At 74.7% G+C, this 55,686-nt stretch carries 53 protein-coding genes and 4 tRNA genes (1 of these 57 only partly in view); 30 read left to right on the top strand and 27 right to left on the bottom strand.

All coding sequences use genetic code 11. The features are described from left to right. The 8 genes from AC6CH9_RS18655 to AC6CH9_RS18620 form a co-directional block, all read left to right on the top strand. Positions 1–704 carry the final stretch of an AAA family ATPase gene (locus AC6CH9_RS18655; protein ID WP_498156235.1) on the top strand. 1,018 nt of this gene lie to the left of the window's left edge, so the window shows 704 of its 1,722 coding nt (coding positions 1,019–1,722); its start codon lies beyond the left edge, outside the window; its stop codon occupies positions 702–704. After that, entirely contained in the window at positions 701–2,044 is a 1,344-nt protein-coding gene (locus AC6CH9_RS18650; protein ID WP_498156234.1) for a GlnX family signal transduction membrane protein, read from the top strand. The genes AC6CH9_RS18655 and AC6CH9_RS18650 overlap by 4 nt, the downstream gene beginning before the upstream one ends. Beyond that, entirely contained in the window at positions 2,041–3,069 is a 1,029-nt protein-coding gene (locus tag AC6CH9_RS18645; RefSeq protein ID WP_498156233.1) for a glutamate ABC transporter substrate-binding protein, read from the top strand. The genes AC6CH9_RS18650 and AC6CH9_RS18645 overlap by 4 nt, the downstream gene beginning before the upstream one ends. Beyond that, positions 3,066–4,172, top strand: coding sequence for a hypothetical protein (locus AC6CH9_RS18640; protein WP_498156232.1), 1,107 nt, complete (start codon positions 3,066–3,068; stop codon positions 4,170–4,172). Before AC6CH9_RS18645 ends, AC6CH9_RS18640 begins: the two co-directional genes overlap by 4 nt. Next, a complete protein-coding gene (locus AC6CH9_RS18635; RefSeq protein ID WP_498156231.1) occupies positions 4,169–6,526 on the top strand; it encodes a serine/threonine-protein kinase in 2,358 nt (785 codons plus the stop codon). The genes AC6CH9_RS18640 and AC6CH9_RS18635 overlap by 4 nt, the downstream gene beginning before the upstream one ends. Next, on the top strand, positions 6,523–7,848 hold the full coding sequence (locus AC6CH9_RS18630) for a PP2C family protein-serine/threonine phosphatase (protein ID WP_498156230.1): 1,326 nt from the start codon (positions 6,523–6,525) through the stop codon (positions 7,846–7,848). Before AC6CH9_RS18635 ends, AC6CH9_RS18630 begins: the two co-directional genes overlap by 4 nt. Positions 7,849–7,942: 94 nt before the next feature. Continuing rightward, complete coding sequence (locus tag AC6CH9_RS18625) at positions 7,943–9,226, top strand: vWA domain-containing protein (RefSeq protein ID WP_498156229.1); 1,284 nt, start codon at positions 7,943–7,945, stop codon at positions 9,224–9,226. Then, positions 9,223–10,143 carry a double zinc ribbon and FHA domain-containing protein gene (locus AC6CH9_RS18620; RefSeq protein WP_498156228.1) on the top strand — a complete coding sequence of 307 codons (921 nt, stop codon included), beginning with the start codon at positions 9,223–9,225 and terminating at the stop codon, positions 10,141–10,143. The genes AC6CH9_RS18625 and AC6CH9_RS18620 overlap by 4 nt, the downstream gene beginning before the upstream one ends. 7 nt (positions 10,144–10,150) lie before the next feature. Here AC6CH9_RS18620 and AC6CH9_RS18615 read toward each other — a convergent pair whose 3' ends face one another. Continuing rightward, the gene (locus tag AC6CH9_RS18615) at positions 10,151–10,636 is read right to left on the bottom strand and encodes an Hsp20/alpha crystallin family protein (protein ID WP_498156227.1); all 486 of its coding nucleotides are present in this window, start codon (positions 10,634–10,636) and stop codon (positions 10,151–10,153) included. A gap of 356 nt (positions 10,637–10,992) precedes the next feature. Between AC6CH9_RS18615 and AC6CH9_RS18610 the strand changes: the two genes are divergently transcribed. From AC6CH9_RS18610 to AC6CH9_RS18590, 5 genes are all read left to right on the top strand, one after another. Next, positions 10,993–11,673 (top strand): biotin transporter BioY, encoded by a 681-nt coding sequence (locus AC6CH9_RS18610; protein WP_498156226.1) that lies wholly within the window; start codon positions 10,993–10,995, stop codon positions 11,671–11,673. 19 nt (positions 11,674–11,692) lie between these two features. Continuing rightward, the gene (locus AC6CH9_RS18605) at positions 11,693–13,171 is read left to right on the top strand and encodes a class I adenylate-forming enzyme family protein (protein WP_498156225.1); all 1,479 of its coding nucleotides are present in this window, start codon (positions 11,693–11,695) and stop codon (positions 13,169–13,171) included. Then, positions 13,168–14,364, top strand: coding sequence for a thiolase family protein (locus tag AC6CH9_RS18600; protein WP_498156224.1), 1,197 nt, complete (start codon positions 13,168–13,170; stop codon positions 14,362–14,364). The genes AC6CH9_RS18605 and AC6CH9_RS18600 overlap by 4 nt, the downstream gene beginning before the upstream one ends. Positions 14,365–14,519: 155 nt before the next feature. Next, on the top strand, positions 14,520–15,182 hold the full coding sequence (locus tag AC6CH9_RS18595) for an energy-coupling factor ABC transporter ATP-binding protein (protein ID WP_498156270.1): 663 nt from the start codon (positions 14,520–14,522) through the stop codon (positions 15,180–15,182). Next, positions 15,179–15,778 (top strand): energy-coupling factor transporter transmembrane component T family protein, encoded by a 600-nt coding sequence (locus AC6CH9_RS18590; protein ID WP_498156223.1) that lies wholly within the window; start codon positions 15,179–15,181, stop codon positions 15,776–15,778. Before AC6CH9_RS18595 ends, AC6CH9_RS18590 begins: the two co-directional genes overlap by 4 nt. 115 nt (positions 15,779–15,893) lie before the next feature. Here the strand turns inward: AC6CH9_RS18590 and AC6CH9_RS18585 are convergent, their stop codons facing one another. Genes AC6CH9_RS18585 through AC6CH9_RS18575 form a run of 3 tightly spaced genes read right to left on the bottom strand, consistent with a single transcriptional unit; the run spans position 15,894 to position 18,678 of the window. Beyond that, positions 15,894–17,216, bottom strand: a complete 1,323-nt coding sequence (locus AC6CH9_RS18585; RefSeq protein WP_498156222.1) for an MFS transporter — start codon at positions 17,214–17,216, stop codon at positions 15,894–15,896. After that, a complete protein-coding gene (locus AC6CH9_RS18580) occupies positions 17,213–17,890 on the bottom strand; it encodes an ArsR/SmtB family transcription factor (protein WP_498156221.1) in 678 nt (225 codons plus the stop codon). The genes AC6CH9_RS18585 and AC6CH9_RS18580 overlap by 4 nt, the downstream gene beginning before the upstream one ends. Before the next feature lie 44 nt (positions 17,891–17,934). Then, positions 17,935–18,678: a phosphatase PAP2 family protein gene (locus AC6CH9_RS18575; protein ID WP_498156220.1), complete on the bottom strand. Its 744-nt coding sequence runs from the start codon at positions 18,676–18,678 to the stop codon at positions 17,935–17,937. Between the two features lie 207 nt (positions 18,679–18,885). Here AC6CH9_RS18575 and AC6CH9_RS18570 point away from each other — a divergent pair, with 207 nt between their 5' ends. The 3 genes from AC6CH9_RS18570 (at position 18,886) to AC6CH9_RS18560 (ending at position 20,072) form a co-directional block, all read left to right on the top strand. Next, positions 18,886–19,035 (top strand): hypothetical protein, encoded by a 150-nt coding sequence (locus tag AC6CH9_RS18570; RefSeq protein WP_498156219.1) that lies wholly within the window; start codon positions 18,886–18,888, stop codon positions 19,033–19,035. 243 nt (positions 19,036–19,278) lie between these two features. Beyond that, positions 19,279–19,920, top strand: a complete 642-nt coding sequence (gene orn, locus AC6CH9_RS18565; RefSeq protein WP_498156269.1) for an oligoribonuclease — start codon at positions 19,279–19,281, stop codon at positions 19,918–19,920. Between the two features lie 76 nt (positions 19,921–19,996). Then, a tRNA-His gene (locus tag AC6CH9_RS18560) sits at positions 19,997–20,072 on the top strand. 78 nt (positions 20,073–20,150) lie between these two features. Here the strand turns inward: AC6CH9_RS18560 and AC6CH9_RS18555 are convergent. Then, positions 20,151–20,792 carry a LysE family translocator gene (locus tag AC6CH9_RS18555; protein WP_498156218.1) on the bottom strand — a complete coding sequence of 214 codons (642 nt, stop codon included), beginning with the start codon at positions 20,790–20,792 and terminating at the stop codon, positions 20,151–20,153. Between the two features lie 225 nt (positions 20,793–21,017). Here AC6CH9_RS18555 and AC6CH9_RS18550 point away from each other — a divergent pair, with 225 nt between their 5' ends. The 4 genes from AC6CH9_RS18550 (at position 21,018) to AC6CH9_RS18535 (ending at position 24,237) form a co-directional block, all read left to right on the top strand. Continuing rightward, positions 21,018–21,851 carry an ABC transporter ATP-binding protein gene (locus tag AC6CH9_RS18550; protein ID WP_498156217.1) on the top strand — a complete coding sequence of 278 codons (834 nt, stop codon included), beginning with the start codon at positions 21,018–21,020 and terminating at the stop codon, positions 21,849–21,851. Beyond that, positions 21,848–22,489 (top strand): ABC transporter permease, encoded by a 642-nt coding sequence (locus AC6CH9_RS18545; RefSeq protein ID WP_047233210.1) that lies wholly within the window; start codon positions 21,848–21,850, stop codon positions 22,487–22,489. The genes AC6CH9_RS18550 and AC6CH9_RS18545 overlap by 4 nt, the downstream gene beginning before the upstream one ends. Beyond that, positions 22,486–23,220, top strand: a complete 735-nt coding sequence (locus AC6CH9_RS18540) for an ABC transporter permease (protein ID WP_498156216.1) — start codon at positions 22,486–22,488, stop codon at positions 23,218–23,220. The genes AC6CH9_RS18545 and AC6CH9_RS18540 overlap by 4 nt, the downstream gene beginning before the upstream one ends. Positions 23,221–23,316: 96 nt before the next feature. Continuing rightward, positions 23,317–24,237 (top strand): ABC transporter substrate-binding protein, encoded by a 921-nt coding sequence (locus AC6CH9_RS18535; protein WP_498156215.1) that lies wholly within the window; start codon positions 23,317–23,319, stop codon positions 24,235–24,237. Positions 24,238–24,332: 95 nt separating this feature from the next. Here the strand turns inward: AC6CH9_RS18535 and AC6CH9_RS18530 are convergent, their stop codons facing one another. The 7 genes from AC6CH9_RS18530 to AC6CH9_RS18500 all read right to left on the bottom strand — a co-directional run bounded on the left by AC6CH9_RS18530 (position 24,333) and on the right by AC6CH9_RS18500 (position 32,068). Beyond that, positions 24,333–25,256: an ATP-grasp domain-containing protein gene (locus AC6CH9_RS18530; RefSeq protein ID WP_498156214.1), complete on the bottom strand. Its 924-nt coding sequence runs from the start codon at positions 25,254–25,256 to the stop codon at positions 24,333–24,335. Between the two features lie 96 nt (positions 25,257–25,352). After that, positions 25,353–26,933 (bottom strand): dihydrolipoyl dehydrogenase family protein, encoded by a 1,581-nt coding sequence (locus AC6CH9_RS18525; protein ID WP_498156213.1) that lies wholly within the window; start codon positions 26,931–26,933, stop codon positions 25,353–25,355. Positions 26,934–26,998: 65 nt separating this feature from the next. Continuing rightward, a complete protein-coding gene (locus tag AC6CH9_RS18520; protein WP_498156212.1) occupies positions 26,999–27,565 on the bottom strand; it encodes an AAA family ATPase in 567 nt (188 codons plus the stop codon). 171 nt (positions 27,566–27,736) lie between these two features. Next, positions 27,737–29,383, bottom strand: coding sequence for a monocarboxylic acid transporter (locus AC6CH9_RS18515; RefSeq protein WP_498156211.1), 1,647 nt, complete (start codon positions 29,381–29,383; stop codon positions 27,737–27,739). Next, positions 29,380–29,730 (bottom strand): DUF485 domain-containing protein, encoded by a 351-nt coding sequence (locus tag AC6CH9_RS18510; protein ID WP_498156210.1) that lies wholly within the window; start codon positions 29,728–29,730, stop codon positions 29,380–29,382. The genes AC6CH9_RS18515 and AC6CH9_RS18510 overlap by 4 nt, the downstream gene beginning before the upstream one ends. Before the next feature lie 185 nt (positions 29,731–29,915). After that, a complete protein-coding gene (trmB, locus tag AC6CH9_RS18505) occupies positions 29,916–30,686 on the bottom strand; it encodes a tRNA (guanosine(46)-N7)-methyltransferase TrmB (protein WP_498156209.1) in 771 nt (256 codons plus the stop codon). A 71-nt stretch (positions 30,687–30,757) separates the two neighbouring features. Beyond that, positions 30,758–32,068, bottom strand: coding sequence for a TrpB-like pyridoxal phosphate-dependent enzyme (locus tag AC6CH9_RS18500; protein WP_498156208.1), 1,311 nt, complete (start codon positions 32,066–32,068; stop codon positions 30,758–30,760). A 334-nt stretch (positions 32,069–32,402) separates the two neighbouring features. On the opposite strand from AC6CH9_RS18500, the gene AC6CH9_RS18495 reads away from it, so the two are divergent. Next, the gene (locus tag AC6CH9_RS18495) at positions 32,403–33,164 is read left to right on the top strand and encodes an SDR family NAD(P)-dependent oxidoreductase (protein ID WP_498156207.1); all 762 of its coding nucleotides are present in this window, start codon (positions 32,403–32,405) and stop codon (positions 33,162–33,164) included. 142 nt (positions 33,165–33,306) lie between these two features. Here AC6CH9_RS18495 and AC6CH9_RS18490 read toward each other — a convergent pair whose 3' ends face one another. The 4 genes from AC6CH9_RS18490 to AC6CH9_RS18475 all read right to left on the bottom strand — a co-directional run bounded on the left by AC6CH9_RS18490 (position 33,307) and on the right by AC6CH9_RS18475 (position 38,069). Next, complete coding sequence (locus tag AC6CH9_RS18490) at positions 33,307–37,113, bottom strand: metallophosphoesterase (RefSeq protein ID WP_498156206.1); 3,807 nt, start codon at positions 37,111–37,113, stop codon at positions 33,307–33,309. Positions 37,114–37,388: 275 nt separating this feature from the next. After that, positions 37,389–37,461, bottom strand: a tRNA-Lys gene (locus AC6CH9_RS18485). 124 nt (positions 37,462–37,585) lie between these two features. After that, positions 37,586–37,661, bottom strand: a tRNA-Lys gene (locus AC6CH9_RS18480). Positions 37,662–37,772: 111 nt separating this feature from the next. Then, a complete protein-coding gene (locus tag AC6CH9_RS18475) occupies positions 37,773–38,069 on the bottom strand; it encodes a GroES family chaperonin (protein WP_498156268.1) in 297 nt (98 codons plus the stop codon). A gap of 146 nt (positions 38,070–38,215) precedes the next feature. On the opposite strand from AC6CH9_RS18475, the gene bcp reads away from it, so the two are divergent. Together bcp and AC6CH9_RS18465 are read left to right on the top strand one after the other, a co-directional pair. Further along, positions 38,216–38,692: a thioredoxin-dependent thiol peroxidase gene (bcp, locus tag AC6CH9_RS18470; RefSeq protein WP_498156205.1), complete on the top strand. Its 477-nt coding sequence runs from the start codon at positions 38,216–38,218 to the stop codon at positions 38,690–38,692. Positions 38,693–38,789: 97 nt separating this feature from the next. Continuing rightward, positions 38,790–38,871 (top strand) — tRNA-Leu (locus AC6CH9_RS18465). A gap of 224 nt (positions 38,872–39,095) precedes the next feature. On the opposite strand, the gene trxA is transcribed toward AC6CH9_RS18465, so the two are convergent. After that, positions 39,096–39,479: a thioredoxin gene (gene trxA / locus AC6CH9_RS18460; protein ID WP_253051165.1), complete on the bottom strand. Its 384-nt coding sequence runs from the start codon at positions 39,477–39,479 to the stop codon at positions 39,096–39,098. 132 nt (positions 39,480–39,611) lie between these two features. On the opposite strand from trxA, the gene AC6CH9_RS18455 reads away from it, so the two are divergent. The 5 genes from AC6CH9_RS18455 to AC6CH9_RS18435 all read left to right on the top strand — a co-directional run bounded on the left by AC6CH9_RS18455 (position 39,612) and on the right by AC6CH9_RS18435 (position 44,600). After that, complete coding sequence (locus AC6CH9_RS18455; RefSeq protein ID WP_498156204.1) at positions 39,612–41,063, top strand: MFS transporter; 1,452 nt, start codon at positions 39,612–39,614, stop codon at positions 41,061–41,063. Continuing rightward, positions 41,029–42,642 (top strand): pyridoxal phosphate-dependent decarboxylase family protein, encoded by a 1,614-nt coding sequence (locus AC6CH9_RS18450; RefSeq protein ID WP_498156203.1) that lies wholly within the window; start codon positions 41,029–41,031, stop codon positions 42,640–42,642. Before AC6CH9_RS18455 ends, AC6CH9_RS18450 begins: the two co-directional genes overlap by 35 nt. A 41-nt stretch (positions 42,643–42,683) precedes the next feature. Further along, entirely contained in the window at positions 42,684–43,253 is a 570-nt protein-coding gene (locus tag AC6CH9_RS18445) for an NUDIX hydrolase family protein (RefSeq protein ID WP_498156202.1), read from the top strand. Then, positions 43,250–43,912: a Pr6Pr family membrane protein gene (locus AC6CH9_RS18440; protein ID WP_498156201.1), complete on the top strand. Its 663-nt coding sequence runs from the start codon at positions 43,250–43,252 to the stop codon at positions 43,910–43,912. Before AC6CH9_RS18445 ends, AC6CH9_RS18440 begins: the two co-directional genes overlap by 4 nt. A 145-nt stretch (positions 43,913–44,057) precedes the next feature. Continuing rightward, positions 44,058–44,600: a flavodoxin domain-containing protein gene (locus tag AC6CH9_RS18435; RefSeq protein ID WP_498156200.1), complete on the top strand. Its 543-nt coding sequence runs from the start codon at positions 44,058–44,060 to the stop codon at positions 44,598–44,600. A gap of 37 nt (positions 44,601–44,637) precedes the next feature. On the opposite strand, the gene AC6CH9_RS18430 is transcribed toward AC6CH9_RS18435, so the two are convergent. Then, positions 44,638–46,272: an ABC-F family ATP-binding cassette domain-containing protein gene (locus AC6CH9_RS18430; protein WP_498156199.1), complete on the bottom strand. Its 1,635-nt coding sequence runs from the start codon at positions 46,270–46,272 to the stop codon at positions 44,638–44,640. A gap of 122 nt (positions 46,273–46,394) precedes the next feature. Between AC6CH9_RS18430 and AC6CH9_RS18425 the strand changes: the two genes are divergently transcribed. Next, positions 46,395–46,844: a DUF3054 domain-containing protein gene (locus AC6CH9_RS18425; RefSeq protein WP_498156198.1), complete on the top strand. Its 450-nt coding sequence runs from the start codon at positions 46,395–46,397 to the stop codon at positions 46,842–46,844. On the opposite strand, the gene rdgB is transcribed toward AC6CH9_RS18425, so the two are convergent. The 6 genes from rdgB to clpS all read right to left on the bottom strand — a co-directional run bounded on the left by rdgB (position 46,833) and on the right by clpS (position 51,069). Next, the gene (rdgB, locus tag AC6CH9_RS18420) at positions 46,833–47,525 is read right to left on the bottom strand and encodes an RdgB/HAM1 family non-canonical purine NTP pyrophosphatase (RefSeq protein WP_498156197.1); all 693 of its coding nucleotides are present in this window, start codon (positions 47,523–47,525) and stop codon (positions 46,833–46,835) included. The two genes, AC6CH9_RS18425 and rdgB, sit on opposite strands and share 12 nt — an antisense overlap. After that, the gene (gene rph / locus AC6CH9_RS18415) at positions 47,522–48,280 is read right to left on the bottom strand and encodes a ribonuclease PH (RefSeq protein ID WP_141388741.1); all 759 of its coding nucleotides are present in this window, start codon (positions 48,278–48,280) and stop codon (positions 47,522–47,524) included. The genes rdgB and rph overlap by 4 nt, the downstream gene beginning before the upstream one ends. 91 nt (positions 48,281–48,371) lie before the next feature. Next, positions 48,372–49,202 carry an MBL fold metallo-hydrolase gene (locus AC6CH9_RS18410; RefSeq protein ID WP_498156196.1) on the bottom strand — a complete coding sequence of 277 codons (831 nt, stop codon included), beginning with the start codon at positions 49,200–49,202 and terminating at the stop codon, positions 48,372–48,374. Next, positions 49,202–50,005, bottom strand: coding sequence for a glutamate racemase (gene murI / locus AC6CH9_RS18405; protein ID WP_498156195.1), 804 nt, complete (start codon positions 50,003–50,005; stop codon positions 49,202–49,204). Before murI ends, AC6CH9_RS18410 begins: the two co-directional genes overlap by 1 nt. Before the next feature lie 111 nt (positions 50,006–50,116). After that, positions 50,117–50,785: a DUF2017 family protein gene (locus tag AC6CH9_RS18400; RefSeq protein ID WP_498156194.1), complete on the bottom strand. Its 669-nt coding sequence runs from the start codon at positions 50,783–50,785 to the stop codon at positions 50,117–50,119. Continuing rightward, positions 50,782–51,069 carry an ATP-dependent Clp protease adapter ClpS gene (gene clpS / locus AC6CH9_RS18395; protein WP_047233255.1) on the bottom strand — a complete coding sequence of 96 codons (288 nt, stop codon included), beginning with the start codon at positions 51,067–51,069 and terminating at the stop codon, positions 50,782–50,784. The genes AC6CH9_RS18400 and clpS overlap by 4 nt, the downstream gene beginning before the upstream one ends. A 113-nt stretch (positions 51,070–51,182) precedes the next feature. On the opposite strand from clpS, the gene AC6CH9_RS18390 reads away from it, so the two are divergent. Next, on the top strand, positions 51,183–52,610 hold the full coding sequence (locus AC6CH9_RS18390) for a nicotinate phosphoribosyltransferase (RefSeq protein WP_498156193.1): 1,428 nt from the start codon (positions 51,183–51,185) through the stop codon (positions 52,608–52,610). Positions 52,611–52,752: 142 nt separating this feature from the next. On the opposite strand, the gene AC6CH9_RS18385 is transcribed toward AC6CH9_RS18390, so the two are convergent. From AC6CH9_RS18385 to AC6CH9_RS18375, 3 genes are all read right to left on the bottom strand, one after another. Further along, entirely contained in the window at positions 52,753–54,606 is a 1,854-nt protein-coding gene (locus AC6CH9_RS18385) for a DEAD/DEAH box helicase (RefSeq protein ID WP_498156192.1), read from the bottom strand. Further along, positions 54,603–54,938 (bottom strand): DUF3039 domain-containing protein, encoded by a 336-nt coding sequence (locus AC6CH9_RS18380; protein WP_141388733.1) that lies wholly within the window; start codon positions 54,936–54,938, stop codon positions 54,603–54,605. The genes AC6CH9_RS18385 and AC6CH9_RS18380 overlap by 4 nt, the downstream gene beginning before the upstream one ends. Before the next feature lie 170 nt (positions 54,939–55,108). Beyond that, positions 55,109–55,396, bottom strand: coding sequence for a hypothetical protein (locus tag AC6CH9_RS18375; protein ID WP_498156191.1), 288 nt, complete (start codon positions 55,394–55,396; stop codon positions 55,109–55,111). Positions 55,397–55,686 lie beyond the last annotated feature (290 nt).

The following is a 55,686-nucleotide window of genomic DNA, read 5'->3' as shown; positions in this document are numbered from 1 at the left end:
TCGACCGCTCCGAGCTCGTCGCGGGCTACCTGGGCCAGACCGCGGTGAAGACCTCCGAGGTCGTCGCCACCGCGCTCGGCGGCGTGCTGTTCGTCGACGAGGCGTACGGGCTCGCGGAGGACCAGTACGGCGCCGAGGCGATCAACACGCTCGTCAAGGACATGGAGGACCACCGCGACGAGCTCGTCGTCATCGTGGCGGGCTACCCCGGGCCGATGGCGGACTTCCTCGCCACGAACCCCGGCCTCGAGTCGCGGTTCTCCACGACCATCACGTTCGAGGACTACGCCGACGCCGAGCTGCGCGACATCTTCGCGGGCATGGCGGCGAAGTCCGACTTCGAGCCCACGCCCGAGGCCCTTGACGTGTTCGTGCGCCTCGCCGCGGCGCAGCCGCGCACCGAGGGCTTCGGCAACGCGCGCTGGGCGCGCAACGTGCTCGACGCCGCGATCGCGCGCCACGCGTGGCGCCTCAAGGACACCGAGGCGCCGACGATCGACGAGCTCCGTCTCCTGCTGCCGGTCGACGTCGTCGACGGCGAGGGCGCCCCTGCGCTCCTTGCCACGCTCGACCCGCCCGGGTCCGACGACGCCGCGCACGACGCCCCGGTCGCGGACGCGCCCGTCGACGACGCGCCGTCCCCCGACGTCGCGTCCGACGACGCCTCCGCCACCGCCCCCTCCACCGCCGAGGAGAACGCATGACGACCACCCCGGTCCGCCCTGCGGGCCAGCAGATCGTCCCCGCGGGAGGCCCTGCGCCGGGCGCGCCCGGCCCGGCCGGCACCCCGAGCGGAGCACCGAGCGCCGGCGTCTCCCGCGCTCGCGGCGCGCTCCGCCGCACGCCCGGCAAGCTGCGGCTCGTCATGGCGCTGTGCGTGCTGGCAGCCGTCGCGCTCGGCGTGCTCGGCTTCCAGGCGGGCAGCGTCCAGTCCCGGGCGCTCGAGGCCGCGAGCGAGGACACCGCGCAGCTCGTCGGGGTCCAGGAGGTCCGCAACGCCCTCGTCGCGGCGGACGCGACGGCGACCGGCGCGTTCCTCGTCGGCGGCCTCGAGCCCGCCGACCAGCGCGCCCGGTACGACGACCTCGTCGACCAGGCCGCCAGCGGGCTCGCCACGCTCTCCGGGAGCAACGAGGGCGACGCGGAGCTGCTCGGCCAGGTCGCGGCCGACCTCACGGTCTACACCGGCCTCGTCGAGCAGGCGCGCGCCAACAACCGGCAGGGCTTCCCGGTCGGCTCGGCGTACCTCGACCAGGCGTCGACCATCCTGCGCGAGCAGATGCTCCCCGCGCTCGACGAGGTCGTGCTCGACGACGCGGACCGCGTCGCCGCGGACTTCTCCGGCGTCCGCAACGCGCTGTGGGTGCTCGCGGGCGGGCTCGTCGCGCTCGCGGTGCTCGTCGTGAGCCAGGTCTGGCTCGCACGCCGCACGCACCGCGTGCTCAACGTCGGCCTCGCGGTCGCCACCGCCGTCGTGCTCGTCGTCGGCATCGTGTCGACGGTCCTGCTGGCCCAGGCGAGCTCGCGCGCGCAGGACGTTCGCACCGGCCCGTACGCCGCGACGCTCGCCGCGTCCCAGGCGTACTCGCTCGCCAACGACGCGAAGTCGATGGAGGCGTTCACGCTCATCAAGCGGGGATCCGGGCAGGCGTACGAGGAGGCGTTCGTCACCGCCACGGACGACGCCACGTCGCGGCTCGACACCGCGGCGTCCGAGGGGATCCTCGACGGGTCGACCGCCCAGGCGCTCGACGCGTGGGTGACCCGGCACGCGGACATCCGGGCGCTCGACGACGAGGGCCGGTGGGACGAGGCCGTCGCCCTCGCCACGGCGACGGACCCCGAGAGCCCCAACGCCGCGTTCGACGCGTTCTCCGCGTCCGCGCGGGACGACATCGAGACCAACGCGGCCGCGACGAGCGAGCGCCTCGACGGCGCGGCGACGACCGCGACCGTGGCGGGCTGGCTCCTGCTGGTCGCGGGCCTGATCGCCGCCCTGCTCGCGTGGCGCGGTGTGACCGCACGACTGGAGGAGTACCGGTGACCACGACGCTCGCCACCCCCGACCGGCCCGTCCGGGACCGGCGCGCCGGTGCCCGTCGACGCCGCACCGGCGTCGTCGCCGCCGCGCTCGCCACGGCGCTCACGCTCGCCGCGTGCTCGGGACCGTCCGGCGCGGACGACCTCCGCCTCACCAAGGCTCCGCAGGACGAGGCCGCCCAGGAGGGTCCGGCGGCGCCCGCCGCCCCCGCGGAGTGCGCGGACCCACTCGCGTCCTACGCGCCCGAGGGGGCGCTGCCCGGTCCGGACTCGCTGCCCGGCGGAAGCACGATGGCCGCGATCCGCGACCGGGGGTCGCTCGTCGTGGGCGTCTCGGCCGACACGCTGCTCATGGGCGCGCGCAACCCGCTGTCGGGCCAGATCGAGGGCTTCGACATCGACGTGCTGCACGAGATCTCGCGCGCGATCTTCGGCGACCCCGACCGGCTCCAGTTCCGCGTCATCACGTCCGGCCAGCGGCTGGAGGTGCTCGAGAACGGCGACGTCGACCTCGTCGCCCGCGCGTTCACCATCAACTGCGAGCGGTGGGAGTCCATCGCGTTCTCGGCGGAGTACTACCACGCGGGCCAGAAGGTGCTCGTCTCACGGGACTCGACCGCCGGCGGCATCGCGGACCTCGAGGGCCAGCGCGTGTGCGCGCCCGAGGGCACGACGACGCTCACGCGCCTCGAGCAGTTCTCCGGCATCGAGCCCGTCCCGGCCACGACCCACACGCAGTGCCTCGTGCTGTTCCAGCAGGGCAAGGTGGACGCGATCACGGGCGACGACACGATCCTCGCGGGCTTCGCCGCGCAGGACCCGTACGCGAAGGTCGTCGGCGAGGCGATCAGCGACGAGCCGTACGGCATCGGCGTCCCCGCACAGAACGTGGACATGGTGCGGTTCGTCAACGGCGTGCTCGAGCAGATGAAGTCCGACGGGCGCTGGGCCGCGATCTACGGCGAGTGGCTCGGCGGGCTCGGCCCGGCCCCGACCCCGCCGACCGCGGTGTACGGCCGCACGCCGTGACCCGCACGACCGCACCCGAGGCGCCGGGACGGCTCGGCGAGGCGATACCCGCCGCCGACCTCCTGGCGTACCTCGCCGCGCTCGAGACCTGGCTCGACGAGCGGCGTACCGAGCTCGACCGGCTCGACGCCGCCGCCCAGGCCGCCGCGACGCCCGACGTCTACACGGCCGACCTCGTGCTCGCGCTCTCGCTCTGGCAGGCGATCCGCACGCGCGCGGACGAGATCCGGCCCGTCTGGGACTCGGGCCGGGCCGACGCCGTCGCGCGCGAGAAGATCTCCCAGCTCGTCTGGGGGCGTCTCGACTCCGGGTCGGGCGCGGCGCTCGTCTCGCTCGTCGAGGCGGTGAAGCTGTGCGACGCGCTCGTCGTCCAGCTCCGCACGCGCCTGTCGTTCGACCCGCACACGGCCGACCAGGTCGCGCGCCTGCGCGGCGTGCGCGCCGAGCTCGTGCGTTGCGAGGACCTCGCCGGCTCCGACGCGGACGCGCGAGGCCGCGTGGAGACCTTGCGCGGGCGCCTCGACCACCTCGTCGCCCAGGCCGCGCGCGGGGCCGACGTCTCGGGCCCCCTCGCAGAGCTCGAGACCGAGGTCGCGCGGGCCGAGCGCGACCTCATCGTCGCGTCGGCGCAGCGCCGCGAGCTGCGCCGCGACCGCGCACGGACCGAGGAGCAGCGCGACGCGCTGGAGGCCCGCGAGCCCGCGCTGCGCGAGCTCGTCGCCCGCTGCCGGCGCGAGATCGCGCACCCGCCGCGGCTCGCGGTCCCCGACGTCTCCCGCCTCGGCCCCGTCCCGGACTCACGGTTCGAGCTCGACGCCTACGCAGCGCGCCTGACGACCGTCGCGCGCGCCGTCGAGACCGTCGAGGACGCCTACACGCGCCCGCTCCGCGAGCGCGCCGAGCTGCGCTACAGCCTGGAGCGGCTCGCCGCGCAGGCGGAGGCCAACGGACGGTCCGCGTCGCCCACCGTGCGCTCCGGCCTCAGCGAGGCCCGCGAGGCCGTCGAGGCCGTGCCGTGCGACGTGACGCTCGCCCGCTTCCTCGTCGAGCAGTACCAGTTCCTCACCCGCGACCTGCCCACCCCGGAAGGAGCGTCGTCGTGACCACCACCGCGACCGTCCCGTGCTCGGAGCCCGGCTGCCCGGGCACCATCGAGGACGGCTACTGCAACGTCTGCGGCGCGCCCGCGGGCGGCTCCGGCGGCACGCCGACGGGGACCTCGACCGGCACCACCGGCGCGCCGGCGCCGGGCACGGCCGCCGCCGCGTCGCCGTCCGCGATGCTCGGGACCGGCTTCGTCCAGGGCCGTCCCGGGACCGGGTCGGCCGCGGGCGCGGACCCCGACGCCGAGCGCTCGACCCGCACGGGCCGCACGAGCTCGAGCCGGCTCGCCACGGCCGCGCTCGGCTCGGCGCGCACCGCCGCGACCGGCTCGAAGGCGACGCGACGTGTCGGCACGTCCTCGACGCGCCTGCGCGGGCGCGGCCTCGGCGCCGGGCTCACCACCGTCCCGTCCGTCCCCGCGCGCGACCCGCTCCAGTCCGTCATGGCGGTGCCCGAGGTCGCGGAGCGCAAGCGGTTCTGCCCCGCGTGCGGCGAGAAGGTCGGCCGCGGTCGCGACGGCCAGCCCGGCCGCACGTCCGGCTTCTGCCCGCACTGCGGCACCAAGTTCGACTTCACGCCGCAGCTCGAGCCGGGCGACCTGGTCGGCGGGCAGTACGAGGTCGTCGGCTGCCTCGCGCACGGCGGCCTCGGCTGGATCTACCTGGCCCGCGACCAGAACGTGTCGGGCCGATGGGTCGTGCTCAAGGGCCTGCTCAACTCGGGCGACCCGGACGCCTACGCGGCCGCGATCTCCGAGCGGCAGTTCCTCGCGGAGGTCGAGCACCCGCTCATCGTCGAGATCTACAACTTCGCGATGCACGACGGCGCGGGCTACACCGTCATGGAGTACGTCGGCGGCGAGTCGCTCAAGGAGATCCTCCAGGAGCGCCGCGAGACCAACAACGGGGTCATCGACCCGATGCCGGTGGACCAGGCCCTCGCCTACGTCCTCGCGATCCTCCCCGCGTTCGCCTACCTGCACGACCACAACCTGCTGTTCTGCGACTTCAAGCCGGAGAACGTCATCCAGCAGGGCGACGGCGTCAAGCTCATCGACCTCGGCGGCGTGCGACGCAGCGACGACCTCACGTCGGCGATCTTCGGGACCGTCGGGTACCAGGCCCCCGAGGTGGCGGAGGTCGGCCCGTCGGTCGCCTCCGACATCTACACGATCGGCCGCACGCTCGCGACGCTCGTCCTCGACTTCCGGGGCAACACGACGACGTACGTCGCGTCGCTGCCCCCGGTGGCGGACACGCCGGTGTTCCAGCAGTACGACTCGTTCTACCGGCTGCTCGCCAAGGCGTGCGCGCTCGACCCGGCGGACCGCTTCGCGACCGCCGACGAGATGCGCACCCAGCTCCTCGGGGTGCTGCGCGAGGTCGTGGCCGCGGACGCCGGCCCGGGCAACCCGGCGCTGCACTCGGCAGCCTCCGTGCTGTTCGAGGCGCCGGTCGCCGACGTGGCGGCCAGGCCGCTCGCGTGGGACGAGCTCCCCACGCTGCGCCGCGACGACCACGACCCGATGGCGAGCTGGCTCGCCGGCGTCAACGTCGTCGACCCGGACGCGCGGCTCGCCGCGCTCGCCGACGCGCCCGAGGACACGGTCGAGGTGCACCTCGCGCGCGCCCGCGCGGCGATCGAGGCGGGCCGGTTCGACGTGCTGCGCGGCACGATCGGCACGATCCTCGCGGACGACCCGTGGGAGTGGCGCGCCGCGTGGCTCGGGGGCCTCGGCGAGCTCGCGCAGGGCGACCCGGTCGCCGCGCGCGCGTCGTTCAACGCGGTCTACGGCCAGGTGCCCGGCGAGCTCGCACCGAAGCTCGCGCTCGCCGCAGCCTGCGAGCTGAGCGGTGAGCCGGACATCGCGGAGTCGCTCTACGTGATCTGCGCCCGCACCGACGCCAACTACACGGCGCCCGCCGCGTTCGGGCTCATGCGCATCCGCGAGGCGCGCGGCGACCTCGACGGGGCGCTGCACGCGCTCGACCTCGTGGGGCCGACGCGCGGGTCGTACGTCGAGTCCCGCACCCTGCGCGCACACCTGCTCGCCGAGTCGGGCCGGGGGCTGCCCGCGCTCGCCGACGCGATGGCGAGCGTCGCCGCGGTCTCGATCGCGCCGCGCGAGCGGGCCGAGCTCTCGGTCGGCGTGCTGCGCTCCGCGCTCGAGACCGTCACGCGGTCCGGGCCCGAGCCGACGACGCGGATCGCTGGTGTCCCCGCCGACGAGCCCGCGCTGCGCGACGCCCTCGAGGGGGCGTACCGCGAGCTCGCGTCGCTCACGGACTCGCGCGACGAGCGCATCACGCTCGTCGACCGCGCGAACGAGGTGCGACGGTGGACGGTCCGATGACCGACGCCCCGGCACCCGTGCCCGACCAGGCCGTGCCAGACCAGGCGGCGCCCGACCAGGCTGTGCCCGATGTGGCTGTCCCCGGCCAGGCCGTCCCGGCACCGCCCGCGCTGCTCGCGTGCCCCGCGTGCGGCGAGCCGTCGCCCGAGGGGGCCCGGTTCTGCGAGGCGTGCGGCACGCCGCTCGCCCCGCTCCCCCGGGCCGGCGCCCCGGAGGGCGGGGCCACGACGAGAGACGCGTCGGCCGGTCCCGAGGCGGAACGGCTCGTGCCACCGGACGACCCCGCCGCGCCCACGGACGGCTCCCCGCTGAGCGGCGGAGCCGCGCCCGACGGCGCGCCGGACCCCGACGCCCGGCCGTGCGTGCGCTGCGGTGGCCGCGTCGCCGAGGACGGGTACTGCACCGAGTGCGGCGAGCCGGCCGCCTCCGAGCGCGACCACTGGGCAGAGCGGCCCGCGACCTGGGTCGCCGGCGTGTGCGACCGCGGCGTGCGCCACTCGCGCAACGAGGACGCGATGGCGCTCGCCGCCAGCCCGTCCGCCGTGGCGGCCCGGGCGTTCGCCGCGCTCGTGGTGTGCGACGGCGTCTCCTCCGCGCCCGACTCCGACGTCGCGAGCCTCGCGGCCGCGCGGGCGGCACGCGACGTGCTCGCCGCAGGCGCCCCGGAGGGGACCTCCCCCGTCGTCGGCGAGCCGACGGCGCGGGTCGCCGCCTGGTCGGCGCTCGTGGGGGACGCCTCGCGCGCCGCGCAGGACGCGATCCTGACGACCGTGGGCGCGATGGCCGACCGGGAGAACCCGCCGTCGTGCACGTTCGTCGCGGCCGTCGTGGACGGCCCGCTCGTCGTCACGGGCTGGGTGGGCGACTCGCGCGCCTACTGGATCCCGGACACGGGCGAGGCGCACCAGCTCAGCGTCGACGACTCGTGGGCGCAGGAGATGATGGCGCAGGGCATCCCCCGCGCCCAGGCGGAGAACTCCCCTCAGGCCCACGCGATCACGCGCTGGCTCGGCCCCGACGCCCCCGACCCCGTCGCCCGGACGGCCGCGACCTTCCCCGACCGCGACGGCTGGGTGCTCGTGTGCTCCGACGGCCTGTGGAACTACTGCTCGCCCGCCGCCGACCTCGCGGCGCTGCTCCACGCCACCCAGGAGCGGGTCGGCCACGACCCGCAGACGGTGGCGGGCGCCCTCGTGGACTGGGCGAACGCCCAGGGCGGCCGCGACAACATCACGGCGACGCTCGCGCGGTTCGACCGGTCCTCGGACCCGGACTCCCCGGAGCTCGACCCGGACCTCGAGACGACGATCCCCACCACCTGACGCGGGCCGCGCGCCGCGGTGCCGCCCCACCCACGCGCGAGCCGCCCACGACCCGATAGCCTGCACGAATACCCGCATCACCGAAGGAGCCCCCATGGCCGAGTTCGCCGCCGAGGTCTACCAGAACGAGTTCCTGTCCGAGGGCGCCACGGACGTCCACGCGATCGTCACCGTGACGTGCACGGGCGCCGGCAGCGCGGGGAGCGTCGGCGGCGCGGGCGGGGTCGCCGAGATCATCATGGTCGACACGTCCGGGTCGATGTCGGGCCGGAACATGGAGGCCGCGAAGCACGCGGCCCAGGTCGCCGTGGACCAGATCCTCGACGGCACGTGGTTCGCGATCGTCGGTGGCAGCCATGTCGCCAACCGCGTCTTCCCCTACCCCAACGCCCGCATGGCGATGGTCCAGATGGAGCCGGGCGCGCGCGCGGAGGCGAAGCGCGCGATCTCGATGCTCACGCCCGGGGGCGGCACCGCGATGAGCACGTGGCTGCGCCTCGCCGACCAGCTCTTCGCGACGGTGCCGCAGGCGACCCAGCGGCACGCGATCCTCCTCACGGACGGCAAGAACGAGTCGGAGCCGCGCGCGAACCTCTCCGCCGCGGTCCGCGACGTCACCGGGCACTTCCAGTGCGACGCGCGCGGCGTCGGCTCGCGCTGGCAGGTCGACGAGCTGCGCGAGATCTCGACCGCGCTGCTCGGCTCGGTCGGCCTCATCGCCGACCCGAACGAGATCGCCGCGGACTTCGAGAGGCTCATGCAGGCCTCCATGGCCCGCGGAGTGGCCTCGGCCGACCTCCGCGTCTGGGCGCCGCAGGGCTCCCAGGTGCTCTTCGTGCGGCAGGTCGCACCGACCGTCGAGGACCTCACCCACCGCCGTGCCGAGGTCAACCCGCTCACAGGTGCTTACCCGACCGGCTCGTGGGGCGACGAGTCGCGCGACTACCACGTCGCCGTGCGCGTCGCGTCCAAGCCGGTCGGCTCCGAGCAGCTCGCGGCACGCGTCCAGCTCGCGGTCAACGGCGAGGTCGTCTCGTCCGGCCTGGTCAAGGCCAAGTGGTCCGACGACGAGTCGCTCACCACGCGCATCAACCCCGAGGTCGCGCACTACACGGGCCAGACGGAGCTCGCCGCGGCCATCCAGGAGGGCCTCGCGGCCAAGGCGTCGGGCGACGAGGCGACGGCGACCGTCAAGCTCGGGCGCGCCGTGCAGCTCGCCCAGCAGACCGGCAACGAGGAGGCGACGTCGCGGCTGCGCAAGGTCGTCGACATCGACAACGAGGAGCAGGGGACGGTGCGCCTCAAGCGCAACACCTCGACCCTGGACGAGATGGCGCTCGACACCGCCTCGACGAAGACGACCCGGGTCCGCCGGTGAGCGCCGTCGTCTGCCCCAACGGGCACCCGTCCGAGTCGACCGACTACTGCGACGTGTGCGGCGAGCCGATCGGCGCCGCGTCGACCCCTGCCACGTCCGCCCCGAGCGGCGCGACGGACACGCCGGGCGGCGCCCCGGCCGCGGCCGCGACGACCCAGCCCGTCCCGTGCCCGAACTGCGGGTCCCCCGCCCCCGGCGGCGCGCTGTTCTGCGAGAACTGCGGCTACGACTTCACGACGGGCGCCCTGCCCGACCCGGTCGACCCGCCGTCCGCGCTCTCGCTCGACCCGCCGTCGCGGCCCACGCCGCCCGCGCCCCCCGTCTCGGGCACGCCCGTCTCGGCCACGCCGCCCCCGCTCCCGGCCTCGGCCGCGACCCCGGCGCCGTCGTCGACCCCGCTGCCCGCCGCGGCCACGCCCACCGCACCCGAGGCGGGTGCCGCGGGCGAGCCGGCCGCTCCGGGCGAGCCCGCGTCGTCGGGCACCCACCTGCCGACACCTCCGGTCCCCGGCCCGGACCAGTGGGTCGTGGAGATCTGGATCGACCCCGACTGGTACACGGCGCAGCAGCCCGAGGACCCGATGCCTTCGGCGGGCCTGCCGGGCCTCGTCGTGCTGCGCGAGCGCAGCGTGCTCGTCGGGCGTCCGTCGGTGTCGCGGGGCATCCACCCGCAGGTCGACTGCGGCGCCGACACCGGCGTCTCGCGCCGGCACTGCCAGCTCAGCACGGACGGTCAGCGGTGGTGGGTCGAGGACCTCCAGTCGTCGAACGGGACCTACGTGAGCCCGGCGGGCGAACCGCTGCCGACGGACCCGGTCCCCGCCGGGCAGCGACGCGAGCTGTCCGACGGGGACCGGATCTACCTGGGCGCCTGGACGCGGCTCGTCGTCCGCAAGGCGCTCCCGGGCGAGGTCTGAGCCGGGCTCAGCCCTCGCTCGCCCGGGGCTCGGCCTCGGCCGTGATCTGCGTCGCCGCACCCCCGCCCGCGCGGTGCGCGACCTCGATCCGGCGAGGCCGGGCCTCCTCCGCGACGGGGATGGTCAACGACAGCACCCCGTCCTCGTACGACGCCGAGATCTTGTCGAGCGCGAGCCCGCGCCCCACCGTGAGCTGGCGCGCGTAGGTCCCCGAGGGCCGTTCGCGCGCGAGCCACTGGACGTCGGGGTCGGTCCGCGGGCTGCGCTCGGCGCGGATCGTCAGAGTGCGGTCCTCGACGGACACGTCGATCGTCCCCGGGTCGACGCCCGGGAGGTCCATCGTCAGGACGTAGTGGTCCCCCGCCCGGAACAGGTCGAGCGGCATGCCGCCCGACGCCGACGCGGCGGTCGCGCGCGCCCCGGACGCGAGCTGGCCGACCAGCCGGTCCATCGCGTCGAAGGTGGTCGTGAACGGATCGGTCATCGCAGCCACACCTCTCACCTCCCTCGTCGTCGGTCCCGGACCGTCCGGGACCGGTCGGTGCTCCCGCGAGGTAGGCACCTCACGGGCGGCTACACGACTGTTCTAGCACTCTCCCCCGCAGAGTGCCAAGAGGTCGTCGCGGACCGTTCCCGGGTCCGACGGAGCGCGGTTGTCGACGTCCTCCGGATCGACTTCCTGTCGGCGCGATCCTGTTGGGGGAACCCTCCAACCGGTTGTGCGATTCATGCACGCGGCGCCCCCGTGGTCGTCCGTGCCCCCGTCGTCGCGCGGCGCCCCGAGTCGGGAGAGTGGACGTGGCCACGACGGGTCGAGCACCGACCCGCCACGACGACGCAGGGAGCGCCATGACCGACGCCTCGACCGGGACGACCTCCGAGACGCCCCGGACCACCACGACGACCCCGGTCCCGCCGGCAGGGACCCGCGGACCGCTCGCCCTCGACGCAGGGGACGCGGCGCGCGTCGCGACGTTCGCGGCGCTGATCGCGGCGCTGGGCATGCCCGGCTCGGTCGCGCTGTTCGGGAACGCCGTCCCGATCACCCTCCAGACGCTCGGCGTCATGCTCGCCGGCACGATCCTCGGTGCGTGGCGCGGCGCGCTCGCCGTCGCGACGTTCCTCGCGCTCGCGGTGGCGGGACTCCCGGTCCTCGCGGGCGGACGCGGCGGCCTCGGGGCGTTCGTCGGCCCGTCCGCCGGCTACCTGGTCGGGTTCCTCGTGGGGGCGGCGGTCGTGGGCCGGCTCGTCGACCGGCTGCGCCGGGTGACGTTCGTCGGCGTGCTCGTCGCGTGCCTCGTCGGCGGGGTCGCGGTGGTCTACGCGCTCGGCGTGCCGGTCCAGTCGCTCGTCACAGGGGTGCCGCTCGCCACCACCGCGCAGCTCTCTCTCGCGTTCGTGCCCGGCGACGTCCTCAAGGCGCTGGCCGCCGCGGCGATCACCGTCGGCGTCGTGCGGGCCTACCCGGCCGCGCGACGGTCGGGCCGCCCCACAGGCCGCCCCGCGGCCACCGACCCCCTCTCCTCCTGACACCTGCGAGAGTGTCCGCGTGCCCGTCGCCCACCAGGTCCTGACGCACGCCGCCGACCCGGCGGTGCGCGACCGTCCCGCCCTGCGCACCCCCGAGCGGTCACGCACCTACGCCGCGCTCGCCGCGGACGTGCGTGCGGGCGCGACGCACCTCACCGCGACGGGCACGCGTCCCGGCGACCTCGTCGCCGTGTCCCTGCCCGACCCGCTGGACCTGCTGACGGCGGTCCTCGCCACCGACCACGCCGGCGCGACGCCGCTGGTGTGCGACGCGGCGTGGCCGCGCGCGCACCGCGCGGAGGTGCTGCGCACGCTGGCCCCCCGCACGTTCGTCGAGGTGCCGCTGCCGCGCGGGACCGGCGCCGGCCCCGACCTCGTGCCGGGGCTCGCCCAGCAGGGGGGTGCGAGCCCTGGCACGGGCCACGCGCCCGCCCCGGACGACCTCGCGTGGGCGGGCTTCTCGTCGGGCAGCACGGGCCGCCCGCGTGCGGTCGTGCGCACCCGAGCGTCGTGGGTGGGGTCGTTCGACGACGTCACGCGGCTCCTCCGCCTCCGCCCCACCGACACCGTGCTCGTCCCGGGGCCGCTCGCGTCGTCCCTCTACTGCTTCGCGGCCGTGCACACGCTCGCCGTCGGGGCGTGCGCTTACCTCACGCGCACCCCGGCGGCCACGACCTCCGCGCTCGCGAGCAGCGACGTCGTGCACCTCGTGCCCCAGGTCCTCGACGACGTGCTCGACGCCGTCGCGGCGGGAGCGCCGTCGCGGCTACGGCACGCGGTCGTCGGCGGCGCGTCGCTCGCCCCGGGGGCGCGGTCTCGCGCCGCGGCTCTGGGCATCGACGTGCTCGCGTACTACGGCGCGGTCGAGCTGTCGTTCGTCGCCTACGACCCGGACGGGTCGGGGCTGCGCGCGTTCCCCGGGGTCGACCTGGCCGTGCGGCCGCTGCCCGCGGCGAGCGTCGGTGAGGTCTGGGTCCGCTCGCCCTGGGTCTCGCGCGGGTACCTCGCGCGTGCCACGGGGCCGCTGCGCCGCGACGGCGCGTGGAGCACCGTCGGCGATCTCGCGGACCCCCTGCCCGAGCCCGCGCCGGGTGCCGCGCCCGCGTCGGCGCCCGGCGGGGAAGCCCCTGCCAGGCTCGTGCTGCGCGGCCGCGGGGACGGGGCGATCCTCACCGGCGGGTCGACCGTCGTGCCCGAGGACGTCGAGGTCGTGCTGCGTGCCGTGCCGGGCGTCCGGGACGTCGTCGTGCTCGGGACCGCGCACCGTCGCCTCGGCGCGGTCGTGAGCGCCGTCGTGGAGTGCGACGACCGGCCGGGGCTGCGCGCCCACCTGGAGCGGGTCGCGCGCGCGGCGCTCGCCCCGGCGCAGCGGCCGCGGCGCTGGTACGGCACGCGCGCGCTGCCCCGGACGCCGTCGGGCAAGGCCGCGCGCGGCGCCGTGAGCGAGGCCTTGGGGGGCACCGACCCCGCGCGGTCGGGCCTGGAGCCGCTGCGATGAGCGCGGACCGAGGTGCGCCGGACGACGCGCCCGTCGTGGTCGCGGCGCGCCGCACGTGGGTCGGGACGGCCGGGCACGGGCACCGGTCGCTGTCCGAGGTCGACCTCGCGGCCGGGGCGCTCGGCGCGACGCTCGGCGACGTGCGCGCGCTGGGGGTCGAGGACGACGTCGCGGACGTCGTCCTGGGATGCTGCACCGGGCCGGGCGGGAACGTCGCGCGCGTCGCGGCCCTCGCCGCAGGCCTGGGCGCCACCGTCCCGGGCCTCACCGTCGACCGCCAGTGCGCCTCCGGCCTCGCGGCGGTGCTCCTCGCCGCGCAGCAGGTCCGCGCGGGCGAGGCCGGCCTGGTCCTCGCGGGCGGGACCGAGAGCGCGTCGCGCGCCCCCGCCCGCTCGCACCGCACGGCGTGGGGCGACGTCGCGTACGCGCGCGCCGCGTTCGCGCCGACACCGTGGGCCGACCCCGGCATGGGCGCGGCCGCCGACGAGCTCGCGCGCCGCCGCGGCGTGACCCGGGAGCGCCAGGAGGCGTACGCGCTGCGTAGCCACGCGCGCACCCTGGCGGCGCACGCGGGCGGGCGGTTCGCGGCCGAGACCGTCCGGGTCGGCGCGCCGGGGAGGTCGCTCGCGCGCGACGAGCGGGCGCGGCGCCTCGACGCCGGGGTGCTCGCCCGGCTGTCCCCCGCGTTCACGCCCGGCGGCACCGTCACCGCGGCCACCGCGAGCCCGGTGAGCGACGGCGCGGCGACCGTCGCGGTCGTGCCCGAGCGCGTCCGTCGCGGCCTCGGTGCCCCCGGCCTGCGCGTGCTCGCGTCCGCGACGGTCGGGTGCGACCCCGCCCTGCCCGGGTGGGGCCCGGTCCCCGCGGTGCGCGCGGCGTTGGACCGCGCGGGCGCGCGGCTCGACGACGTCGCGGCGGTCGAGGTCGTCGAGGCGTTCGCCGCGCAGGTCCTCGCGGTGACCGACGCGCTCGGCCTCGACCCGCTCGGCGACCCCCACGACGACGCACGGCTCTGCGCCGACGGCGGCGCGCTCGCGCTCGGGCACCCGTGGGGCGCGAGCGGCGCCGTGTCGGTCGTGCGGCTGTTCTCCCGGCTCGTCCGCGCGGGCGCGCCGGCCGGGACGCTCGGCCTCGCGACGGCCGCCGTCGGTGGCGGGCTGGGCGTCGCGGCCGTGCTGGAGGTCGTCCGGTGATCGCGAGAGCGCGGGCCCGGCTGCGGCGACGAGACGCCGTCGAGGGCGCCCAGACCGCGCGCGTGGAGACGCCCCGCGCGGTCGCGGGGACCGGCACGTCGGGCACTCCCGGCCCGGAGGCACCCGGGCCCGGCTGCACGGTCCGGCTCGAGGACGTGCAGGTCCGCCTCGGCGAGCGGGACGTGCTCCGCGGGATCGACCTCGAGCTGCGCGAGCGGCGCGTGGGGATCGTCGGGGCCAACGGCTCCGGCAAGAGCACGCTCGCTCGCCTGCTCAACGGGCTGGTGGTGCCGACGGCGGGCCGCGTCCTGGTCGACGGGCTCGACACCCGCCGCGACGGCGCGGCGGTCCGCAAGCGCGTCGGGTTCGTGTTCACCGACCCGGACGCCCAGATCGTCATGCCGACCGTCGCGGAGGACGTCGCCTACTCGCTGCGCCGCCGTGCTCCGGCCGAGCGCGACGCGCTCGTGCGGGCTGCCCTCGCCGCGCGCGGCCTGGCGGACCACGCGGACCACCCCGCCCACCTCCTCTCGGGCGGGCAGAAGCAGCTCCTCGCGCTCACGTCCGTGCTCGCCGCCGGGCCGCGGCTCGTCGTCGCCGACGAGCCCACGACGCTCCTCGACCTGCGCAACACCCGACGGTTCGCCGCCGAGCTCGCGGCGCTCCCCCAGCAGGTCGTGCTCGTCTCGCACGACCTGGCGCTCATGGACGCGATGGACCGTGTGCTCGTCGTCGACGACGGGCGGGTCGTCGCGGACGACGAGCCGGGCCCCGCCGTCGCGCACTACCTGCGCCTCGTCGACGGGGGGTCGCCGTGACCCCGGGGACGTACCGGCCGGGAAGGTCGGTGCTGCACCGGGCCCCGGCCGGGGCGAAGCTCGTGGGTCTCGCGGCGGCCTCGGCCGTCGTGCTCCTGGTGTCGTCGCCGGCGGGTGTCGGCGCGGTGGTCCTCGTCGTCGGTGCGCTCTACGCGGTCGCGGGCGTGGGCCCGGGCGCGGCGTGGGACCAGGTCCGGCCCCTGCGCCTGGTGGTGCCCGTGCTCCTCGCCGTCCAGTTGCTCGCCCTGGGGCCGGTGCCCGCGGTCGTGCTCACGACCCGGCTCGTCGCGCTCGTCGCGCTCGCGGGGCTCGTGCTGCTCACGACCCGGACGTCCGCCGTCCTCGCCGCGATCGAGCGGGGGCTGCGGCCGCTGCGCCGCCTCGGCGTCGACGTCGACCGCGCGGCCCTCGTCCTGTCGCTCGCCGTACGCTGCGTCCCCGTCGTCGCCGCCCTGGCCCGGCGCGTGCGCGACGCCTGCCGGGCGCGTGGCCGTGAGCACGACGTCCGCGCCTACGCGGTCCCGCTCGTCGTCGGCGCCCTGCGCCAGGCCGACGCGCTCGGCGACGCGCTACGGGCCCGCGGCCTCGACGACTGACGGCCCGTCCCGCCGTCGTGCCGACGGAGAGCCGTGGTCTCGCGAGGTGGACCCGTGGTCAGGACCAGACCTCTACCTCGGCGTACCAGGCCTCTACCTCGCGGAGAGGGCGCTCTCAGCGGGCCGCAGGTTCGCCGGTGGCGCGGTGGCCCCGGAGGGAGACGACCGCGGCGACGAGGATGCCGACCACGGTCACGACGAGCAGGGCGCGGTAGTCGACGGCGCCCACGAGTGCTGCACCGACCACGGTCAGCACGAGCTGCGGGACGTTGACGAGCAGCAGGCTCGCCGCGGCGACGCGCCCCTGGAGCCCCGGAGGCGTGCGGAGCTGCCGCTCGGTGACGAAGCCGACGATGGACCACGTCGCGCCGAGACCGACCGCGCCCAGCCCGAGGACGATCGCGACGGCGCTGGTTCCCGTCGCGGGGACGATGCCGAGCGCGAGCACGATCAGTCCCAGCGCGACGAGCCGCTGCGCGCCCCACCGCGCGACGAGCCGGGCCGCCGTCAGCCCCGCGACGATCGCGGTGAGGGCCTGGACGGAGGAGATCGGGCCCAGCAGCGCCGCGGGCAGGCCCAGCCCGTCCTCGACGATCGCGAGGCTGACCGCGTTCAGGAGCCCGACCCCCGCGAACGCGACGAGCATGGCGAGCGTGAGCACGCCGAGCGGCGCCGTGCGCACGAGGTGGCGGAAGCCCGCCGTCAGCTCGGCCAGGTAGGGCTCGCGCTCGGCGGCGGGGGTCGGCGGCGTCTCGACGAGGCGGATACGGCCGATCACGGTCCCCGCGACCGCGAACGCGACCGAGGCCGCGACCACGAGGGGCCAGGCGCCGGCGAGCGCGTACGCACCCGCGCCGACGACCGGCATGAGGAGGCGGAAGACCTGGTCGATGGTCGTGAGCCGACCGTTCGCGGGGGCGATCGCCTCGTCCGGGAGCATGTCGCGCACGAGGCCGGCCTGGGCCGCCGCCGTCGCGAACCCGACTCCCGAGTAGACGACCGTCACCACGAACACGAGCCAGACCTGCTCGGGCCCGCGGACCGCGAGGAGGGCGAGCAGGCTCACCGCGCCGACGAGGTACGTGACGACGAGCATCCGCCGTCGCGACACCCGGTCCGCGAGCTGGCCGAGGAGCGGCGACGCGAGCGCCGGCAGGCCGAGCGCCGCGAACACGAGCCCGGCCGCGCCGTTGGAGCCCGTGAGGTCCTTGACCCACACGGCGAGGATGATCGCGAGGACCGAGTCGGCGAAGTTCGTGAACCCCCACGCGACCGACAGGAGGCGGAAGGGGCGGGAGCGCAGCGCGTCGCGAGGGCCCGGGGCGTCGCCGGGAGCAGCGGCGGGGACGGTCGTGGCGACGGTCTCCTCGGCCGTCGCGGGGACGTCCTCGGGCGCGGTCCGTGCGGTGACGGCCGTCGGCTCGGGGGGCGTGCTCATCGCCGGGCCTCCGGGAGGTCGGCGTTGACGATCGAGAAGAGGCGCGCGCGACGCGCCCCTGCGGGACGGAGCGACGGGTCGTCCCAGCGCCCCCGGAAGCGGTCCGTGAGCGCCTCGACCTCGCGCGCGAGCGCGTCCAGCTCCTCGCGCGTCGCGTAGAAGGACGCGCCGGTCATCGTCGAGGCGAGGAGCCACTGCGGGTCGTCGGCACCGGACCCGGCGATCCACGCCCGGACGCGCGCCGTCTCCTGGTCCAGCATGAGGGTCGCCACCGCGCCCGCGGCGTGCAGGGACTCCGGCACGTCGGGGTCGAACTTCGTCTGGCGTCCGCGCCCGACGGAGCGCCACGGCCGCTCCTTGCCGCGCCGCTCCGCGGGCTCGACGTACCCGTACTTCGCGAGCATCCGCAGGTGGAAGGAACAGCTCGCGACGGACTCGCCCGTCACCTCGGCGCACCGGGTCGCGGTGACCTCGCCCTCGTCGTCGAGCAGCGCGAGGATCCGCAGGCGCAGCGGGTGGGCGAGCGCCCGGATGGTCGCAGGGTCGGTCGCGACGACCTGCCCGTGCTCGGGCCGCGGACCGCGCGGGAGGCGTTCCGACGACGCCGGGCCGGGGCCGGCCGGGGAGGCCGCGGCGTCCCGCGAGCCGGCGGGCGGGTCGGCTGGTGTGCTCATGCCCGCCACGGTAATTCACGAAAGAGTTCTTGCGCAAGAGTTCTTTAGCGAGCCCCTGCCGCTCCGGGATCCTCCCGGCGCGCGACCACGAGGTCGTGGGCGCGGCTGACCGCGACCACGATGCCGAGCACCGCCACGGCGAGCGACAGGCCCGCCAGGACGTCGGTGAGGAAGTGGTAGCCGAGGTAGAGCCGGCTCAGCGCCACGGCACCGATCACCACGACCGACGCCGCGGCCCAGACCGCCAGGACACGGCCGTCGTGGTGGCGGTGCCACACCAGGTAGCCACCGACGAGGACGAGCGTCGCCGCCCCGATCGTGTGCCCGGACGGGAAGGAGAACGACCGCTCCACCCCGGCGACGACCATCGAGACGTCGGGCGGCCGCGGCCGCGCGACTGCGGCCTTGAGCACCGTCGAGACCAGCGTCGCGAGCACCATGGCCCCCGCGAGCAGCCCGGGTTCCCACCACGTCCCCGTGCGGCGCGCCCACACCACGCACCCCACCGCGACGAGGACGGGGAGCACGAACGGGCCGGACACGGTCGTGATCACCGTGAGGACGCCCGTCGCGACCGGGGTGCGGTGCGCGACCATCCACGCGAGCAGCGGCTCGTCGAGGCGCCACAGGTCGTCCTGGTCACGGACCGCGTCCAGGAGGAGCGCGAACCCCGCGACCCCGGCGAGCACCAGGAGCACGCCCGGCCACACGCTCGCCAGGACCTCGCGCGCGGACACGCCGCGCCGTTCGCCCGTCCTGCCGCCTGACTGCCCGTCCGCCGCGCTCATCCCCGGAGGCTACGCACGGCGGGCCGACCGCGCAGCGCGGCCGACCGCCGTCGTGCACCGGCACCCGACGCTCGTGGCGAAAAAGGGATGCACCGCCCACGATGACCGTGGTCGTATGTACCCACACCGCGGTGACGTCCGTCCGGTCCGTACCGGGCGGTGGAGGGTCCGGCCAGACCCACGAACCCAGCGTCACGAGAGCAGACCATGCATCCCTTGATCACGTACGACGTGGCGGCCCTCAGCCGTCGCGAGCAGCTGCAGGAGCAGACCCTGCGCCGGTCGCAGCTGCGCCGCACCACGACCCGCGTCCCGGCGAACACCCGGCAGGCCCGCCTGCCGCGCCGTTCCGCATGACGCGCACCGACCGCTCGCCGGGCCGGGGAACCTCCCCGACAGGCGGCGGCACACCTCGCCGAAGGCCCCGACCGTCCGGACCCCCGTGGACCGGACAGCCGGGGCCTTCGTCGTGCGCCCCTGCCTCGCGCGCCGCCGTGCTCCGCGTCTCGGGCACGCCGAGCCGTCGCGCGCACCGCGGTTAGGCTGTGGGCCGTGAGTCCTGTGAACGCGAACGAACGCATCGTCTGGATCGACTGCGAGATGACCGGGCTGGACCTGGGCGCCGACGCCCTCGTCGAGGTCGCCGCCGTCGTCACCGACTCCGAGCTCAACGTGCTCGGCGACGGGGTCGACGTGCTCGTCCGGCCTCCGGCCGAGGCGCTCGAGCAGATGGGCGACTTCGTCCGGCAGATGCACACGACCTCCGGGCTGCTCGACGAGCTCGACGGGGGCCTGACGCTCGCCGAGGCCGAGCAGCGCGTCCTCGACTACGTCCGCACGTGGGTCCCCGAGCCGGGCAAGGCACCGCTGGCGGGCAACTCCGTCGGCACCGACAAGGGCTTCCTCGACCGCGACATGCCCGCGCTCATGAGCCACCTGCACTACCGGATCATCGACGTGTCGTCCGTCAAGGAGCTCTCTCGCCGCTGGTACCCGCGCGCCTACTTCTCGTCGCCGGAGAAGCACGGCGGTCACCGCGCCCTCGCGGACATCCTCGAGAGCATCGACGAGCTGCGCTACTACCGTGCCGCCGTGTTCGTCCCCCAGCCCGGTCCCGACTCCGCGACGGCGCGCAAGGTCGCCGAGCAGGTCGTGGCGACGAGCGTCACGCGCGGTCGGACCCGACCCGCCGACGACGCCGCGACCTCCGTGGCCACCGTCACAGGGTCCGCCGACTCCTGACCTCGAAAAGCGGTCCGGGAGGCCCTCCCGGACCAGGTACACTTTTCGACGGCCGGTGCTTCACGCGCCGGTCATGGTGGGTATAGCTCAGCTGGTAGAGCACCTGGTTGTGGTCCAGGGGGTCGCGGGTTCAAGTCCCGTTACTCACCCCAGACGGCGAGGGCCGGTCTCCGAGTCGGAGCCCGGCCCTCGCCCCGTCTCCCCGTCTCCCCGGGTGCTCGGCGCCCGTCTCAGGTGGTGCGGTGCGAGGCGACGGCGAGCACGCCGCCCAGGCCGATCATCATGCCCCCGCCCGTCGCGCGGACCGCGCTCAGGCGGCGGGGCGACGAGGCGAACCACGACCGTGCCGCTCCCGCCGCGAGCGCCCACGCGCTGTCGCACACGAACGCGATCACCGTGAAGACCAGCCCGAGCACCATCATCTGGGCGGGCACGCGACCGGCGTGGAAGTCCGTGAACTGCGGCAGGACCGCGACGAAGAACACGATGGTCTTCGGGTTCGTCACGCCGACGACGTAGCCCTGCCGCACGACGCGCCACCACGGCTCGCGCACGGGCGCGACCGCGACCGTGACGGCCCCCTCCCGCCGGTGCCGGATCGCCTGGACGCCGAGGTAGACGAGGTAGGCCGCGCCAAAGAGCTTGACGACCGTGAAGACGGCGACCGACGTCGCGACGATCGTGCCGACCCCGAGGGCCACGGCGACGACGAGCGTCAGCGCGCCGAGCTCGTTGCCGAGGACGCTCAGGACTCCGCCCCGGTGCCCGAGCGCGAGCGACCGGCCGACGACGAAGAGCACGCTCGGGCCGGGGACCACGACGAGCACGAGCGAGGCGAGCGAGAAGGCGAGCAAGGAGTCGAGGTGAGGCACAGCGCCACGATAGGCCCGAACGTGACGAGCGTCACGGGAGAATCCCACGCGGCCCGTGGTGGAGCCACGGGCGTGCCACGACGCGAAGCCGACGTACCGGTGCGAGTGCGACGTGTCGGTGGTTCGTCGTACGGTCTGTGAGACGCGAGGCATTGCGCTTGACTGGCCGAACCGCGGTCGTGGTTGGGTGGAGGCCGTTCACCGACTGTCGGGAGGCAGCGCCCCATGATCGAGTTCCGATCGGTCACCAAGACGTACCCGGACGGCACGGCGGCGGTCGCGGACTTCGACCTGGTGATCCCGCCCCACCGCACGACGGTGCTCGTCGGGTCGTCCGGGAGCGGCAAGACGACGCTCCTGCGCATGATCAACCGCATGGTGGAGCCCACGTCGGGCACGATCGAGATCGACGGCGCCTCCATCCTCGACCGGGACCCCGTGAAGCTGCGCCGCAGCATCGGGTACGTCCTCCAGAACGGCGGCCTGCTCCCCCACTACAAGGTCGTCGACAACGTGACGACGGTCCTGCGCCTCGAGGGCACGCCGCGACGCCAGGCGCGCGAGCGTGCGCTCGAGCTCCTCGACACCGTCGGCCTCGACCGGGCGCTCGCGGACCGCTACCCGAGCCAGCTCTCGGGTGGGCAGCAGCAACGCGTCGGCGTGGCACGCGCGCTCGCCGCGGACCCGAACATCCTCCTCATGGACGAGCCGTTCGGTGCCGTCGACCCGATCGTGCGTGCCGAGCTCCAGACGGAGACGATCCGGCTCCAGCGCGAGCTGGAGAAGACGGTCGTCTTCGTCACGCACGACATCGACGAGGCCTTCCTGCTCGGCGACCAGGTCGTGATCCTCGAGAAGGGGGCGCAGGTGGCTCAGATCGGGTCGCCCAGCGAGATCATCGAGAATCCTGCGAGCGAGTTCGTCGCGAGCTTCATCGGGGCGGAGCGCGGCGCCCGGGCGCTGCACACGAAGCGCACGGAGCACGGGACCGTGCTCGTGGACGGCACCGGCCGCACGCAGGGCGTCCTGGTCGACGATCTCGTCGAGGGCAGCGCATGACCTGGGTCCTGGACAACCTCGACCTCATCGGCCGCCTCACGGTCGAGCACCTGAGCCAGTGCGTGCTGCCCATAGTGCTCGGGTTCCTCGTCTCGATCCCGCTGGGCTGGCTCGCCTTCCGGTTCCGCCTCACGCGGGGCCTCGTGCTCACGCTCGTCGGGCTGCTCTACACGATCCCGTCGCTCGCGCTGTTCGCGCTGCTCCCACCGCTCCTCGGCATCAGCTTCCTGTCCGAGCTCAACCTGGTCGTCGCGCTGACCATCTACGCCGTGGCGATCATGACCCGGTTCGTCGCGGACGCCCTGGCCTCGGTCGACCCGACGGTGCGGCAGGCGGCGCTCGCGGTCGGGTACGGGCCGTGGCGCCGCTTCTGGCAGGTCGACCTCCCGCTCGCGGGCCCGGTCGTGCTCGCCGGGCTCCGCGTCACGGCGGTGTCGACCATCTCGCTCGCGACGGTCGGCATCCTCATCGGGATCGACAACCTCGGGTACCTCTTCACCAACGGCTACCAGCGGCAGATCGTCGCCGAGATCCTCTCGGGCGTCGTCGCGGTCGTCGTCATCGCCCTCCTCGTCGACCTGCTGCTCGTGCTCGCCGGGCGAGCGGTCATGCCGTGGTCCCGGAAGGTGCGCGCATGAACCTCTTCTCCGACGCGGTCGCCTGGATCTTCTCGCCCGACCGGCTGACCGGCGCTCTCCCTCTCCCGGAGGCGATCTGGACGCACCTCGCGTTCACGTTCGTCTCGGTGCTGATCGCCGCGGCGATCGCGATCCCCGCGGGCTGGGCCATCGGGCACACCGGACGCGGGCGGGAGTTCGCGGTCGCCCTCTCGGGCGCGGCCCGTGCTGTCCCGTCCTTCGGGCTCGTCCTCCTCCTCGTCCTCGTCCTCGGCGTGACCCACAAGATCGCGGCATCCACGACGGCGTTCGTCCTGCTGGCGATCCCACCCATCCTGGCGGGCGCCTACGCGGGTGTGGAGGCCGTCGAGCGGCGCGTCGTCGACGGCGCCCGGTCCGTCGGCATGAGGGGGTGGCAGGTGCTGTTCAAGGCCGAGGTGCCGCTCGGGCTCCCGCTGCTCATCGGCGGCCTGCGCTCCGCGACGCTCCAGGTCGTCGCGACGGTGACCCTCGCGGGGTACGTCGGAAACTGGGGCCTCGGCTTCTACATCGTGCAGGGCATCCAGATCCGCGACTTCTCCCAGATCCTCGGCGCCGCCCTCGTCATCGTCGTCCTGGCCGTCGTGCTCGACGCGCTGTTCGCGATCCTCCAGCGGGTCGTCGTGCCGCGCGGCGTGACCGCGGGCCGCTCCTCGGACGACGAACCTGCCCGGCGGCGCCGCCGCCGGGTCCCCGCACCGACCACCGCCTGACACGCGGGTCCCGACCGCCCGTCGCTCCGCCCGCCGCCCGACCGACCTCTCCCAGTCCCTCCCGGTCCCCGGGACGGCTCTCAGAAAGGCAGACACATGCGCACCACCCGACGCACCGCCGCCCTCGTCGCCGCCGCGGCGACCGCCGTCCTCACGCTCACCGCCTGCGGCGGCGGGTCCGACCCGCTCGACGCCGACACCGGGACCTCCGACGGTGGGAGCGCGGCGTCCGACACCATCGTCGTCGGCTCCCAGGCGTACTACTCGAACGAGATCATCGCCGAGATCTACGCCCAGGCGCTCGAGGCGAAGGGCTTCACCGTCGAGCGCAACTTCTCGATCGGCCAGCGCGACGCCTACATGCCCGCGCTCGAGAGCGGCGAGGTCCAGCTCTTCCCCGAGTACACGGGCAACCTGCTCCAGTTCTTCGACCCGGAGACCACGGCGACGTCCCCCGACGACGTGTACGCCGCGCTCCAGGAGGCCCTGCCCGACGGGCTCACCGTCCTCGACCAGTCGAGCGCGACCGACCAGGACTCGTACAACGTGACCGAGGCGTTCGCCACGGAGCACGACGTCACGAGCATCGCCGACCTCGCGGGCCTCGACGTGCCGCTCACGCTCGGCGGGCCCGCGGAGCTCGAGCAGCGCCCCTACGGCCCGCAGGGTCTCAAGGACGTGTACGGCGTCGACGTGTCGTTCGTCGCGACGGGAGACACGACCGTCCAGGACCTCGTCGCCGGCACGGTGAACGTCGCGAACGTGTTCAGCGCCGACCCGCGCATCCAGACCGAGAAGCTCGTGACGCTCGAGGACCCGGAGGGCCTGTTCCTCGCCTCGAACGTCGTGCCGCTCGTCAACGCGGACATCGCCGACGAGATCGCGGACGTCATCAACCCCGTCAGCGCGGCGCTCACGCCTGAGGGCCTCGTCGCCCTGAACGTGGAGTCCACCGAGGACCAGCGCTCGCCCGAGGACATCGCGGCGGACTGGCTGTCGGAGAACGGCCTGGCCTGACCTCTCGCCCCGCAGGATCGTGGCCCGCCCCGGTCCGGGACGGGCCACGGTCGCGGGCGGGCCGGCAGCCGGCCCGCGAGGGTCGGTGCACGACGTCAGTGCGCGACGCGCGCGGTGATCGCGTCGGCGAACCGGTCGAGCGATCCCGGGGCGAGGGCGAGGAACAGCGACGGCTCGGTGAGCTCGAGCTCGATGACGACGACTCCGCCGTCGTTGCCCGTCACGACGTCGACGCGCGCGTACAGGAAGCTCGCGACGTCCCCGCCGCCGACCGCGTCGGCCGCCACCACGAGTGCCCGTCGCGCGACGTCGAGCTGCTCCTCGGTCGCGGTGAACGGGCTCATCTCCTCCTGCTGGTACAGGCCGCGGGTCGGGCGGTGCGGGCCGGTGAGGAGCGCGTTCTTGCGCACGGCGTGGGAGAACTCCCCGTCGACGAAGACGAGGCCCGTCTCCCCCGCGGTGTCGACGCTCGTCACGTACGGCTGCACCATGACCTCGCGGCCCGAGACCAGCAGGTTCTTCGCGTGCTGGATCGCGAGCCCGCGCGAGTGCGCCTCGCCGGCCTGGTACCGGCCGGTGTCCTTGGCGCCCGCGCTGACGACCGGCTTGATGACGAAGTCGCCCTGGGCGGGCAGGCGCGTGTGGATCGCGCGCGAGGACAGGTTGCGCGCCGGGTCGAGCCACAGCGTCGGGATGACGGGGATCCCCGCGCCCTCCAGCTCGCGCAGGTAGCCCTTGTCGGTGTTCCAGCGCAGCACGGCCTCCGCGTTGAGGATGCGCGTGACGCGCGTCGCCCACGCGACGAACTCGTCGCGCCGGGCCGAGTAGTCCCACGTCGAGCGCACCACGACGGCGTCGAACGCGTCCCAGTCGACGTCCGGGTCGTCCCAGACGGCGGGCTGCGCGGCCACTCCGCGGGCGTCGAGCGCGCGCACGAGCGGCGCGTCGTCGGGGTCGAGGTGCGGCAGGACGGAGCACGTCGCGAGAGCGACGCGCGGGGCTGGGGTCTCGGTCGTCACGCCCCGAGCCTAGGGGACAGGACCGCCGCGCGGGCACCGGCCGTGGCGACGTGCCCGGCCTGGAGGGCGCTCCCTCGCCGACCGCGACGTCACGCGCTACAGCCCGTACTCCTCGAGGAAGCGCAGCCAGACCTCGCTCACCGTCGGGTAGGACGGCACCGCGTGCCACAGGCGCCGCAGCGGGACCTCGCCCACGACGGCGATCGTCGCGGCGTGCAGCATCTCCGCCGCGTCGGGGCCGACGAACGTGGCGCCGACGACGACCTCGCGCGCGGCGTCGACGACGAGCTGGGCGCTGCCGGCGTAGTCCTCGGCGCGCACCGCGGCGCCGGAGACGTTCGCGAGGTCGTACCGCACGACCCGCACGTCGATCCCGGCCTCGCGCGCGGACGCCTCGGTGTGCCCGACGGCCGCGACCTCGGGACGTGTGAACACGACCTGCGGGGACGCGACGCCGTCGGCCGTCGCCGCGAACCGCGACCACGGCTCGGGCGCGGACCCGACGGCGGGCGCCCGTTCCCCCGCGGTCGGCGCTCCGTCAGTGTCCGGGTCGCCGAACCGGGCCGCGACGACGTCGCCCACTACCCGGCCCTGGTACTTGCCCTGGTGGGTCGTCGCGACCCGCCCGGTGACGTCGCCCGAGGCGTACAGCCAGCCGCCGGCACCCTCGACGTCGTCCGGCGCCACCCCTCGGACGAGCATCGTGTCGTCGACGTCGAGCGCACGCCCCGGGACGAGCCCGACCGCGTCGACGCCGAGGTCCTGGGTCCGCGGCACACGGCCGGTCGCGACGAGCACCCGATCCGCGGTCACGGGCGACAGGTCCGGCGCCCCGACGACGCCGCCCTCGCCCCGCCGCGACCCGACGGCCGACAGCGTGAGGCGCGCCCCGCCGTCGGGCAGGGTCTCGACCGACTCGGTGCCCACGCCGAGGCGCACGTCCACGCCGAGCTCCCGGAGGGACGCGGCGACCGCCTCGCCCGCCCACGGCTCGGTGCGACCGAGCAGGCCACCGCGCGACAGCACGGTGACTCGGGACCCGAGGTCGGCGAACGCGACGGCCATCTCGGTCGCGACCACTCCCCCGCCCACGATCGCGAGCGACTCCGGCACGTCCTCGACCGCCGTCGCCTCGCGGCTCGTCCAGGGGTTCGCGTCGACGAGTCCGGGCACGTCCGGGAGCACGGGGACGCTCCCCGTCGCCACGATCACCGCGTGCCGGGCCGCGAGCCGTCGCGTCCGCGGGAGTCCGTCCGGGTCGGCGTCGGGCTCCTCGGCGACGACCTCGACGAGGCGCGGCCCGACGATCCGGCCCAGGCCGCGCACGAGCGCGATCCCCGCACCCTCGACCCACGAGACCTGGCCGCCGTCGTCCCAGTCCGCGACCATCGCGTCGCGGCGCGCGAGGACGGCGGGGACGTCGAGCGCGTCGTCGACGCCCACCCCGGGGACGCCCCGCGCCTCGGCGCGCGCCGCGCCGGGCCGCAGGAGCGTCTTGGAGGGGATGCACGCCCAGTACGAGCACTCGCCGCCGACGAGCTCGGCCTCGACGAGCGCGACGCTCAGGCCCGTGCGCCCGGCGCGGTCGGCGGCGTTCTCCCCGACGGGCCCGCCGCCGATCACGATCACGTCGTAGGTCTCGTCGGGCGCGGTCTCCTGCTGCGGGTCGCTCGTCATGGGCCCATCCTCACGCGGTGTCGCGGTCGGCGCCCAACGGGACGTCGGCGCGCTCGCCGGCGGGCTCACGCGACGCGCGCCTCGTCGAGCCGGTCGAGGACCTGCCGGACGGTCTCGGCGACGGACCACCCGGTCGTGTCGAGGTGCAGGCCGCCGGGAGTCTCGCGCGCAGCGGCCGCGAACTCGACCGGTGTCCACTCTCCGTACGCCTGCTTGTGCCGGGCCTCGTCGCGCGCGGCGAGCGCCGCGGCGTCGGGCGCGAGCACGACGGCGTAGCACGGGCGGGTGCGCACGCGCGCCGTGAACCGCTCCAGGTCGGGCCCCAGCAGGATGTCCTGGACGACGGCGACCACGCCGGCAGCGGCGTAGGTGTCCGCGGCCTGCGCCGCGAGCTGCTGCCGCAGGTCGAGCTGGGCTCGGGCCGCGGGCGACAGGGGCGGCGCCATCGACGCCTGACCGCTCACGACGAGCCGGCGGAACAGGTCGCCGCGTACGTGCGCCGCGAGCGGGAACGTCCGCGCGAGCGCCTCGGCGACGGTCGACTTGCCCGACGCCATCGCGCCGGTGACGACGAGGACGGGCGCCGGGCTCCCCGCGGGAGCGACCGCGTCGGGTGGGGTCGGAGAGGCCATGGCGCGACCGTACGTCGCCGGCCGTGCCCACGGCGACAGGATTGCGGCGCGAGGAGACGGCGGCGGCCCGGGGGGACGGCGACGCGCGCGTCGACCGGACCACCGGACGTGCGGACACCCCCGGTCCGACCGGACCGGGGGTGTCCTCGTGCAGAGCGCAGGAGCGTCCCGCTAGTGCGTGACCGCCTTCTCGGCGCCCGCGCCCGTGAGCGAGCGGACCTCCATCTCGGCGAACTTCTCCGGGTGCGGCTTCTCCTTGCTGAGCATCGTCCCGACGATCCCGAGCAGGAACGCGAGCGGGATGGAGACGATGCCGGGGTTGCTCAGCGGGAAGATCGCGAAGTCGATGTCGGTGTTCTTGATCATCGACAGGCTCGCGCCCGTGACGGGGTCGACCTTGCCGGACACGACGGGCGAGAACGCGATGAGCACGATGCACGAGACGAGCCCGCCGTACATGCTCCACAGCGCCCCGGACGTGTTGAACCGCTTCCAGAACAGCGAGTAGAGGATGGTCGGCAGGTTCGCGCTCGCCGCGACCGCGAACGCGAGCGCCACGAGGAACGCGACGTTCTGGCCCTGGGCGAAGATGCCGCCGAGGATCGCGAGGATCCCGATGACGACGACGGTGATGCGCGCGACCTTCACCTCGCCGTCCGGCTTCACCTCGCCCCGCTTGATGACGTTGGCGTAGATGTCGTGGGCGAAGCTCGCCGCCGCGGTGATCGTCAGGCCCGCCACGACGGCGAGGATCGTCGCGAACGCGACAGCGGAGATGAACCCGAGCAGGATCTCGCCGCCGAGCGCGAACGCGAGCAGTGGTGCCGCCGAGTTCACGCCGCCTGGTGCCGCGCTGATCGTCTCCGGCCCCACGAGCGCCCCGGCGCCGTACCCGAGCACGAGCGTGAACAGGTAGAAGATGCCGATGAGCCAGATCGCCCAGACGACCGAGCGGCGGGCCTCCTTGGCCGACGGCACGGTGTAGAAGCGCATGAGCACGTGCGGCAGCCCGGCCGTGCCGAGCACGAGGGCCAGTGCCAGCGAGAGGAAGTCGAGCTTGGTCGTGCCCGTCGCGCCGTACTGCTTGCCCGGCTCGATGAGCGCCTCGCCTCCCGCCCCGGCCTTGTCGATCGCGCCCTGGAGCAGGTCGGAGAGGTTGAAGCCGAACGTGGCGAGCACCCATACCGTCATGACCGCGGCGCCCGCGATGAGCAGCACGGCCTTGATGATCTGCACCCACGTGGTGCCCTTCATGCCGCCGACCAGCACGTAGAGGATCATGAGCGCGCCCACGACCGCGACGACGACGCTCTGCCCCGCCGTCGAGGAGACGCCGAGCAGGAGGGCAACGAGCCCGCCCGCGCCCGCCATCTGCGCGAGCAGGTAGAAGAACACGACGGCCAGGGTCGCGAGCGCCGCCGCCATGCGCACGGGGCGCTGCTTGAGCCGGAAGGACAGCACGTCGGCCATCGTGAACTTGCCCGTGTTGCGCAGCAGCTCGGCGACGAGCAGCAGCGCGACGAGCCACGCGACGAGGAACCCGATCGAGTAGAGGAAGCCGTCGTACCCGTTGATCGCGATGGCCCCGCAGATCCCGAGGAAGCTCGCGGCCGAGAGGTAGTCGCCCGCGATGGCGGTGCCGTTCTGCGGCCCGGTGAACGAGCGACCGCCCGCGTAGTAGTCCGCGGCGGACTTGTTCTGCCGCGACGCGCGCAGCACGATGACGAGGGTCACGGCGACGAAGACGCCGAAGATCGCGACGTTGACGACCGGGTTCCCGACGTCGGTGGCCTCCGCGGCCACGAGGTGGGCGCTCACAGCTCGTCCTCCTCGATCTCCCGGCGCAGCTCGTCCGCCGCCGCGTCGAAGCGCTTGTTGGCCCAGCGCGCGTAGATCATGGTGATCGCGAACGTGGACACGAACTGGCCGAGGCCGAAGAGCAGCCCGACCGTGATGTTCCCCCACACCCGGATGCTCATGAAGTCGTGCGCGTAGTTCGCCAGCAGGACGTAGACGAAGTACCACACGAGGAACAGCGCGGTCATGGGGAACACGAAGTTCCGGAAGCGTCTGCGCAGGTCCTGGAACTCGGGCGAGCGTTGCACGCGCTGGTAGTCGGTCTCGTCGGCGGGCCCCGGTCCGGGGACGGCCGTCACGTCGGTCATGACGCCTCCGTTGGCTCATTCCGTTGACTGACACAGAGCCCGCACCCCGCTGACGGCCACCTGTCGACGCGACCGCACGCGACACTGCGTGCCCGGGGCGACGTTCACCCCCGGCACAATGTGCCGTAGATCACTTCTGTCCGCAAGGACCTGGCGCGGCCCGTCGGGCGCCGGGTCGCGCCGCGTCAGACGCGCACGTACTCCAGGTCGGTGATGACGCGGCCCGCGTTCTCACCCTTGCGCTCGAACCCGGTGAGCACGCGGCCCTCGAAGCGCGGCGCGACGTTGCCCGGGCCGTGGACGTTGCGCAGCCCGGGCGCGGCGTCGAGCACGTCGAGCATCTGCTCTGCGTACTCGGCCCAGTCCGTCGCGAGGCGCAGCGTCCCACCGGGCCGCGCGCCGCCCTCCTCGCCCGGGGCCCGCAGCACCCGCTCGGCGAGCGCCGCGAACGACGGCGTCACCAGGCGCCGCTTGTGGTGGCGGGACTTGTGCCACGGGTCGGGGAAGAAGACCCACAGCTCGTCGACGCTTCCTGCGGGCAGCGTCGTGGCCAGCAGCTCGGCCGCGTTCGCCTGGACCAACCGCACGTTCGTCAGGTCGCGCTGCGACGCACGCAGCACGGTCTGCGCGAGACCCGGGGCGTACACCTCGACCGCGAGGAAGTCGGTCCCCGGCTCGCGCTCGGCCGCGGCCACCACGGCCTCGCCCTGGCCCGAGCCGATCTCGACGACGAGGCGCGCGTCGCGCCCGAACGTGCCCGCGACGTCGAGCTCGTACGCCGGGTCGACCGACGTCCGCGCGACGTCGCGCGGCACGTCGACCACGTAGCGGTCCCGGTGCTCGTCCCACGCGCGCTGCTGGCGCGGCGCGAGGCGCCCGCTGCGTCGCACGAACGACACGGGCTGCGTGCGGTAGCGCGGGCGGTCGTCGAGGGTGTCGGGGGTCGGGTCGGGCATCGCACCAGGGTACGGGCGCCCCGCGCGAGGACCTACCGCGCGAGGCGCCCGGAAGCGCCCGGGGGCGCCCGTCAGACGTACGCCGCGTACGCCGGCAGGTCCAGGATGCCGTTGCCCGACAGCCCGAGCACGATCACCTCGGGCTCGGTCGCCGCGCGCGCGTGCGCGATCGCGGCCGCGACGGCGTGCGTCGACTCGGGCGCCGGGATGATGCCCTCGCTGCGCGCGAAGAGCGTCCCCGCGGCGAACGCGTCGTCCTGCTCGACGGCCGTCGCCTCCATGAGCCCGAGGTTCACCGCGTGCGACACCATCGGCGACATGCCGTGGTAGCGCAGCCCGCCCGCGTGGATCGCCGGCGGGACGAAGTCCTTGCCGAGCGTGTGCATCTTGAGCAGCGGCGTGAGGCCCGCGACGTCGCCGAAGTCGTACCGGTACTCGCCCTGGGTGAGCGACGGGCACGCGGCCGGCTCGCACGCGACGAGCCGCGTCGTCGTGCCCTCGCGCAGGTTGCGGCCCAGGAACGGGAAGGTCAGGCCCGCGAGGTTGGACCCGCCGCCCGCGCACCCGAACACCACGTCGGGGGTGCCCTCGCCCGCCTCGTCGAGCTGGACGAGCGCCTCCTGGCCGATGACGCTCTGGTGCAGCATGACGTGGTTGAGCACGCTCCCCAGCGCGTAGTGCGCCGCGGGGTCCTTGGCCGCGGTCTCCACGGCCTCGCTGATCGCCATGCCGAGCGAGCCCGTCGTCTCCGGGTCGGCGGCGAGCATCGCGCGCCCGGCCTCGGTGAGGTCCGACGGCGACGGGTGGCAGATCCCGCCGTAGACCTCCATCTGCGCACGGCGGTACGGCTTGGAGTCGTACGACGCGCGCACCTGCCACACCTCGACGTCGAGCCCGAGGAGCGCGCCCGCGAACGACAGCGACGCGCCCCACTGGCCCGCGCCCGTCTCGGTCGTGAGCTTGGTGGTGCCCTCGAGCGCGTTGTAGTACGCCTGCGCGACCGCGGTGTTCGGCTTGTGCGAGCCGACCGGGCTCACGCCCTCGTACTTGTAGTAGATCCGGGCCGGGGTCCCCAGGGCCCGCTCGAGGCGTCGCGCGCGCACGAGCGGCGACGGTCGCCACAGCGCGTAGATCTCACGGATCGTCTGCGGGATCTCGACGTAGCGCTCGTTCGTCACCTCCTGCTGGACGAGCGCGAGCGGGAACAGCGGCGCGAGGTCGTCGGGGGTGAGGGGCTCGCGCGTCCCGGGGTGCAGGTGCGGCGGCACGGGCTCGGGCAGGTCGGCGGCGAGGTTGTACCAGTGCGTCGGGACGGTCGAGGGCACCTCGGCGCCGGTCGGCTCGAGGGACCGGACGGGGACGGGAGACTGCTGTGTCGTCATTCTGGGGGCTCCAGCTCAGGGGGTGCTCGGGGTACACGAGAGGGAGGGCCGCTGGGCCGACGACGCGTGCATCGGGGTCCGCCGAGGCCGCCCACGTCGTCGGGGCACGGCCGGTCGAGGTCACCGGCCGTCAGGCGGCCGGCCACCAGAGGGTCACGGACGGGTGCGTCACGAGGCCGACCCTACCCCGGCGTGCGTGGTCCGGACACCGCCGGCAGGGACCACCGGCACCGGCCGAGGGACGATCGGCTCTCGCGCGCGCGAGGGCCCGGGAGCTGGGATGGGAGCAGGACGCCGGACGACGGCAGTGCCGGCGCGGACGGAAGGAGCCGTCATGGTCAGCAACCACGTTCCCGGCCGGTTCGAGGGCCGCACCGCGATCGTCACCGGCGCGGGCGCCGGCATCGGGCGCGCGACGGTCGAGCGGCTGCTCGCGGAGGGCGCGCGCGTCGTCGCGACGGACGTCCGGGAGGACCGCCTCGAGAAGCTCGTCGCGGACGTCGGGACCGACGCCCTCGTGACGGTCGCGGGCGACGTGAGCGCGCAGACCACGGTCGACGCGGTGGTCGCCGCCGCGGGCGGCCGCGTGGACGCGCTCGCCAACGTCGCGGGCATCATGGACGGCTTCCTGCCGAGCGCCGAGGTCGACGACTCGACCTGGGAGCTCGTCATGGCCGTCAACGTCACGGCCGTCATGCGGCTCACGCGGGCGGTGCTGCCCCTCATGCTCGCCGTCGGGAAGGGGTCGATCGTCAACGTCGGGTCCGAGGCTGGGTCGCGTGCGTCGGCGTCGGGCACCGCCTACGCGACGTCCAAGCACGCGATCGTCGGCTTCACGAAGAGCACGGCGTTCTTCTACACCCCGCAGGGCGTGCGGGCGAACGTCGTCGCGCCCGGCGCCGTCGCGACGAGCATCGAGGCGCCCTTCCGCTCGCAGTTCGCCGGCGAGCGGCTCGGCCCGATCATGGCGACGACCGTCCCGCCCGCCGCGAGCGCCGACGAGCTCGCCGCGGCGATCACGTGGCTGCTCTCGGACGACTCGGCCAACGTCTCCGGCGCCGTGCTGCACAGCGACGGCGGCTGGGCCGCCGTCTGACCTCGGCGCGCCGACCTCGACGCGACCGCCCCGCGGCACGGCGGAGCGGCCCCCGGACCGTCCGGTCCGGGGGCCGCCTTCATCTTCCGCAGCGCGTGCCGTGGCGAGCGCCACGGAACGGCGTTGCCGCGTCAGGAGCGGCTCAGCCGCACGCGAGCGCGTCGAACGCGACGTCGCCCGCGAACGCGCGGCCCTCGCCGCTCGCGGCCACGTGCGCGCTGCCCGCGGCGACCTGCGTCGAGCGCACGGCGAACGACTGGTACGCCGACGCGCCGGGCTGCACGGCCGCGACCGTGCGCTCGCCGTACGGCGTGCTCAGCGTGACGTCGACCGGCACGGTGTCGGCGTTGGTCGCGCGGACCGCGACGTACGCCGTGCCCGCCATGCACTGGCTGCGCGCCGTCGTCGAGACGACGAGGCCGTCCGGGGCGGGTGCCGTCGTGAACGTGGTGACCGGCGAGACCGCCGTGCCCCCGCCCGCGCTCGTCGCGGTGACGACCCACGCGTGCAGCGCGCCCGCCTCGAGGCCGTCCCAGGTGACGGTCGCGACCTCGCCCGAGGGCACGGTCGTGCTCCCGACCACGTCGGCCGGGGCGTAGAGCGACACGGCGTCCGTCACGAGGGTGGTCGTGCGGGTCGTGAGGTCGACCGGGACCGTGAAGTCGTCCTCGAGCCCGTTGTAGCGCCGGCGGTCGTCGTACTCGGTGGCCCCGAAGTTCTCGAGCCACGGCGAGTACGTGTCGACGACGAGCTCGGAGCGGTCGACGTCGAACTGGAGCAGGCGCAGGTAGCTCGACCCGAGCCGCAGGCCCTGGTCGGGCGCGTAGCCGCCGATCTCGGTGAGACCGGCCTCCTCCGCGGTCACCTCGTAGAACTGGTAGTCCGCGAGGAGCTCGACGACGCCGTTGCCGGGCGTGCCGACGTCGCGCTTCACGTTGATCCCCACGCCGTGCTCGTGGCCGGAGAGCACGAGGAAGACGTTCGCGTTCGGCTCGACGACCTTCGTGTACAGCAGTCGCCCGTCCGGGGTGGAGAACGGCGCCCCGCGGCCGTCGGGGTTGGTGCTCGGAGCCAGGTAGTCGTGCGCGAGCAGGATCGCGTTGCGGTCGGCGAACTGCTCCAGCACGCCGTCGGCCCAGGCGGCCTCCTCGTCGGTCACGCCGTAGGAGAGGTACACGGCGACGAAGTCCAGGCCGCCGGCCGTGAACAGGTCGTAGTGGTTCTGGTTGTCGCCCTCGCGCCACGGGCCGCCGTAGGACGCGTCCTGCCACCCGTCCGACAGCGCCTCGTACCGGTCCGGGCCGTAGTACGCGTTGTAGAGCGCGCCGGGGCCGTTGTCGGCGCCGGTGAGGTTGTCGTGGTTGCCCGCCAGGACACCGTTGGGGATGCCCGCGTCGTCGAGCAGACGCTGCGCGGACGACGAGAACTCGTACTCGCCGCGGACCTGGGCCGCCATCGCGTCGTCCGCCGGCGTACGGGTGTAGTTCTCGATGATGTCGCCCGTGTGCGCGACGTACTCGATGCCGCGCTCGTCGGCGTTGTCGACGACCCACCGCACGAGGTCGGTGTAGGTCTTCGCCCAGACAGCACGCTCCTCGGCGGTCTCCTGCTCGACGGCCCCCTCGGACAGGTACTGCGTGTCCGTGAAGTGCACCATCGAGAAGTCGTAGGCCTCGCGGTCGGCGAACGACGTCGGCTCCTCGGTGCCGACGCCGTCGTCGATGTCGTCGGCGAACGGGTCGGTGCCCGTGACGAGGACGTGCACCGTCCCCTGTGTCGCGTGCCGCGCGGACAGCGTGGCCGTCAGGCTCGTCGGCCCCTCGACGGCGCCGCGTGCGGAGGCCAGCGCCTCCCAGGCCGCACCGTCCCAGACGTGGAGCGTCGCGAGGCGCTGCGGGTCGATGACCCCGTCCCACCGGACGGTCTGCCCGGCCACGTCCCCCTCGGCCGGGATCTCGAAGCGCTGGAACGCGACGTCTGCGGCGGGCGCCGCGTCGAGCGTCGCGCCGTCGCCCGGGACGAGCGCGTCGACGTCGGCCGGGCTCTCGCCCTCGACGTGCAGCACGTCGGTGGGCACCGCGGCGGTCTCGCCCTGCGCCGCGACCACGGGCGAGCGCACGTCGGCGCGCGCGAACGTCGCCGTGACGTCGCCGCCGCCGGGGGCGCGCACGCGCGCCCCGAGCTCGACGGAGCCCTCGACCCCGGTCGTCCCGGTCGCGGGAGCGAGGTCGGTCGGGACGTCGGGGACCCCGCGGCTCGTGAAGCCGATCTCGTGCGTGCTCGCGTTGCCGAGCACGTCCGTCGCCGTCACGACGAGGGTGTGCGCCCCGGGCTCGAGGCCCGGGCCGACGAGCGCGCCCACCTCGACGGCCTCGCCGTCGAGCGTGACGGACGGGCCGTCGAGCACGCCCGACGCGTCCGTGAGCTCGACCGCGAGGCTGGTCGCCGTGGCGAGCTCGGCCCCGGCGGCGGGCGTGCTCGACGCGACGGCAGGACCCGTGTTGTCGGTCGTGACCGTGCGGCGGGCCGTGGCACCCGCCGCGGTCGAGGAGGTCAGGACGTGCTCGCCGTCGGCGAGGGCCGCGGTGTCGAGGTCGGCGCGCAGGCCGGGCGCGGGGGCGTCGGCGGCGGGGGCGACGTCGAACGTGAGGACGGCCTCGCGCGGCTTGGTCGTGCTCGAGCCGCAGTCGCCGTCGCCGAGCGAGTACGACGACGCGACGTCGACCGGGGTCGCGGTGCCGTGGCTCGGCACGAGGCCGATGCCCGAGATCGCGAAGTCGTCCCGGTTGTCGCCGCACGCGGTCGGGTAGGTGCCCGTGACGAACCGGACGGTGTTGCGCCCGGCGGCCAGGTACGCGTTGGGCACGTCGATGCGCACGGTCTCGCTCACGTAGTCCCGGTCGACGAGGTCGATGCGCTGGCCGTTGACGAGCAGGTGGTTGGCGTAGCGGGCCTCGATCGAGTTCGAGCCCACCGTGAAGGCGAACTGCGACGAGCCGGCACCGAGGGTCGCGGTGGTGGTGAGCGGCGCGCCGTCGACCTCGATCCCCGTCGGGGCGTCGCCCCCGGCGGGCGGGGTCGCGAGGACGGTCCGCGCACCGTTGAGGAGCTCGCCGTCCGCCGGGGTCAGGGCCGGTGCGCCGGGCGCGGAGTTGTTCACGGTCACGCCGCTCGTCGCGGTCTGGCCCGACGCGGTCGTGGCCGTGAGGGTGTGCGCGCCGTTCTCGAGCGTCGTCGTGTCGAGCTCCGCCGCGAGCCCGGTCGTCGCGGCCGGGTCCTGGGCGACCGTGAACGCCAGGTCGGCCGTCAGGACGCGGGACGTGTTCGTCCCGCACGAGCCGTCGCCGAACTGGTAGGTGAAACGGTTGCCGGAGCCGTCGGCGACCTCGCCGAGCAGCTCGAGCGAGACCTCGGTGACGTCGAAGTCGTCGTAGTTCGAGCCGCACGACGTGGGGACGGCGCCCACGACGAACCGCACCGCGTTCTCCCCCTGGACGAGCAGGTCGTTCGGCACGTCGAGCGCCACGCGCTCGGAGACCATGTCGCGGTCGAGGTCGAGGCGCGTGCCGTTGACGAGCACGTGGCTGCCGTAGCGCTTCTCGATCGAGTTGCTGCCCACGTCGAACAGGAGGCGCGACGTGGCGGGGGTCGCCGTGGCGCCCGCGACCGGCTGGCCGTCGACGGCCAGCTCGCGCACCGGGTCGCCGGCCAGGACGGGCTGCGCCGTGACGGTCACCGTGCCGTCCAGGTAGGTCCCCGGAGTGGGATGGAGCACCGGCGTCCCGCTCGGCTCCTCGGCCGCCGCGGCGGCGCGCTGCGTGGGCGCGCGGTCGGCGGCCACGGCAGCCGTCACGGGGAGCGCGGTCCCCACGGCGAGGCTCGCGCCGACCACGGCGGCGAGCCCTCGGCGTCTTCTCCGGGTGCGGGGCGTGTGCACGGGCGTGCGCATCGGTGTGTCCTTTCGTCGTCGACAGGCGAGGGCACGACCGGTCCGACGTCCGCGGCGGGCGCACCCGTACCGGACCATTCCGGGCACGGGTGAACTCTCGGGCGAGACGGGACGAACGCGGTCCGAACGACGGGAGACGGTCCGGTGCCCGACACGGTGACGGGGCGGACGACAGGACACCCGGCGGAGGCGCGCGACGCCGGCGGCACGGGCACGGCGGGTCCGGGACGACGAAGGCCGCCCACCCGGAGGGTGGACGGCCTGGTCAGGAAGGGTGCGCCATCAGGGACTCGAACCCCGAACCCGCTGATTAAGAGTCAGCTGCTCTGCCAATTGAGCTAATGGCGCGTGAGAGGGAACACTACCAGCGGCCGCGGGTCGTCCTGCACGAGGACTTCCGCTCCCGCCGCCGCCCCGGTCCCTCGACCGGCACGGCTCAGGCCGCCCGCCATGCGGACGGCCCGATCGGTGGTGGTGCGCCATCAGGGACTCGAACCCCGAACCCGCTGATTAAGAGTCAGCTGCTCTGCCAATTGAGCTAATGGCGCGCGAGAGAAAACACTAGCAGCCGGGGGCGCGCCGGGAAAATCCGTTCCGCCCGCTCCCGTGTGACGTCGGCGACAGCGCCCGGCTCCCCGTCCGACGAAGGCGCGGGACGGCTAGAGGTACAGACCGGTCGGGCCGTCCTCCTCGAGCTCCTGGGAGACGGCGTGCACGTCGCGCTCGCGCAGCAGCACGAGGTCCCGCCCCCCGAGCTCGACCTCCGCGCGGTCGTCCGGGTCGAACAGGACGCGGTCGCCCACCGCCACCTGGCGCACGTGCTCACCAGCGGCGACGACGACGGCCCACGCCAGGCGCTTGGGGCCGACCGCCGTCGCGGGGATGACGAGGCCCGTCGAGCTCTGGCGCTCGCTCGCGTCGACCTCCGGGTCGACGAGCAGCCGGTCGTGCAGCATCCGGATCGGCAGGTCACGGGCCGCGGACGGGCGGGTCGAGGACGCGGAGGGGGCGGACGTCGTCTTGCTCACAGCGACAACGCTACCCGTGCCACGACACCTCACCTACGCTCGAACCCACACCCTGGCCGGACCGAAGGAGATCCATGTCCACGCGCCTCACCGTCGGCGACACCGCTCCCGACTTCACCCTGCCCGCCGCCGACGGCAGCACCGTCACGCTCTCCGACCTGCGCGGCAAGCACGTCGTCGTCTACTTCTACCCGGCCGCCGGCACCCCCGGCTGCACGACCGAGGCGTGCGACTTCCGCGACAGCCTCGCCTCGCTCCAGGGCGCGGGCTACTCGGTCGTCGGCGTCTCCCCCGACCCCGTGGACAAGATCGCCGCGTTCGTCGAGGCCGAGCACCTCACGTTCCCGCTCGTCTCCGACGTCGACAAGACGGTCCTCGAGGCCTACGGCGCGTGGGGCGAGAAGAAGCTCTACGGCAAGACGGTCGTGGGCGTCATCCGCTCGACGGTCGTCGTCGACCCGGAGGGGAAGGTCGAGCTCGCCCAGTACAACGTCAAGGCGACGGGCCACGTGGCCAAGCTGCGCCGCGACCTGGGCATCGACCCGAAGTAGTCGCCGCAGCGAGCGCTGCGTCCTCGCCCGAGCGCTGCGTCCCCGGACGCATCGCCCGACCGGGGACGCAGCGCTCGCGCCGTAGACTGACCACCGCGCGCGAGTGGCGTAACTGGCAGCCGCGCCAGGTTTAGGTCCTGGTGTCCTCGGACGTGCGGGTTCGAGTCCCGCCTCGCGCACCGACCAGCGCACCGGAGCTTTCACCCGGCCTGCAACTGGACGCCCGTCCAGTTGGACGGCTAACCTGGGGTCAGAGTCGGTGTCCGCACCATTGCCCCCTGCCGGTGCGGGCACCGGCTTCTTCCGTCGAGGCGCATCCTGCGCGCGCACGACGGCCTCTGACCGAGACGCGAACGGCCCGGCACCCTCGAGGTGCCGGGCCGTTCGCGTGCGTGGAGGCGGGTCAGGCGTCCTGCGCCGGGGTACCGTCGTTCGCCGCGGCGATCTGGCGACGCACGTCGTCCATGTCGAGGCCCTTGACGGCGTCCACGACCTGCTTGAGCGCGGGAGCGGGGAGCGCGCCCGGCTGGGAGAAGACGAGGATGCCCTCGCGGAAGGCCATGAGCGTCGGGATCGACGTGATGTTCGCGGCGGCGGCGAGACCGCGCTCGGCCTCGGTGTCGATCTTGCCGTGCACCACGTCCGGGTTCTCCTCCGACGACGCCTCGAACACGGGGGCGAACATCTTGCACGGTCCGCACCAGTCGGCCCAGAAGTCGACGAGGACGATGTCGTTCTCCGTGATCGTCTGCTCGAAGGTGGACTCGGTGAGCGTCTGCGTGGCCATGGATGATCCTCCTGGGACGGTGGGGGTGTCTGCCTCGTAGAGCAACGATCCTGCCCCACGTATTCCCCGCACCCAGCGGACGCGGCGCACACCCGCACCGCCCCGCGCCCGACCAGCCTCTACGCTGCCCCTGTGACGAATGCCGCCTCCTCTCCTCGGCTCTCGCGCGCGACGATCGCCGGCTACGCCGCCGGCTCGGTCGGTACCGGGGGCTTCGGCACCCTGCCCGGCCTCGTGCTGCTCGTGTACCTGACCGACGCGCTCGCGGTCCCCGCCGCCGTCGCGGGGCTCATCGTCACGGGGGCGAAGGTCTGGGACGTCGTCATCGACCCGTTCATCGGGTACGGCTCCGACCGCGACCTGGCCCGCACCGGCTCGCGCCGGCGCTTCATGACGATCGGCGCCCTCACGCTGCCCGTCTTCTTCGCGCTGACCTTCGCCGTCCCCGCCGCGGCCGGGCCGACCGCCGCGGCGGTCTGGGTGCTCGTCGCCTTCCTCCTCGCCGCGACGTCGTTCTCTCTCTTCCAGGTCCCCTACATCGCCCTGCCGGCCGAGCTCGACCCCACCTACGACGGCCGCACGCGGCTGCTCGCGTGGCGCGTCGCGGCGCTCGCGTTCGCCATCCTGCTGTTCGGTGCCGGCGGGCCCGCGCTGCGCGGGGGCGGCGAGTCGACCTCGGGCTACCTCGTCATGGGCGTCGTGTCCGGCGTGGTCATCGGCGCGGGCATGCTCGTCGCGACCCGCGTCGCTCCCCGGACCGGCCGCTCCGGCGCCACGGGCGGCTCGACGCCGGTCGCGGGCACGACGCCGCTCGCCCCTGCCGCATCGACGTCCGCCTCGCGCGCGTGGACCCTCGCGGTCCGCGACGCGTTCGACGCGCTGCGCCGCTCACGGCCGTTCCGCACGCTGCTCGCCGCGTTCTTCCTCCAGGCGGTCGCCACCGGCCTCATGCTCGCCGGGGCGGCGTACGTCGCCCGCTACGTGCTGCACGACGAGGCCGCGGTGAGCTACCTCTTCGCCGCGCTCATCGCCCCCGCCCTGCTCTGCATGCCGCTGTGGACCCGGCTCGCGCGCCGCGACGGGAAGGAGCGCGGCTTCGTCGTGGCCACGGTGCTCTTCGCCGTCGCCGCGCTCGGGATGATCCCGCTCCTGTGGGCGCCCGGCGCCTGGGTCTACGTCCCGACGGCGCTCGCCGGGATCGCCTACGCCGGCATGCAGGCGCTCCCGCTCGCCATGCTCCCGGACGTCATCGCCCACGACGCGCGCACGCACGGCGAGGGTCGCGGCGGGGCGTTCAGCGGCGTCTGGACGGCGGGCGAGACCACCGGCATGGCGCTGGGCGCCGCGGTGCTCTCGCTCGTCCTCGGGGTCACGGGCTATGTGTCGACGCGCGCCGGCGAGGCCGTCGCGCAGCCGGACGCCGCCGTCGACGGCATCGCCCTGGCGTTCTCGGCCGTCCCCGCGGTCCTCGTGCTGGTGAGCCTCCTACCGCTCGTACGGTACGGTCTGCGCAAGGGGGACATCGACGACACTGCACGGGAGCTGCCGCGTGACCACGCCCCCACCGACCGAGCCCGCGACTGACCCGTCCTCGGCGCGCCCCGGCGGGGCGCCGACGGGCGAGGTCCCCCTGCGCACGGACGGGATCCTCGACCGGCTGGCCGCGCTCCGCGCCGCCGACGCCCCCACGCACGGGGGCCGCGTCCTGTCCTACGTCTACGACCCGGGCCTCGCCGAGCTCGACGAGCTTGCCGCCGCGGCCGCCCGCGCCGTCCAGCCCGTCAACGGCCTGGACCCGACGACCTTCACGTCGGTCGCCGTCATGGAGTCCGAGCTCGTCGCCTTCGCCCGGAGCATGCTCCGCGGTCCCGCGACAGGACCGGACGCCGTCACGGGCTCGGTGACCTCCGGCGGGACGGAGAGCTGCCTCCTCGCGGTGAAGATCGCCCGCGACGCCGCGCGCGCGGCCCGGCCCGGCGTGCGCCCCCGCGTCGTCGCGCCGGTGAGCGTGCACGCCGCGTTCCGCAAGGCCGCGCAGTACCTCGACGTCGACCTCACGCTCGTCCCGGTCGACCCCGCGACCGGGACCCTCGTGGCCACCGACCTCGTCGCGGAGCTCGACGACGACGTCGCGCTGGTCGTCGTGTCCGCGCCGTCGTACCCGCACGGCGTCGTCGACCCGGTCGCGGACGTCGCGGCCGCAGCCGCCGCGCGCGGCGTGCCGGTGCACGTGGACGCGTGCGTCGGCGGGTGGGTCCTGCCGTTCTGGGAGCGCGCGGGCGGCGAGCAGGTGCCGGCCTTCGACTTCTCCGTGCCCGGCGTGACGAGCATCTCCGCCGACGTGCACAAGTACGGCTACGCGCCGAAGGGCACGTCGGTCCTGCTCGTCCGCGGCCGCGACCGCCAGCGCCGCCAGTTCTTCGCGACGACGGGCTGGCCGGGCTACCCGGTGGTCAACCCGACGACGTCCGGCTCGCGCTCGGCGGCCCCGCTCGCGGCGGCGTGGGCCGTGAGCCAGGCCCTCGGCACGCCCGGGTACACGGCACTCACCGCGCGCTGCGTGCGCGCGACCCGGGCCCTGCGGGCGGCGATCGACGGGATCGACGGGCTGCGCGTCGTCGGCCGTCCGACCGGTCCCCTGGTCGCGGTGGCGTGCGACGAGACGGTGCCGCTCGCGCGGCAGGTCGACCCGCACCAGTGGGCCGACGCCGTCCGGTCGCTCGGGTGGGTCCTCCAGCCTCAGCCGGGTCTCGCGCAGGACGACGGGACCCACCTGCCGCACACGACCCACCTGACGGTCACCCCGGTGACGGAGGCGGGCCTCGACGACCTCGTCGCGGCGCTGGTGCAGGGTGCCGACGTGGTGCGCGGCGAGCCGCGCCCCGACGTGAGCGCCGTCCTCGGCGCCCTTGCCGGTGCCTTCTCCGCCGCGCCGGGCGACGCCCCCGCGGAGCCCCCCGCGGACGCCGTCTGGGAGGCGCTGCTCGCTGCGCTCGCCGCGGACGGCGGGGAGCGCCGCGGCACGAGCCGCTCCGTCCTGCCCGACCGGCTCGCGCCGCTCATGGCGGTCATGGAGGTGCTGCCGGCGCCCGTCGCGGAGCGCGCCCTCGTCGAGATCGTCGCGCGGGTCGCCGAGCCGCCCACCGAGACCGCCGCGCCGTGAGCGGACTCGCCCCGTCGCACCGCACGGGGTAGAACAGTCGCGTGACCGACACCGCCGACTTCACGCCCGACGACTTCTCCCACGAGAACCCGCGCCCCGCCGGCTGGCTCACCCCGGAGGAGATCGCGGTGGCGCGCGCCCAGCTCCCGCTCGTCTACGTCGACGCCGTCCCCGTGCGGGTCGACGACTCGGGCGACGTGGTCGCCGTCGGGCTCCTGCTGCGCGTGACGCCCGAGGGCATGATGACGCGCGCCCTCGTCTCGGGCCGCGTCATGTTCCACGAGCGCATCCGCGACGCCCTGCTGCGGCACATCGAGAAGGACCTCGGCCCGGTCGCGCTGCCTCAGGTCCCGGCGTCGCCGCAGCCGTTCACGGTCGCCGAGTACTTCCCCACGCCCGGCATCACCTCGTACCACGACCCTCGCCAGCACGCGGTCTCGCTCGCCTACGTCGTGCCCGTGACGGGCGACTGCCGACCGCAGCAGAACGCCCTCGAGCTCGCGTGGCTCACGCCCGAGCAGGCGTGCAGCGACGAGGTCCAGCTCGAGATGCGCGGCGGCCAGGGGGTGCTGCTGCGCCAGGCGATGGCATACGTGGGCCGCCTCCCGTGACCGGTGCACCGCGCGTCCCGGCGGCCGGACGCCGGGTCGCCGTCGCGCGGGTGCTGCACGCGCTCGTGGCGCTCGCCGCGCTCACGGGCGTCGTCATGGAGCTGGTCATCGCGCTCGTCGACGGACCCGGCACCGCACCGAGCCAGGCCGAGCGCCTCGTGCGCCTCTTCTCCTACTTCACGATCCAGTCGAACCTGCTCGTCGGGGCCGTCTCGCTTCTCCTCGCGGTGCGGCCCGAGCGCGACGACCCGGTGTTCCGCGTCGCCCACCTCGACGCGCTGTTGTGCATCGCCGTCACCGGGATCGTCTACAACACCGTGCTCCGCGGCCTCGCCGAGCTGAGCGCCGCGGGCCAGGTCTCGAACCTGCTCCTGCACCTGCTCTCGCCCGTGCTCGCGATCGCCGCGTGGCTCCTCGTGGGGCCGCGGCCGCGGACGGCCTCCGCGACGGTGTGGTGGTCGGTCGCCTATCCCCTCGCGTGGATCGCGTACACGTTCGTCCGGGGCGCGGCCGTCGGCTGGTACCCGTACCCGTTCCTCGACGTGGGCGAGCTCGGCCTGGGCAGGGCGCTGGTCAACACGGCGGTCGTCGCTGCCGTCTTCCTCGCGCTGGCGTGGCTCGTGCGCCTCGTCGACGGGCGGCTGCGGCCCGCTCCCTGACGCCTCGTCGGCCGGGCACCGACGACGCAGGACCAACGGCCCCCACCCCCGGTCCGCTCGACCCTGGGCCGGGCGCGCCCCCACCCGGACGCTGGAGGGAGGGGACCCGTCCGCTCCGGACGGGCGGACGACGAAGGGGCGCGCCATGGATGCCGCAGTGGTCTACGAGTCGATGTACGGGAACAGCGAGCGGGTCGCGCAGGCCGTCGCCGAGGGGCTGAGCGAGACGGTCCGCGTCATGGTGGTCGACGTGACCGACCCGGCCGCGAGCCCTGACGCGCTCCGGCACATGGGCCTCGTCGTGGCCGGCGGCCCGACCCACGCGTTCGGCATGACCCGGCCCGCGACCCGCGCGGAGGCCGTGCAGCGCGCGAGCGGCGACGTGTCCGACCGCGCGACGGGCCTGCGCGAGTGGGTCGAGTCCGTCCCGCGCCAGGACGAGACGCGCCTGGCCGCGACGTTCGACACGCGCGTCACCAAGGTCAAGCCGCTGCCGGGATCGGCCGCGCGCGGCGCGGCCAAGGTGCTCCGCCGGGCCGGCTTCCGCCTGGTCACGCCCCCGGCGTCGTTCTACGTCGGAGACGTCGAGGGGCCGCTCGACGACGGCGAGCTGGACCGCGCACGGGCGTGGGGCCGCGCGCTGGGCAGGCTCCTCGTCCCGGCGGGCAGCCCGGTCGAGGGCCGCTGAGGGAGCGGCCCGCCAGGTCGGCGCGGACCGCGCCGGGTCAGCCCGCGAGCTCGAGCCGCGGCCAGTCCTCGAGGTCCTCGCGCATGCGCCGGTCGTGCGTCGCGACGACCACGGCCGCGGGCGTGACCCGCAGCGCCTGCGTGAGCTCGTCGACGAGGTCGATCGAGAGGTGGTTGGTCGGCTCGTCGAGGATCAGCACGTGCGGCGCGGCCAGGAGCGCCCGGGCGAGGTCGAACCGGCGCCGCTGACCCGCTGACAGCTCGCGCAGCGGGCGTTCCAGGTCCTCCTCGGTGAGCAGGCCGAGGAACGCCACGGGGACGAGGTGGTCCGGGTCCAGCCGGTTCGCGTCGAGGAGCTCGAGAGCCTCGCGCGCGTACTCGTCGAACCCGGTGCGGTCCTCGGCGTCCGGCGGCAGGGCCGGACCCTCCTGCGCCACGACGCCCAGGCGCGCGCCGTCGACGACCGACCGCGTGCCGCGGTCCAGGGGTACGAGGCCCGCGAGCGCCGCGAGGAACGTCGACTTCCCGCTGCCGTTCGGCCCGGTCACGAGGAGCCGCCCGCTGGGCGGGAGCGCGACCCGGGTCCCGGGCAGGTCGAGACGCGCGCCGCCGTCGGGCCCGACGCGCGGGCTGCGCAGCTCCAGCACGGGGTCGCCCGGGTCCCACCCGGGCGACATCGCGGGGAGCTCGGGGAAGACGAGCTGGAGCGGCGGCACCGGGACCTCGACGGCCTCCGCCTCGAGCTGCTGGAGGCGCCGGTCCGCGGCCTTGACGTGGATCCGGGCGCGCGTCGCGCGGCGGTGCTTCTGGCTGCCCTTGGGCGGCCTCCACTCGTCGGAGAGCCCCTCGTAGGACGCGTCGAGCACCGCTGCGAGCTTCTCCGCACGCTTCTGCTCCGCCCGGAAGCGCTGCCGCCAGCGGTGCAGCGCCTGGTTCTTCGCGAACCGGTAGGAGAGGTAGCCCGGCTGCCCGTAGAGCACCGGCTTCCCGTCCATGGCGGGGTCGAGGTCGAGGATCTCGGTCGCGACGTCGTCGAGGAGCTGGCGGTCGTGCGTGACCATGACCACACCCCCGCGCCACGCGACGAGCTCGCCCGTGAGGAAGTCGATCCCGCCCGCGTCGAGGTGGTTGGTCGGCTCGTCGAGGAGCAGCAGGTCGGCGCGCTCCGCCAGCCGGCACGCGAGCCGCACGCGGTAGCGCTCGCCGACGGACAGCGTCGCGAGCTCCCGGTCCCGGTCGCGGCACGCGCCGAGGCGGGACAACGCGACGTCGACGCGGCGGTCGGCGTCCCACGCCGCGAGGTGCTCGGCCCGCGCGAGGATCTCCGTGAGCTCGGCGAGGTCCCCGGCCTCGTGGTCGAAGTCGCGGGCGGCCGCCTCGAGCTCCGCGGCGACAGCCCGCAGCCCACTGAGGGTCGTGGCGACGAGCGTCCCGACCGTCTGGCCCGGCTCGATCGCGAGCTCCTGCTCGACGAGCGCGAGCGACCCCGCGCGACGCACCTCCCCGCGGCTGGGGACCAGGTCGCCCGAGAGCACGTGCAGGAGCGTCGACTTGCCCGTGCCGTTCTCCCCCACGACGCCCAGCCGCGTCCCTCCGGCGACGCGCAGGCTCACGCCCTCGAGGACGGGACGTCCGGGGTAGGCGAAGGCGAGGTCGTCGGCGGCGAGATGCACGGGGACCACCCTAGGTGCCGACCTGGCCTCCGCGAGATCGACCCCTGCGTCGCGAGATCGGCATCCTGAGGGTCGACCTCGGCCGTACGGGTCGATCCCACCGGCGGGGTACGGTCGTGAGCATGACCGACCTCGCGCCCACCGGAGCGGCCCCGCGTCGCCCCGGGCTCGTCCTGCTCGCCGCGCTCGCCGACGTCGCGTGCGTCCTGGCGCTCGCGAGCGGTGGCCTCGCGACGCACGCCGCGGACGAGGGCATGGCCCGGCTGCTCGTCGTCGCCTGGCCGTTCGCGGCGGGCGCCGCGCTGGGCTGGCTCGTCACGCGCGCGTGGCGCCGCCCGTGGGCCCTGTGGCCGGCGGGAGTGGTCGTCTGGGGCTGCGCCTGGGCGCTCGGCGTCCTCCTGCGCGTGCTCACCGGCCAGGGCGTCGCCCCGGCGTTCCAGCTCGTGTCCTTCGGGTTCCTCGCGGTCACGATGCTGGGCTGGCGCGGCGTGGTCGCGCTCGTCGGAGTGCTCCGGCCGGGCGACCGGCGCCGCCGCGCGCGCGACCTCGCCGGCGGCCCGCTACCGCGCTGACAGGGCGGCGACGACGTCCGGGGCGAGGGCGCGGAACGCCTTGCCGCGGTGGCTGATGGCATTCTTCTCCGCCGGGCTCAGCTCCGCCGCGGACCGGGCGCCGTCCGCGACACCGCCCGGCTGCTCGTCCGGCAGCAGGATCGGGTCGTAGCCGAACCCGTTCTCCCCACGCGGTGCGGTGAGCAGCGTCCCGCGCATCTCGCCTGTCCGCACCACCTCGGTGCCGTCCGGCGTGACGAGCGCCGCCGCGCACACGAAACCGGCCGCGCGGTGCTCGGCACGCACGTCGCCGAGCTGCGCGAGCAGGAGCTCGAGGTTCGCGACGTCGTCGCCGTGCCGCCCCGCCCAGCGCGCCGAGAAGATCCCGGGTGCGCCGCCCAGCACGTCGACGGCGAGACCGGAGTCGTCCGCGACGGCCGGCAGCCCGGTGGCCGCGACGAGGGCGCGCGCCTTGATGAGCGCGTTCTCCGCGAACGTCACGCCGTCCTCGACGGGCTCGGGCGCTCCGACGTCGCCAGCCCCGACGATCGCCTCGGGCGCGAGCTCGAGCCCCGGGTGCGCGTCGAGCTCGGCGGCCAGGATGGCGCGCAGCTCGGCGATCTTGCCCGGGTTGTGCGTCGCGAGGACGAGGCGTGCGCCGGCGGGAACGACGACGGCCGTCGCCTCGGTCGGGCCGCTCACCGCGCGTCCGTCGCGAGCGCCGCGCGCTGGATCGCGGTGAGGTCGGCGGTGCCCGCGACGGCGAGGTCGAGCAGCGCGTCGAGCTCGGCGCGGTCGAACGGTGCGTGCTCCGCGGTGCCCTGCACCTCGACGAACGTCCCGGAGCCCGTGACGACGACGTTCATGTCCGTCTCGGCGCGGACGTCCTCGACGTAGGGAAGGTCGAGCATGGGCGTGCCGTCGATGATGCCGACGCTCACGGCGGCGACGGAGTCGGTCAGCACGGGCTTGCCGCCCTTGATGTGGCCGTGCCGCTGGCCCCACGCGACGGCGTCGGCGAGCGCGACGTAGGCCCCCGTGATCGCGGCAGTACGCGTGCCGCCGTCGGCCTGGAGGACGTCGCAGTCGAGCACGATCGTGTTCTCGCCGAGCGCCGAGACGTCGATGATCGCGCGCAGGGACCGGCCGATGAGGCGCGAGATCTCGTGCGTGCGACCGCCGATCTTGCCCTTGACCGACTCGCGCTGGCTGCGCTCGTTCGTCGCGCGCGGGAGCATCGCGTACTCGGCGGTGACCCAGCCCTCGCCCGACCCCTTGCGCCAGCGCGGCACGCCCTCCGTGAACGACGCCGCGCACAGCACGCGCGTGCGGCCGAACTCGACGAGCACGCTGCCCTCGGCCTGGTCGAGCCAGTGGCGGGTGATGGTCACGGGGCGGAGCTGGTCGGGCGTGCGGCCGTCGGCGCGCACGACCGCGGAAGAGGCGGGGGTGGTCATGCGGCCACCTTACCGACCCCCCGTCAGCCGCTGAGTGCAGGCACGAGTCGCGCCGACGGGCCTGCGGCGCGACTGTTTCCCGCACTCACGGTCAGAGGTCGAAGACTCCGCCGGTCGTCGCGACGTCGACCGGCCCGGCGTACGTCTCGCGGGCCTCCGCGCGCGACCGCTCGGGGTCGTTCCACGCGGGGAGGTGCGTCAGCACCAGGCGGTGCGCGCCGGCCGCCGTCGCGACCTCGCCCGCCCGGCGCCCCGTCAGGTGGATGCCGCGCTCGACGCCGTCGTCGCGGCCCTCGTGGAACGCGGCCTCCGACAGCAGCAGGTCGGCGTCCCGCGCGAGCTCGACGACGCCGTCGCACGCGTCGGTGTCGCCCGTGTACGCGAGCACGGCCCGCTCGCCCGGCCGTCGCGACGACGGCCCCGTGACGCGCACGCCGTACGCCTCGACGGGGTGGAACACGCGGAACGGCTCCAGCGTGAGCGGCCCGACCAGCACGGGCGCGCCCGGCTCCCAGACCCGCACGTCGAGCTCCTCGCTCATCCCGTCGCCGGGCTCTGCTCCGTACGCGGCCTCGATGCGCGCCGCCGTCCCCGACGGACCCAGCACCGCGAGGCGGCTCGGCACCCCGGTCCGGGTCGAGCCGCGCTCGGGGTGGTAGCGCAGGTAGACGTACAGCCCGCAGACGTCGACGAAGTGGTCGGGGTGCAGGTGCGACAGCGCGACGGCGTCGAGGTCGAGCGGGTCCACGAACCGCTGGAGCGCGCCCAGCGACCCGTTGCCCAGGTCGAGCACGACGTTCCAGTCGCGCGCCTCGAACCCCGCGGCCGCAGCCTCGGCCGCCGGGACCTGGACGAGGTACGACGACGCGGACGACTCGGGCCCCGCGAACGACCCCGAGCACCCGACCGTGACGAGGCGCATCAGGCGGCCTCGACGCTGAGCACCTCGGGGCCGAGGAAGCGGCGCGCCAGGTGCTCGAACGGCTCCGCGCTCCCCGTCGCGAGGAAGCGGTGCTGCGGCGGCCCCGCGTCGCGCGAGCGCTCCAGGTCGTGCGCGACGAGCGTGCGGTAGACGTCCTTGGCCGTCTCCTCCGCGCTCGACACGAGCGTGACCTCCTCGCCCATGACGTAGGAGATCGCGCCCGTCAGCAGGGGGTAGTGCGTGCACCCGAGCACGAGCGTGTCGACGCCCGCGGCCTTGACCGGGTCGAGGTACTCGTGCGCCACGCGCAGGACCTCGGGGCCGGAGGTGATGCCCTGCTCGATGAGGGGCACGAACGCCGGGCACGCCTGCGACGTCACCTCGATGCCCGGAGCGACCGCGAACGCGTCCTCGTAGGCGCGCGAGTCCACCGTCGCCTTGGTCCCGATCACGCCGATGCGCCCGGAGCGCGTCGCGAGCACCGCGCGGCGCGCGGCCGGCAGGATCACCTCGACGACCGGGATGCCGCGGCGCACCGTGTACCGCTCGCGCGCGTCGGGAAGCGCGACCGCCGTCGCCGAGTTGCACGCGATGACGAGCATCTTCACGCCGTCGTCGACGAGCTGGTCCATCACCGCGAGCGCCATCGCGCGCACGGCGGCGAGCGGCTTGGGGCCGTACGGGCTGTTCGCCGTGTCCCCGAGGTAGAGCAGGGACTCGTTCGGAAGCTGGTCGAGGATCGAACGGGCGACGGTCAGGCCGCCCACGCCCGAGTCGAAGATCCCGATGGGAGCGTCGTTCACCCGCCCGAGCCTACTGGCGCGCCCGCGCGCGGGGCGTACCGAACCGCGGCTCCCGCCTGTGGCAGCGCACACAGGGCGGTCGCTCCTGCGGCCAGACGCGCGGGACGACCCTCAGGGTCGACCGTCGCGCCCCGCCCGCAGGTCGGCGAGCATGCCGTCCACGAGCGACTCCTGGAGCAGTCCCGTGAGCAGGAACACGCTCACGAGGAAGCGGCGCGGCGCGCCGCCCACCTCGCCGTCCTCCGGCCCGTCGTCGCCCTCACGGTCCAGCTCGTCGTACAGGCCCTCGACCTGCTCGTCGGTCCGCAGCCCGAGCCGTTCCGCCAGCACCAGGCGCACGTCCGTCAGCGCCCCCGCGACGTCCTCGGCCTCGTCGCGGGCGACGGCGAACGGGGCTGCCTCGGCGGGCTCCGCGTCCACGAGCAGGCGCGCCAGCCGCACCAGCCGCGCGACCTTGCGCGCGGCCAGGTCGTCCTGCGTGAACCGCCGGAACTCGGTCGCCACCTCGACGTCGTCCGACGCGTCCGGGAGCAGCCGCCGCACCGCCGGGTCCGGCGGCGGCGTGGCGTCCGTCGCGTGCCCGCCGGGCACCGGGCCCGTCCAGCCGGGAGGTGACCACGCGTCGTCGGGCCCGGACGGCCCAGGCTCCCCCGGCGCTCGTCCCGGCACGCCCTCCTGGAGCATCTGCGCGACGTCGCCCGCGAGCTGGGCCAGCACAATCCGCTCCGACGGCTCGAGCTCCGCGACGTACCCGTGCGCCTCGGCGCGGAACGGCCTCACTGCTCGCCGTCCTTCTGGAGCGTCGCCCACAGCCCGAACGAGTGCATCGCCTGCACGTCCACCTCCATGCGCTCGCGGTCGCCCGTCGACACGACGGCGCGACCCTCCTGGTGCACCTGGAGCATGAGCTCGTGGGCGCGCTCCGCGGCGTACCCGAAGTAGGACTCGAACACGTACGCGACGTAGCTCATGAGATTGACCGGGTCGTTCCACACGAGGGTGACCCACGGGCTGTCGGGGAGGACGGTCTCGTCGACCCTGGTCGCCTCCTCGGGCACGGTCACGGACGCCCGCGCACCGACGGCGGGGGTGAAGATCGTCTGGGGGCTCACGTCACCACTGTATTCGTGGGCCTGTCGGCACCCGTCGTGCCCGTCGCTGCCCTACCGTATTCCGCATGAGCCTCGCCGATCCGGGCAGCGTCGCCCTCTCCCCGACCGACAGCGCTGCCTCGCCAGGGCAGGCCGGCCCGGTCCCGCAGCGCCCGCCGTACCAGCCGGTCGCGTCGACCGCGCTCCTCACCGACCGCTACGAGCTGACGATGCTCCAGGCCGCGCTCGCGGACGGCACCGCCGACCGCCACTGCCTGTTCGAGGTCTTCACGCGCCGCCTGCACTCCGGGCGCCGGTACGGGGTCCTCGCGGGGACGGGACGCGTCCTCGAGGCGCTGTCGTCGTTCCGGTTCGGCGCCGAGGAGCTCGACTGGCTCCACGCGCAGTCCGTCGTCGACGACCGCACCCTCGAGTTCCTCGCCGGCTACCGGTTCACCGGGACGATCACCGGGTACGCCGAGGGCGAGGTCTTCTTCCCGCACTCCCCCGTGATGACGGTCGAGGGCACGTTCGCCGAGGCGGTCCTCCTCGAGACCCTCGTGCTGTCGATCCTCAACTACGACTCCGCCGTCGCGTCGGCCGCTTCCCGCATGACGAGCGCAGCCGTCGAGCGTCCGTGCCTCGAGATGGGTGCGCGGCGCGCGCACGAGCAGGCCGCCGTCGCCGCGGCGCGCGCCGCCGTGGTCGGCGGGTTCGCCGGGACGTCGAACCTCGAGGCGGGACGCCGCTACGGGCTCACGACCATCGGCACCGCCGCGCACGCCTTCACGCTCCTGCACGACGACGAGGAGTCCGCCTTCGCGTCGCAGGTCGCCTCGCTCGGGCCCGAGACCACGCTCCTCGTCGACACCTACGACGTGCGCAAGGGCGTCCAGAACGCGGTGCGCGCCGCCGGCGGACGGCTCGGCGCCGTGCGACTCGACTCGGGCGACCTCGGAGTCCTCGCCGTCGAGGTGCGCCGCCAGCTCGACTCCCTCGGCGCGCACGACACGAAGATCACCGTGACGTCCGACCTCGACGAGTACGCCATCGCGTCGCTCGCCGCCGCCCCTGTCGACTCCTACGGCGTCGGCACGTCGCTCGTGACCGGCTCCGGCGCACCGACGTGCGGCATGGTATACAAGCTCGTCGCCCGAGCCGACTCCACCGGCGTGCTCCAGCCCGTCGCCAAGGCGTCCACGGCCAAGACCAGCACCGGCGGGCGCAAGGTCGCCGCGCGCCGGTACGACGTCGACGGGCGCGCGGTCGAGGAGGTCGTCGTCACCGGAGCCGACCTCCCCGTCCAGGAGTGGGAGCCCGACGACGGCGACCTGCGCCCGCTCCAGGTCCCGCTCGTCGTCGACGGCGCGGTCGACTCACGCTGGGTCGGGTCCTACGGCGTCCAGAACGCCGCGCACCGCCACCGCGAGGCCCGCGCCGAGCTGCCCCGCGGCGCCCGTCGCCTCTCCGCAGGCGACCCCGCCATCCCGACGGTCGTGCACACGCTCCCCTGACGCGCGAGGCCGACGCTCCCCGAACCCGAAGCCTGGCCCCTCGCACGACCACATCTGCACGTCCCGCGATCCGACGAGAGCGGCCGGCCAGGCGTGCGTCGGGGTCGTTGTCCCGCGCGGCGCGCACGGGACAGCGCGACGTCTACCGCTTGCCGACGAACCAGCCACGGACGGTCGCGACGCGAGCATCGAGCTGTTCGACCGTCGCGAGCGGTACCTCAGGGCCCCCGCAGCGGCGACGCAGCTCGGTGTGCACCGAGCCGTGCGGCTGCCCGCTGCGGCGGGACCACGCGGAGACGAGCTGCTGGAGCTCCTTGCGGAGCTCGGCCGCCCGACGGTGGTCCATCTCGGCCCGCTCGCGCTCCGCGGAGTGCGTGCTCTTCGAGCGCGCGCTGAGCTGGTCGGCCTGGCGCTGACGCAGCAGCGTGGTGACCTGGTCCGCGTCGAGGAGGCCCGGCAGGCCGAGGAAGTCGAGCTCCTCGTCCGACCCCACGTCCGCGCCCGTGCCGAACTCGCCGCCGTCGAACAGCACGCGGTCGAACGACGCCTGCGCCTCGAGCGCCTCGAACGAGCCCTGGACGAGCTCGCCCGACGCCTTGTCCTCGCGGTTCGCCTCCGCCAGCAGCGCGTCCTCGGGGTTGAAGCCCTCGCCCTGCTCCTCCGCCGTGAGCGGGCGGTCGAGCGCGTGGTCGCGCTCGATCTCGAGCCCGTTCGCCAGCTCGAGCAGGTGGGGCACGCTCGGCAGGAACACCGACGCCGTCTCACCGCGCTTGCGCGCCCGCACGAACCGACCGACCGCCTGCGCGAAGAACAGCGGGGTCGCCGTCGAGGTCGCATACACGCCCACGGCGAGGCGCGGGACGTCCACGCCCTCCGACACCATGCGCACGGCGACCATCCACCGGCCGTCGCCGTCGGAGAACTCCTCGATGCGGCTGCTCGCCCCGTCGTCGTCCGACAGCACCACGGTCGGAGACTTCCCGGTGATCCGAGCGAGGTGGCCCGCGTAGGCGCGCGCGTCGGTCTGGTCGGTGGCGATGACCAGTCCCCCGGCGTCGGGGATCGCGCGCCGCACCTCGGTCAGCCGCTTGTCCGCCGCCGCGAGGACCGACGGGATCCACTCGCCGTTCGGGTCGAGCGCGGTGCGCCACGCCTGGCCGGTCATGTCCTTGGTGAGCGCCTCGCCGAGGCGCGCGCTCACCTCGTCGCCAGCCTTCGTCCGCCACCGCATGTTCCCCGAGTACGACAGGAACAGCACCGGCCGGACGACGTGGTCACGCAGAGCGTCGCCGTAGCCGTACGTGTAGTCCGCACGCGAGCGGCGGATGCCGTCGGGGCCACGCTCGTACTCGACGAACGGGATCGCCGCGGTGTCGGAACGGAAGGGCGTCCCCGTCAGGGCGAGCCGCCGCGTCGCGTCCTCGAACGCCTCGCGCACGGCGTCGCCCCACGACAGCGCGTCGCCGCCGTGGTGCACCTCGTCGAGGATGACGAGCGTGCGGTCGGCGGTCGTCCGTGCCGCGTGCAGTGCCGGCTTGGCGGCGATCTGCGCGTAGGTCAGCGCGACACCGTCGTAGTGGGCGCCGTGCCGGCCCTGGCTGTTGCGGAAGTTGGGGTCGATCCGGATGCCGACGCGCGCGGCGGCGTCGGCCCACTGGTGCTTGAGGTGCTCGGTCGGCGCGACGACCGTCACCCGCCGCACCACGCCCTGCTCCAGGAGCTCGGTCGCGACACGCAGCGCGAACGTCGTCTTTCCTGCGCCGGGGGTCGCGACGGCGAGGAAGTCGCGCGGCGCACGCGTCCGGTAGAGCTCGAGAGCCTCCGCCTGCCACGCGCGCAGCTTCGACGCCGAGCCCCACGGGGCACGGCGCGGGAAGGCGGGCGAGAGGTGTGACGCCGCCGCGGACGAGGGGCTCTGCGGCGCGGGCGGGGTGGTCCTGCTACGGGTGTCGGGGACGGAGTGACCGGTGGACGTCGTGTGGTGCTCCCCGCTCACTTGCCGGAGTCACCCTCGCCGTCCTGCGGGTCTCGCAGTCCCTCGTAGATCTCCTTGCACGTGGGGCACACGGGGAACTTGTTCGGGTCGCGACCGGGCACCCAGACCTTGCCGCACAGCGCGATCACCGGCTTGCCGGAGAGCGCGGACTCCATGATCTTCTCCTTGCGCACGTAGTGCGCGAAGCGCTCGTGGTCGCCCGGCTCGGTCTGTTCGCGCGTCTCCTCGCGCTCGAGCACCCCTGTCGACGTGCCGGTCGTCGGCTCGGTCGCAGGGTTCCGGAACGGGTCCTCAGGACCCCCGGGGGGCGTGCTCGCTCGGAGTTCGATCATGATCCGAAGTCTACGGCGTGGAGGCGACAGTCGAGCCTGGACGCCCCGCGACCGCGGTCCACCGCGAGTCCTCCCGGTCCCCGGGACCGGAGACCGGCAACCTTGCGCCTGGCGACCGGCTGCCGAGGGTGAGTCCGTGGGGCGGGCTCCCCGCCCCACGGACGGCAGCCTCAGGCGGCGCAGCCCACCGAAGCGCTGCCGGTCACCGTGTGCCACTCGAGGATGCTCTGGCGCCCCGTGTAGACCCGGTACTGCGTGCCCACCTTGGTGCTCGTGTAGACCTGCCCGCCCTGGGGCGGGTACACCCTGACCTTGAACGGTGCCGCGGACGTGAAGTACACCGTCCGCCCGGACGGGCAGGACACGCCACCGTTGGCGTAGGCCGCGCCCACCGGGGCGACCGCGAGGCCGAGGACGAGACCTGCACCGAGCATGAGCCCGGCGAGCTTCTTCTTCATGGATAGACCCCCAATCGGACGGCACCCGCGTTGGTGCCACCTGAGACCCTGGCAGGTTCTCGACCACAAGGCAAGACATTGTCAGCAGATCTTACAGATCCGGCGTCCGCCACTCTCCCGAACGGTCGCTACGGACGACGAAGCCCGCCGGAGCTGCGGTCCAGGGGCGTGGACCGCAGCGCCGGCGGGCGGCTGCGCCTCGCGGGCGACGGCCCGCGAGAGTTCGTCGACAGATCGGCTACAGGCCCTGCCAGTCGGGCTTGGACGCGTACGTCTGGCGGTAGTAGTCA

The organism is Cellulosimicrobium sp. GQ32, assembly GCF_059758455.1.
Note: the sequence above shows the minus strand (reverse complement) of the source record. Positions and strands in the feature narration are given on the sequence as shown.

What these genes read in the sequence shown, in the direction of transcription:
- AC6CH9_RS18495 (WP_498156207.1), top strand. Translation starts at nt 32,403, where the DNA reads ATGGTCAGCAACCACGTTCCCGGCCGGTTCGAGGGCCGCACCGCGATC.
- AC6CH9_RS18550 (WP_498156217.1), top strand. Translation starts at nt 21,018, where the DNA reads ATGATCGAGTTCCGATCGGTCACCAAGACGTACCCGGACGGCACGGCG.
- AC6CH9_RS18610 (WP_498156226.1), top strand. Translation starts at nt 10,993, where the DNA reads ATGACCGACGCCTCGACCGGGACGACCTCCGAGACGCCCCGGACCACC.
- AC6CH9_RS18585 (WP_498156222.1), bottom strand. Translation starts at nt 17,216, where the DNA reads ATGAGCACGCCCCCCGAGCCGACGGCCGTCACCGCACGGACCGCGCCC.
- AC6CH9_RS18410 (WP_498156196.1), bottom strand. Translation starts at nt 49,202, where the DNA reads ATGCGCCTCGTCACGGTCGGGTGCTCGGGGTCGTTCGCGGGGCCCGAG.
- rph (WP_141388741.1), bottom strand. Translation starts at nt 48,280, where the DNA reads ATGACCACCCCCGCCTCTTCCGCGGTCGTGCGCGCCGACGGCCGCACG.
- AC6CH9_RS18575 (WP_498156220.1), bottom strand. Translation starts at nt 18,678, where the DNA reads ATGAGCGCGGCGGACGGGCAGTCAGGCGGCAGGACGGGCGAACGGCGC.
- AC6CH9_RS18535 (WP_498156215.1), top strand. Translation starts at nt 23,317, where the DNA reads ATGCGCACCACCCGACGCACCGCCGCCCTCGTCGCCGCCGCGGCGACC.
- AC6CH9_RS18490 (WP_498156206.1), bottom strand. Translation starts at nt 37,113, where the DNA reads ATGCGCACGCCCGTGCACACGCCCCGCACCCGGAGAAGACGCCGAGGG.
- AC6CH9_RS18525 (WP_498156213.1), bottom strand. Translation starts at nt 26,933, where the DNA reads ATGACGAGCGACCCGCAGCAGGAGACCGCGCCCGACGAGACCTACGAC.
- AC6CH9_RS18600 (WP_498156224.1), top strand. Translation starts at nt 13,168, where the DNA reads ATGAGCGCGGACCGAGGTGCGCCGGACGACGCGCCCGTCGTGGTCGCG.
- AC6CH9_RS18520 (WP_498156212.1), bottom strand. Translation starts at nt 27,565, where the DNA reads ATGGCCTCTCCGACCCCACCCGACGCGGTCGCTCCCGCGGGGAGCCCG.
- AC6CH9_RS18375 (WP_498156191.1), bottom strand. Translation starts at nt 55,396, where the DNA reads ATGAAGAAGAAGCTCGCCGGGCTCATGCTCGGTGCAGGTCTCGTCCTC.
- trmB (WP_498156209.1), bottom strand. Translation starts at nt 30,686, where the DNA reads ATGCCCGACCCGACCCCCGACACCCTCGACGACCGCCCGCGCTACCGC.
- AC6CH9_RS18500 (WP_498156208.1), bottom strand. Translation starts at nt 32,068, where the DNA reads ATGACGACACAGCAGTCTCCCGTCCCCGTCCGGTCCCTCGAGCCGACC.
- AC6CH9_RS18545 (WP_047233210.1), top strand. Translation starts at nt 21,848, where the DNA reads ATGACCTGGGTCCTGGACAACCTCGACCTCATCGGCCGCCTCACGGTC.
- AC6CH9_RS18570 (WP_498156219.1), top strand. Translation starts at nt 18,886, where the DNA reads ATGCATCCCTTGATCACGTACGACGTGGCGGCCCTCAGCCGTCGCGAG.
- trxA (WP_253051165.1), bottom strand. Translation starts at nt 39,479, where the DNA reads ATGGCCACGCAGACGCTCACCGAGTCCACCTTCGAGCAGACGATCACG.
- AC6CH9_RS18625 (WP_498156229.1), top strand. Translation starts at nt 7,943, where the DNA reads ATGGCCGAGTTCGCCGCCGAGGTCTACCAGAACGAGTTCCTGTCCGAG.
- AC6CH9_RS18540 (WP_498156216.1), top strand. Translation starts at nt 22,486, where the DNA reads ATGAACCTCTTCTCCGACGCGGTCGCCTGGATCTTCTCGCCCGACCGG.
- bcp (WP_498156205.1), top strand. Translation starts at nt 38,216, where the DNA reads ATGTCCACGCGCCTCACCGTCGGCGACACCGCTCCCGACTTCACCCTG.
- AC6CH9_RS18435 (WP_498156200.1), top strand. Translation starts at nt 44,058, where the DNA reads ATGGATGCCGCAGTGGTCTACGAGTCGATGTACGGGAACAGCGAGCGG.
- AC6CH9_RS18390 (WP_498156193.1), top strand. Translation starts at nt 51,183, where the DNA reads ATGAGCCTCGCCGATCCGGGCAGCGTCGCCCTCTCCCCGACCGACAGC.
- AC6CH9_RS18380 (WP_141388733.1), bottom strand. Translation starts at nt 54,938, where the DNA reads ATGATCGAACTCCGAGCGAGCACGCCCCCCGGGGGTCCTGAGGACCCG.
- orn (WP_498156269.1), top strand. Translation starts at nt 19,279, where the DNA reads ATGACCGGGCTGGACCTGGGCGCCGACGCCCTCGTCGAGGTCGCCGCC.
- AC6CH9_RS18580 (WP_498156221.1), bottom strand. Translation starts at nt 17,890, where the DNA reads ATGAGCACACCAGCCGACCCGCCCGCCGGCTCGCGGGACGCCGCGGCC.
- AC6CH9_RS18630 (WP_498156230.1), top strand. Translation starts at nt 6,523, where the DNA reads ATGACCGACGCCCCGGCACCCGTGCCCGACCAGGCCGTGCCAGACCAG.
- AC6CH9_RS18650 (WP_498156234.1), top strand. Translation starts at nt 701, where the DNA reads ATGACGACCACCCCGGTCCGCCCTGCGGGCCAGCAGATCGTCCCCGCG.
- AC6CH9_RS18475 (WP_498156268.1), bottom strand. Translation starts at nt 38,069, where the DNA reads ATGCTGCACGACCGGCTGCTCGTCGACCCGGAGGTCGACGCGAGCGAG.
- AC6CH9_RS18425 (WP_498156198.1), top strand. Translation starts at nt 46,395, where the DNA reads ATGACCGACCTCGCGCCCACCGGAGCGGCCCCGCGTCGCCCCGGGCTC.
- AC6CH9_RS18510 (WP_498156210.1), bottom strand. Translation starts at nt 29,730, where the DNA reads ATGACCGACGTGACGGCCGTCCCCGGACCGGGGCCCGCCGACGAGACC.